Raw genomic sequence first — 43,695 nt, forward strand, 5'->3', positions numbered from 1 at the left:
GTCTCCGACCGAAAAAGTGCTAATACATTCCGATCAAGGTGTGCAATATACCTGTTCAGATTGGCGTAGTTTTCTTAAAGAACACAACCTTGAAGCAAGTATGAGCCGCAGAGGGAACTGCCATGATAACGCTGTTGCAGAGAGTTTTTTCTCACTCCTAAAGAAGGATAGAGTTAAGCGAAAAGTCTACAAAACCAGAGATGAAGCACGCTCAGAAATATTTAACTATATCGAATATTTCTATAATCCAGTGCGCCATCATGGTAGTAATAACGGACTGTCACCAATGAAGTTCGAAAAGCAGTATTTTGAGAAACTAGAAAGTGTCTAGATAACTAGGGGCTTACCAACCCCTAACATGTTCGATCAATGCACAACCAATTGATTCGAATGCATGATATGAGTGAAAACCAGACTTCTCTTGCCTTTTTCGTGTGTCATTCGCTGCGGTGAGTGAACGTTTAGCTATCTGCTGATATCTATCTTTTAGAGCCATAAAGCAAAGTTCCTCTTTCACGCAGCCTACGATAAACATTTGGAGCAAAGTTTTTAGGGTGTACCAAAAACTCCTTGGGTAAAACTTGAATATTAGGAAAAACTCCAGACTCGAGATAAAACGTACCAAAAACCGATTGAACTTCTTTAAGGGCTGCGTACTTTGTCTTATTACTGCTTACACTTATAAAGTTCATTTTAGTAACCGCCCTAGGGTTCTTAACAGGCAAAATCCCGCTAATACCTAAAACTCTGCTGCTAAGTTTTTTAACTCGAGCAATATCCTCAAACAAATGATAGTAATCACCATAAACTGGGTAATCTTGCTGGATTTGCTCTGACAATTCTTCATATCTCACTATCTCTACCCATGTCATAACCGCATTTCCAGTATTCACTCTACTCCTTCGTAATTTAGCAGCTTATTATCCTGCGCCTCGGATAAATCCCTGCTTTAATGTTAATTTACGCTCAACATATCAATGTAACCTATTGATGTAAAGTGACTAATTCCCTAACTCCTTTAGTTTTAACTTTTATACCTGCCGCAAAACTGAACAAGCACCTTTGATTTTTATACCAGCACTAAACCACAGCCGTTTCCTACTAACAGCTACGAGCCCTTAGCCCCAAGCCCTTAGCACTGGAGATAAAATCTGCAGTTAACCCTTATCTCGTCATAATCTCACCATTATGCGGTTGCATAATCTTATCGGTAAGGCATAGTTAACACGCTAGCCTATTGACCCTAAAGATGGAGTAATAATGATCCAAACCAATCTGCTATTGATATGTGGTGGTGGCGCCGATGAACATGATATTTCGCTGATGTCAGCCAAATATTTCGAGTCGACATTACAGACTTTACCGCATGTTAACGTACTCAAAGTTGAGTTAAATGCACAGGGTCAGTATCACACCGAAAACGGTGAACGCTGCGAGATCACTAGTAGCCGCGAAGTTCGCTATACCCATGCTAAACGGGAAAACTGGCCGGTAGATTATGCCATTCCTTGTATTCATGGTTACCCGGGTGAAACCGGCGATATTCAATCATTTTTTGAATTGATTAACCTGCCCTACTTTGGCTGTGACTCTGAAAGCTCACGTAACTGTTTTAATAAAATTACCGCCAAGATGTGGTTTAGCGCCTTAGGCATTCCTAACACCCCTTATCGCTTTTTAAGTGAACTTAATCAGAGCGCCATAGATACCACCCAACAGGCATTAGCTGAGTGGGGGTCGGTATTTGTAAAAGCGGCCTCACAAGGCTCATCGGTAGGTTGTTACCGAGTTGACAGTGCGGAGCAAGTCGCAGATACCTTGCGCCAAGCGTTTCAGTATTCACCCTATGTGGTGGTGGAGAAAACCATCCGCGCTCGTGAGTTAGAGGTGGCCGTTTACCAGCTTGATGGTAAAACCGTAGCGACCGTGCCTGGCGAGGTCATTTGCTCATCAAATAACTTTTACACCTTTGATGAAAAGTATGCCGCTAACAGTCAGGCCACCACAGAGGTGGTAGCCGATGTGCCACAGCACGTTAGCGAGAGTATTCGTGAATATGCGATCAAAGTTTTTGAAGGCATGAAACTGCGGCATTTGTCCCGCATTGATTTTTTCTTAACTGACGAAGGCGAAATTTTGCTAAATGAAATTAATACCTTCCCAGGGCTAACGCCTATTTCCATGTTTCCAAAGATGTTGGCCAACCACGGTGACAGTTTTGCCAACTACCTCGACCAAGCGATTCAAGCGGGTATAAAATCGAAATAAGCGCACACTAAATTATCAGGGCATGCCAATGCCCTGATGGCCTATTATTGTGCTAATATCACGCTCATTTCTGACATAACAACACGATAAGTGATCCGTTTGCAGCTGTTTATACGTTTAGTACGCTCTGCCAATTCTCTCCGTTATCACCATTACATAAGCTGTTACAGTATTAGCCATTGAACTTAACTTTCAGCTCGGCATAATGCTAAGCCATTAATATGTTACCAATGGGTTAATCTTGTGTTGAGATGGCTATCATCAGTAAATTATCGTCCGCAGCGTAGCTTCGGTATGTTCATGGCGTTATTGCCTATTACGGCGCTGGCTGATACCTCTGCCACACAAGCGCAAATCGATGAGCGCATTAGCGTTTTTGGTGAGGCCTTGCCTTATAGCGCAAATCAGCAACCAAAGGCCTATAGCTATCTCGATGAAGCCCAGCTCAACTTGATAGCTGCGCCACTCACCTTAAGCGAATACCTCAATAAGCTTCCCAGTGTGTATGTACAAGCCAGTCAAAACTTTTCCCAAGATGAGCGGATTTCTATTCGAGGCTTCGGCGCTCAATCCAGCTTTGGTATTCGTGGTATTCAGATATTGGTTGATGATGTGCCCCACACCCTACCCGATGGTCAAAGCCAATTAGATGGACTTGAACTACAAAACCTCAGCAGCATCGAAGTACTCCGAGGCCCACAATCGGCACTTTATGGCAACAGTGCTGGCGGTGTGATAAAAATCCACACTAAGGTGCCTGATGCCGATAAAGTCGCGCTTAAGCTAACCAAGGGCTCCTTTGATACCGAACAAGCCTACTTATACGCCAATAAGCATTTTGACACGGTTAATGTTGGCGTGAGTGCAAGTCAAACTCACAAGCAAGGCTATCGAGAACATAGCGAGTATGAAAAAAGCGCGATAAATGGCCACCTTGATTGGCAAGTGATGCCGCAATGGTTACTGCGTTTTAACAGTCAGTACATCGACAGCCCAACTGCACAAGATGCTGGCGGCTTAACCCGCGAACAAGCGGAGGCCACCCCAGAAGCGGCGCGAGATCGTAATGTCATCTATCAAGCAGGTGAATCTGTTAAACAGCAAAAGCATACCCTCGCTAGTCGGTATCAGTTTGCCGACAGTAGCCAGTTAAATGGCCAGTTTTACTATTTTGATAAAGACTTTGATAACCGCCTGCCGTTTGAGTCTGGTGGCCAAGTTGAACTAGCACGGCAGTTTTACGGCGCTAATGTGCAATATGCCACCACCAACTGGCTGAGCCACTACAACAGCCAAGTGTTGTTGGGGGCAAATATACAGTACCAAGACGATGAGCGTCGACGATTTGATAACCTTGAAGGTGGCGTGCGCGGCAACTTAGCACTCGCGCAACAAGAACTTATCGACTCTAGTGCCTTGTATGCACAAATATCCGCTCAGCCCAGTCAAAACTGGCTTATCGATTTAGGCTTACGGTATGAGCATAATCGAGTTGAAGTTAACGATCAGTATTTGCAAGATGGCGACCAATCTGGGCACCGCAATTGGGATAACAGCAGCGCCAATATTGGTAGCAGTTACCAAATAGACGCATCAACAGTAGCGTACGCAACGGTGAGTCAGTCGTTTCAAATTCCGACCACAACAGAGCTAGCCAACCCCAACGTTGGTATCAGCTCCCTCGCCGGTGGCTTTAACCCTGATTTAGAGGCAGAGACTGCGGTTAACTACGAGCTTGGGTTAAGAGGCAGCTTGTTTGAGGAACATAACTATGACATCGCCTTGTTTTATATTGATATCACCGATGCCATCACCCCTTACTTTAATACCGACAGCAATGACGAGATCACCTACTACCGCAATGCCGGCGCTGCGACTCGCCAAGGCGTAGAGGTTAGCACTGAGCATGGGCTAGGCGGTGATTTTTCCTGGCTTAATCAGTACAGTTTTTCTGACTTTAGTTACGATCAATTTGATACGCCACAAGGAGATTACAGTGGTAAAACTCAACCCGGCGTCGCTCGCCATAAAGGTGCAAGTCAGTTGGTGTATCAAAATGATAACGACCTTTCATTCAACCTTGAACTGCTTTATGTTGGACAACGGTACACCAACAACAGTAATACCGAGTCAGCGCCGAGCTATTGGCTGACCAATGCGGGAATTAGCCAAGCGTTTGAACTAGCGCCGCTGTCAGTATCTTTATCATTAACGGTCAACAACCTGTTTAATCAATACTATGATGACAATATAAGAATCAACGCCTTTGGCGGTCGTTATTACGAGCCTGGGCCAGAAAGACTGTTTATGTTTACCCTTGCTGCCACACTATAATTAAAGGAATTACCATCATGTTTAGAGTGCTTATTAGTGCTGTCACTTATTTAGCATTAAGTCTGCCGCTTCATGCAGCCAACTATGAACTTGAACCGATTAACGAGCAGATCACCATTCCTTGGGGGATCACACAGTTACCGGATAACGCCCTACTGATCACCGATCGCCAAGGCGCGCTATATCACGTCGATGCTAAAGGAAAATCAACTTCAGTAAGCGGCTTGCCTAATATTGTGGTTCAGCGTCAAGGTGGATTACTTGATGTAGTATTGCATCCTCAATATGCGCAAAATGGCTGGGTATATATCAGCTACAGTGCAGGTACTGAAGATGCATCTAACACCGCGATAATGCGCGCGAAGCTTAAGCAGCAAGGTGATGCGTTAAGCTTAAGCCAAACTCAAATTCTCTATATGGCAGACGCTTATGCCAGCGGTGCGGTGCACTATGGCAGCCGTATTGCGTTTGATAAACAAGGCTACCTGTATTTTTCAATTGGTGATCGTGGCCAGCGTGATGTGAACCCGCAAGATATTAGTCGCGACTCGGGCAAAATTTATCGCCTAAACGATGACGGCACGGTACCGGCAGACAATCCGTTTGTTGATACCAAAGGCGCCAAAACTGCCATCTACAGTTACGGCCATCGTAACCCACAGGGCATGGCGCTTAACCCCCATACCCAAGCCATTTGGGCCCATGAACACGGCCCTAAAGGCGGCGATGAGCTTAACATCATCAAAAAAGGCACTAACTACGGCTGGCCAGTGATCAGCTATGGAGTTAACTACAGCGGTACGAGCTTCACTGATTTAACCGAAAAAGATGGCATGGCGCAGCCAATTACCTACTGGGTGCCATCCATTGCGCCATCGGCAATGGTATTTGTCACCAGTGAGCGCTATCCCGAGCTCGCCAATCAGCTGCTTATAGGTTCATTAAAATTTGCCAAGCTAATTAGTGTTAGCCTTGATGGTGATAACATCGCCTCGCAACAAGATTTAATGCAAAACCTTGGCCGCGTACGTAGCTTACATCAAGGCCAAGACGGCTATCTTTATATTGGTATTGATGGTCGTGGGGTATTTAAAATACAACCTCAGGCCGCTAGCGCCCAATAGCAGATAACCAGCAATAACACGGCACAAAAAAAGGCAGCTCTATGGCTGCCTTTTATATTTCTGCATTATATAAACCGATTAAAACGAGTCTAAATATCAACACCGTAACTGTGATAAAGCCTACCCATAAAGCCGTCCTGATACATCATATTAAGCTGGGTTTGTAATAACTGGATCTGCGCTTGTGGCATATTTTGATTGCAGGCCATTGCCCCTAACGCGGTGTAAAACACCAATTGTGGCTCCAGCGACACGCCGTTGGCCTGGGCGATATGTTTGGCACTAATTAATTCTGCGGCCCATAAATCGATACGGTCGCGATTTAACTTGGCAAAATTTTGCTGGGTGGTACTACTTAACTCAACGGTAAAGCCTAGGTTAGCTAAATACTCACCAATACCACTGCCCAAAAAGCTGCCAATTCGATAGGGCTTAGCATCAATTAACGTTGTCAGCGGAAACGATTGCTCGGGTTTGCTATATAAGCCAAATCGGGTGATTAATACCGGACTTATCCATTGAAATTGCACCTCTCGCTCCTGACTACGAGCAACGGGTAATACACATTTATGCGCTTGGCGCTGCACAGTGATCATCGCCCGTTTTAACGGCACAAACTGTATTTGATAACTTAAGTCACTGCGTTTAAATAGCTCATCTAATACCTCAATCAGCAAACCACTGGGCTTACCATTTTCATACACTGCAAAAGGTGCTACTTCGTAGGTGTAAAGCTCTATATCTGCCCCATGCACTGCAAAACAGCTCAGCAAGCCACAGGCCGCGATAAGCCGCGTCGCCCAATGGCGGTTAACGCCAAACATTGATGGCCTCTTGATAAGGTAAAGTGCGACCTTTCTCTGCACTGGTTATTTTATTTTTGGGTGCTCCAGGTTGTGCTAACCAATAATCCGCAGATTTTTCTGGGTTTAATTTGGGACTACAGGGATGAGGGTGCTGGCTTAACGCAAGCAGGTGCTTGTCGACATCAGCGGCAAATGCATCGAGCCCATGTTGAGTGGTAATTTTGCCTTCAACAATTTGCGAAATATGCCGCCACCAATAATTGGCTAAATGAGGATAGTCTGGCACATTGGTGCCCGTGGGTGTCCAAACGTCACGGCCACGGCTGCGGTAGAATTCAACCAAGCCTCCCAAATAAGGCGCTTGCTGAGTCATAGCCTCAGAGTCGATATCTGAGCGGCGGATTGGCGTTAGGCCTACCAAGGTTTTCTTTAAAGAGACCGTTTTAGACACCACAAATTGGGCATACAACCAAGCGGCTTTTTGCCGATCTATCGGGGTGTTGTTAAGTAATGTCCATGCGCCCGTGTCTTGATAACCCGATTTCATGCCGCTCTGCCAATATTTTCCCACAGGTGAAGGAGCCACTCGCCACTTCGGCGTGCCGTCACTATTCACTACCGGTAAGCCTGGCTGGCTTAAGTCCGCCACAAACGCGGTATACCAAAAGATTTGCTGGGCAATCACGCCTTTACCCGGCCACTCTCCTGCTTGGGTAAAATTCAGCTGCTTCGATTCAGTCGGTGCAAACCGATTAAGCCAATCAACGTATTTATCTATTGCATATACGGCAGCAGGCCCATTAAGCGCCCCACCACGACTGACACTGGCACCTACAGGTTTACACTGCTCTACTCTAATGCCCCACTCATCTACTGGCAGCCCGTTGGGCAAGCCTTTGTCACCCACACCCGCCATCGACAACCACGCATCAGACATGCGCCAGCCCAGAGACGGATCCGTTTTAGCATAGTCCATATGACCATAGACTTTACGACCGTCTATGCGGCGAACATGGACCGAAAAAAACTCGGCAATATCTTCGTAGGCTTGCCAGTTTTGCGGTACGCCCAGTTCATAGCCATAAAGGCGCTTGAACTCAGTGCGAAACTGTACATTGCTAAACCAGTCATGGCGATACCAGTATAGATTGGCAAATTGTTGATCGGGTAATTGGTATAATTTGCCATCCGGCGCGGTGGTAAACTGTAAGCCAATAAAGTCGGCTAAATCTAAGCTAGGTAAGGTAACTGATTTGCCTTGGTTCTGAATAAAATCAGATAACGCCACCACATTACCTGAGCGAAAATGAGTACCAATTAAATCACTGTCATTTACGTAAGCATCATAAAGGTTTTGTCCTGTCATAATTTGCGCAGACAGTTTCTTAATCACATCATCTTCACCGGTTAGCTCGTGCACCACATGAATGCCTGTTATCTCATAAAACGCTTTAGCTAATACGGTAGCTTCATATTGATGGGTCGCAATGCGTTCAGATACCACACGAATTTGCAGCCCCTGATAGGGTTTAGCAGCATCGATAAACCATTGCATTTCTTCAAGTTGTTGCGGATAAGATAGGGTTGACGGTGTCAGTTCATTTTTCAGCCACCACTGCGCACTTGCAATATCGCTATAGCAAGTCGAATACATACTGAAATAGCCTAAGATAGCAAGCAGGTACTTACTGAGTTTTCTTGTCTGCAATTCGCTCCCTCGAACATGGCAACACAAATATAGAGCATTAGCTAACTATGGTATAAAACAACGGCTTACGCCAGCACTAATGTTTACCTACAAGGTGTTTTTTTGACCAGCAGCAAAAACACGCTACTAATACCAATCAGTATAAACATTTAGTCACTCAGCGAGAGTTTAGCGGTTCTGAGGCAAGGCAACGAGTGAAGAGCATAGTTGCTCTACGGTTAAGCTTGTTAACACAGCATCAGAATCGCTAAAACTCGCCATTCTGGCGCGTTTTAGGCTGCCTACTTCTGCGTTGAATAACCTCACAAGGGAGCAACCATTGTTTCAGTTATTCGCCTTGAATTAGTTTGCCAAAAGCGCGCTGAGTAGATCAAATTCTTATACTGATTGGTATAAAACACAAGCGGCTGGTTTATCTCGCTGTGACTCAAGCAAATATTCAGTTAAACAGCCCATTAGACTAAGGTACAAGTTGAGAGGAATCGCACTGGGATCAGGTAATAAAAAGCGCCGATGTGGAGAGCATCGGCGCGGGTTTGGAGATAGTGGTTGAGCGTTTGGGCTTAGAAGCCTTCGACTCCTGCCATGTCAGGTAATTGGTGAGCAATACCTTTGTGGCAATCAATACAGGTCTTTTCACCGCTCGCCAATGAAGTTGAATGCATCTTCGCTGCGCGAGTCGATTGACGAGTAAAGTCCATGTAGTCGAAGTTGTGGCAGTTGCGGCACTCTAGTGAGTCGTTGGCTTTGAGCCTATCCCACTCATGCTCAGCCAGTTCACGGCGCTTAGCTTCAAACTTCTCTCTGGTGTTAATGGTACCAAAGACTTTACCCCACACCTCTTTTGATGCCTGCATCTTACGTGCAATCTTATCAGTCCAATTGTGTGGAACGTGACAGTCTGGGCAAGTTGCACGGACACCACTGCGGTTAGTAAAGTGAATCGTTGTTTTCAACTCTTCATACACATTATTTTCCATTTCATGGCAACCAATACAGAAGGCTTCTTGGTTAGTCACTTCTAAGGCGGTGTTAAATCCACCCCAGAAAATAACCCCTGCCACAAACCCACCTAACGTCAGAAAGCCTAAACTGTAATGCACACTGGGCTTTCTTAGGACCTGCCAGATCTTTTTTAACTTATCTAACATAGGTTAACTCCTAGTGCTGCTTGGCTTTCACTTTAATTAAGTGGTCAATGTCGACAAAATCGTTACCCACTAACTCTTTCGCATCCAATTGCGGTACATGGCATTGGGTACAGAAGTAACGACGTGGTGACAGATCCGCCAGGAAGTTATTTTCTCTGTCCATGTAGTGAGTCACACTCACCATAGGCGCTTGAGACTCTCCTGTACGCTTACGCGCATGGCACGACATACACTTGTTAACCTTTAAATCTACCTGATACCCATCAATCTTATGCGGGATAACCGGTGGCTGCATAGGATAGTTACGTACCTGCTTGATGTCAGTATTGAGCACTTTTTGCATCACAGGTGGCGTAGGTTCAACATCTAACGGAGCCAGCCTTAAAGTAGCGATCTTTTCATCAGAAACACTTTCCGCTTGGGCGATAAAGGCTGTAGTTAGGCTTAAACCAATCACAGCAGTCAGTGAAACTAGCTTAGCGATATTCATAGTCATTCCCCTTATGCCTTAACCACTTTGATGGCGCACTTCTTAAAGTCAGTCTGTTTAGACAGTGGATCCGTTGCATCCAAGGTCACTTTGTTAATTAACTGACTGGCGTCAAACCAAGGCACAAAGACCAAGCCAACTGGCGGCTTGTTACGACCGCGGGTTTCAATACGGGTTTTGATCTCACCCCGTCTTGAAATCACTTTCACTTCATCACCGCGGCGCAGGCCACGTTTCTTGGCATCTTCTGGATGCATGAAGCACACTGCATCAGGGAAAGCTTTATATAGTTCTGGTACGCGCTGGGTCATAGAACCTGAATGCCAGTGTTCCAATACGCGACCAGTCGATAGCCACATATCGTATTCTTCATCTGGCGACTCGGGCGGCGCTTCATATGGCAGTGCAAAAATAATCGCGCGGCCATCTGACTTACCATAAAACTCGAAACCTTTACCTGGTTTCACATACGGATCTGCACCTTCTCTGTAACGCCATTTGGTTTCTTTACCGTCAACCACAGGCCAGCGCAGACCATGTACTTCGTGGTAAGTGTCAAAGTCAGCTAAGTCATGACCGTGTCCGCGACCAAACTGGGCGTACTCTTCAAACAGACCTTTTTGAATGTAGAAACCAAAGTGCTTAGCTTCGTCATTGAGGTATTTAGGGTCGGCTTGTTCTAGTGGGAACTTATTGACGTTGCCATTTTCGTACAACACTTCAAACAAGGTTTTACCCTTGTATTGCGGATTAGCCGCCAATACATCTTTTGGCCATACTTCGTCAGTTGTGAAACGCTTAGAGAACTCCATTAACTGCCATAAGTCAGACTTAGACTCGCCCGGTGCTTTCACCATTTGATGCCAGAACTGAGTACGACGTTCAGCGTTACCGTAAGCCCCTTCTTTTTCTACCCACATCGCTGTCGGTAAGATCAAGTCAGCAGCTTGCGTCGTTACCGTTGGATAGGCATCAGATACCACAATGAAGTTGTCTGGGTTACGGTAACCCGGTAAGCCCTCTTCATTCATGTTAGGTGCAGCTTGCATGTTGTTGTTTACTTGCACCCAATAGGCATTGATATCACCATCTTTCAATCGGCGGTTTTGCTCTACCGCGTGGTAGCCGGGTTTTGGTGGGATGATGCCTTCAGGAATACGCCAGATATCTTGGGCGATCTTTCTGTGCTTAGGATTCGCTACCACCATGTCCGCAGGTAAACGGTGCGAGAAGGTACCAACTTCACGTGCAGTACCACACGCTGAGGGTTGGCCCGTCAGTGAAAACGGACTGTTGCCCGGAGTTGAGATCTTACCGGTAAGCAAGTGAATGTTATAAATCAGGTTGTTACACCAAACACCACGGGTATGCTGGTTAACACCCATAGTCCAGAATGAAGTCACTTTGGTGTCAGGGTTGGCGTAAGTTTCCGCTAGTGCAATCAGTTTATCTTCTGGTACACCGGATAATTTACTCACCGATTCAACATCGTAATCGGCAACAAATTTCTTAAACTCTTCAAACTCCATTGGGTATGATTTGCCCGCAGTATCAACGTGCTTAGCTTTCTTCTGCAATGGATGCGTTGGACGTAAACCATAACCAATATCGGTCTCGCCGCGGCGGAAATTAACGTGTTTATTTACAAAGTCCCAATTCACTTTATCGTTAGCAATAATGTAGTTAGCGATGTAATTGAGAATGGCCAAGTCAGTGTTTGGCGTAAACACCATACCGGAGTCGGCAAGGTCAAATGAGCGATGTTCAAAGGTCGATAGCACGTTAACTTTAACATGCGGTGCACTTAAACGACGGTCGGTGACACGGGTCCAAAGAATCGGATGCATCTCAGCCATGTTCGAGCCCCACAATACGAACGCATCTGCCGCTTCCATATCGTCGTAACAGCCCATGGGCTCATCAATACCAAAGGTACGCATGAAGCCACCCACTGCAGACGCCATACAGTGACGCGCGTTAGGGTCAATGTTGTTTGAGCCAAAACCTGCTTTCATTAATTTTGAAGCAGCATAGCCTTCCCACACAGTCCATTGGCCTGAACCAAACATACCAATGGCCGTTGGACCTTTAGCTTTAATGGTTTTCTTAAACTTATCAGCCATGGTATCAAATGCTTGATCCCATGTGATTGGAGTAAATTCGCCGTGCTTGTCGTATTTACCATCGGTCATACGTAGCATGGGGGTTTGTAGACGGTCTTTACCGTACATAATTTTTGATAGGAAGTAGCCTTTAATACAGTTAAGGCCTTTATTGACCTCACTTTCGGCATCACCGTGAGTCGCGACAACTTTACCATCGCGAGTGGCCACAATCACTGAACAACCGGTACCGCAAAAACGACAAGGCGCTTTGTTCCACTCAAGTTTTGTTTCTTCAGAGCTTGTGATTAGGTTGCTTGCTGTCGCAGGAAGCGCTAAGCCCGCCACCGATGCAGCGGTCATTGCTGCATTGGCCTTCATAAACTCACGTCTGTTCATCTTCATATTTCACCCTCTTCAAGCACTTCACTTTGGTGATAAACCATTGCTGCTGAAAGCACGCCAGGTAAGCGATTAATGGTTTCAATCCCATCCATTAACTCTTTTTGACTGCTGCCTTCGAGCACCACTACCAATTTGACTTCGTTGTTCACGGATAAATCGGCTTTTTCCATTTTCATGATGGTTTGTCTTACCTCAGCCATCTGCTCAGGTTGGACTTGCACCACAAGACTGGTTACGTGAAGTTCATTGCTCATTATGTATTTACTCTAATTATTAATTTTTTAATTAATTATCTTTGTTATCCGACACCAGGTGGTCCAGTTAGGATTTGGCTAAACCAAATTGCAAATCCCAAGGCCGAAACCAGTAGTGCCGACAGCAGTGGCGCAAGAAAAACCGTTAAAAATATAAATATTTTTAACTCCAGACTTTTCTCTTCGTTTGATGTTGAACTCATGCATCCTCCAGCGAGTCGAGCAATTGTTTCAATGTTTTCTTGGTAAATTCTGTGAGAGTCTTAGCGCTTATAAATCAAGCAATTCGCTAAGACTTATCCTGTGACAATATGATATCAATGGTTTGTTAACATTATGTATACCTCAAAATCGGTAATCCTAATACTCGGTTGATCCAGATCATGCTTTTCAGATGATTATTAGCTAGATCACCCATTTAAGGTGTGTATTCCGATTAAGAACTAAACAAGATTAATTATTTAGCTATTCATAATGTACTAATTTATTAACCAATATAGGTGGTTTTTCGGACAACAGACAAGTGAATAGAGGGAAAATATACCCTTAGAGGTAGAGAGAGATTTTTGCGTACCTCCCAAAAGGAGGTACGCGAGAGACTAGAGTTACGACTTAGACTTCGTTAATGCGGTTGATAATGCGTTTCTCAGAAATCGGATAAGCGGTGCCCAACACTTGCGCAAAACACGATACCCGATACTCTTCTATCATCCAACGGGCTTCTAACAACGCATCAGGCACTGTGGCAGTACGCGGAATTTTAGCGAGTTGGTTATCAAGTAAAGTTTGTACGTTACTGATACTGTGCATGTGTAACCGGTCACGATTTGGATCGATAGGCAGCTTGTCTAGGCGAGTATCAATCGCTTTAAGGTAACGACTTAGATCATCAAGCCGCTGCCAACCACAGGCCTCAACAAAGCCCTTAAATACCAAGTTATCAAGCTGAGTTTGAATATCACTCATCGCAAAGGCAATATCGAGACTAATTTTGCCTTTAAGGCGTTTTTTAACCTTTTGATATAGAGTCAAAATTGCTTCTACTTTTAACGCAATCTTGGCCGCGGTAGGATTAAGCTCCTGACGTACCCAATCTTTTGCAGCAACAAACTGTTGCTCGTTGCGCACATCTAGCTGTTTTTCATCGAGTAACTGCTGCACCGCCGCGGACAAGATATCATCAATCAGGATGTTAATTTGGCCGAATGGATTGAAATACATCGCCAGTTTGGCTTTATTGGGCAACGATTGCTGCAAGTGCTTAACCGGAGAGGGAATGTTTAGCAATAACAAGCGTTGTAAACCGGCACGATGGACTCGGTCGGCTTCATTATGGTCGTCAAACAGCTTGATCGACACGCTAGTATTATTATCCACCAACGCCGGATAGGCTTTGACTTCAAAATTCCCTTTGCGCTGCTCATATTGCTTAGGTAACTCACCAAAGCTCCACTCTATAATATCTTCTTGCTCGATACCGCTTTTGGCGACCTTACGTATTGCCTGAGTCACCTGCCCTTGTAGCGAATCTTTAAGGCTGTCTAAATCTCGCGATTGCGCCGCCAGTTTGCCTTTATCATTCTCCACTTTGAAGTTGATTTTAAGATGTTGCGTCAATTGCGCCACATCAAAATCTTCAGCTTGTACCCGCACGCCGCTCATACGCAGCAACTGCTTGCACATCGCCTCAAGCATTGGCACACTTTGATCGTTCATCGCCTGTAGACAGGCTTTCGCGTAGTCTGGCGCGGGGACAAAGTTACGCCTTAAGGTTTTTGGCAAAGATTTAATTAGCGCCACGCACTTTTCTTCGCGTAACCCAGGTACCAGCCAATCAAATCCCTGGTTATCAACCTGATTTAATAATGCCACCGGCAAATGTACCGACACGCCATCATCTTCGCTACCGGGTTCAAAGTGATAGCTTATGGGCAACACTAAATTGCCTTGATGCCAGTTGTCGGGAAAGTCCAGCGCAGAGATATGCTCATCGCCGCGCTGCATTAGGCTTTCGCGTTTGAAATCAAGCAAATCAGGTTGCTTACGTTTAGCCTGCTTCCACCACTTTAATAACTTAGGCGCGTTGTAGATCCCCTCGGGGATCCGCGGCTCATAAAAATCCACCAGCGCTTGTTCATCAACTAAGATATCGCGGCGACGCGACTTATGTTCTAGCGCCTCAATATCTTCTACCAGCTTGCGATTGTTAACAAAAAACGCTTCATTGGTACGCAGTTCGCCATCTGCGAGCGCACTGCGAATAAAAATCTCTCTGGCTTCAACCGCATTGACAGGCCCATATTGCACTCGACGACGATTAACGATGGTTAATCCATACAAAACCTGATTTTCCAGCGCGACCACACTGCCCTGTTTCGCCTCAAAATGAGGCTCAAAGTAGTTGTGCTTCACCAGATGCTGCGCCATGGGTTCTATCCATTCAGGCTGGATTTTGGCACAACAACGGGCAAACAGGCGTGAGGTTTCGGTCAACTCTGCCGCCATAATCCACTTAGGACCTTTTCGCGCCAGTGGCGATCCTGGAAATACAAAGAAGTGTCGATTACGGGCACCGAGGTATTCATTGTCTTTATCTTTAAAACCAATGTGGCTCAGCAAGCCCGTTAGCAGGGATTTATGCAGCAATTCATAGTCGGCCGGTTCGCTATTGAGCTTCCATTTAAGATCGTGCACCGCTTGTTTTAGCTGCATATAGAGATCTTGCCACTCTCTGACGCGCAAATACGCTAAAAACTCACGCTTACACATCTTGCGGAATTGACTGGCACTGTGCTGCTTCTGGCTAGCTTTAATATGATCCCACAGGTTAACCCACGACAAAAAGTCCGAGTTTTTATCAACAAATCGTTTATGGGACTCATCGCTGGCTTGTTTCTTGTCCATTGGACGTTCGCGGGGATCTTGAATCGACAAGCCCGCCACAATAACCAGTACTTCATGTAAGCAACCGTATTCATTGGCTTGCACCACCATACGGGCTAAACGTGGATCGACCGGAATACTCGCTAACTGGCGCCCCATAGGCGTGAGTTGTAAGCGACCTTTGCGCTGTTGTACTGATTGCAGCTCTTCAAGTAGCAAAAAGCCATCTTTGATATAGCGCTGATCCGGCGGCTGAATAAATGGAAACGCCGCAATGTCGCCTAAGCCGATAGACAGCATCTGCAAAATAACCGATGCCAAGTTGGTACGTAGTATCTCTGGATCGGTAAATGCAGGACGATTATTAAAATCATCTTCATCGTACAGCCTAATACAGATCCCCGGACCTACACGACCACAACGCCCTTGGCGCTGATTAGCGCTTGCTTGCGACACTGGTTCAATGGGAAGTCGTTGCACTTTAGTGCGGTAGCTATAACGGCTGATCCTGGCGGTACCGGGATCGATAACATAACGGATCCCCGGTACAGTCAATGACGTTTCTGCCACGTTGGTGGCTAACACAATGCGCCGGCCTCGGTGAGACTTAAACACTTTCGACTGCTCACCATAAGATAACCTTGCATACAACGGCAGAACTTCAGTATCACGATACTGCTGCTTATTGAGTTGATCGGCAACATCACGGATCTCGCGCTCCCCGTTCATAAAGATCAAAATGTCACCGGGGCCGGCTTGCATCAACTCTTCAACGGCAGCAAAAATACCTTCGGTAAGATCCAGATCTTCATCTTCTTCACGCAGCAGCGGACGATAGCGGGTTTCTACCGGATAGGTTCGCCCGGAAACCTCAATCACAGGTGCATTATTAAAATGTTTAGAGAATCGGTCTAAATCAATGGTTGCCGAAGTAATAATGACTTTTAAATCAGGACGCTTCTTAAGCACATTTTTTAGATAGCCCAAGATAAAGTCGATATTTAAGCTACGCTCATGGGCTTCATCAATAATGATGGTGTCGTATTGGTCGAGAAATTTATCTGAGGTTAACTCCGCCAGCAAAATACCGTCGGTCATCAGCTTGACGTAGGACTCAGGCTTAATGGCATCGGCAAAACGCACCTTAAAGCCCACCGCTTCACCAAGGGGCGAATTCAATTCTTCTGCTACGCGCGTAGCCACACTGCGGGCCGCCAAGCGTCGAGGCTGCGTATGACCAATAAGTCCACGACACCCAAGCCCAAGTTCTAAACAAATCTTAGGCAATTGGGTGGTTTTACCTGATCCCGTCTCACCGGCAATAATCACCACTTGATTGGCGGCAATGGCCGCTGCAATCTCATCACGCTTTTGCGAGATAGGCAGCGCCTCAGGGTAACTGATAGTCGGACGATTCTGGCGGCGTAACTCGGCCTTTTGTGCCGCGCGCTCAGCTTGCTCAGCTAACTTGGCTAAGGTCGCTGTTTTTTCAGCTGACTCCGGCTCTTTATTGAGGCGAAATAAACGACGTCGAATACGGGAGGCATCAGCTTGGTAACAGGTTGCTAAGAATGCTTTAGAGAGGGGATGCTGTTGCGAACTCAAATCCATTTCCCAGATATTAAAAACGAAAACGCCGATCCTACCAAGGAACGGCGATTTTTGATACGAGAAATTAGCTCAGCTAGCAAGTGCTACGGCAATTAGCTAATTTTATAACCAAGCAGATTACACTGGCGCCAAATAGCACTCTTGCATCGACACATTGATGGCCTGCAGTACCGCGGTGCGATCAATGGTACCGACCACTTTGTTATTGTCTAAAACCGGATAGATCTTCGGTTTGTTTTGCAACATTTGTTCAGCCAGTTGCAACACGTTGTCATCGGTCGTGACCGTTAATACCTCTGATTTCATGCAGTCGCTTACGTTAGCCACTAAGTCACAGTGATAACTACTTTTGAGCATAACGGCTAAACAATCTTGTTGGGATAAAAAGCCGACCAATTGGCCGCTATTGTCGATAACTGGCGCGCCGAGTTTCTTATTTTTTAGCAGATTATCTACCGCAGTAGCGAGACTCATGTTTGCCTCTAGCAACACCGGATGACGATCCATATGTTCAGCAACTTTAATAGAATCCATAGCAACACCTCCCAATGACCTCAAATAAAAGGCCTTTATTTATTTAACCGCTTCACTTTGAGTGTAAACCAAAATTTAACACTTGCTACAGAGTTTATCCGATTACCCTAATCGATGTTCGTTGTTTAGACCAATTAAAGCCTGCCTTAAAACTGTGATCTCAAGCAACTTTTACTCTACATTTGCGACATTTTGTCTCAACCGTTCAAAAAACTATGATCTAGCTCATGTTGATAGTGGTTAGATTCCGCGCAACATCACAAGCATTGTAAAGCTTGATATACGTCAATAATTCGCCATAACTTGGAGCTTAAACTTTAAACCGTGGAGCAGTAAAACAAAATCCGATCATTACTATAACAAAGGTTTAACCATGGACACACATGCAGCCCTATACCAACAGGGACAAGCACGCCTGGCGAAACTGCGTAGCTTGAAACCACGCCATGTCGATTCGCTGAAAGATAAAATGAAACAGCATGGCATTTCACGTCGTGACTTTATGAAATGGAGTGCTGCGGTCACAAGCATGCTCGCACTCCCCCTCCCTTTTAGTACCTTAGTTGCCGAAGCTGCTGAACTAGCAGACCGCGTTCCGCTGATTTGGTTACACATGGCTGAATGTACCGGTTGTTCTGAGTCATTAGTGCGCGCTGATACGCCTAACCTCGATACTTTGATTTTTGATCACGTATCACTGGAATACCACGAAACGTTAATGGCCGCTTCAGGCTGGCAAGCTGAAGAAAATCTTGAGCATGCAATGGAAGCTTACAAAGGCAACTATCTACTAACAGTAGAAGGCGCCATTCCTACCGCCAACAATGGCGCTTTCCTGACCGTTGGCTGTAAAGGCCATACCGGCCTAGATATTGTGAAACATGCTGCCGATGGGGCTGCGGCCATCATCTCCGTGGGTACTTGCGCAGCATTTGGGGGGGTACAAGCCGCGGCGCCCAACCCAACCGGTGCTAAAGGAGTTGCTGAGGTAGTCAACAAAACTGTCATCAACCTCGGTGGCTGCCCACCCAGCGAAAAGAATATCGTTGGTACACTGATGTACTTCATCATGTTTGGCAAACTCCCCGCTTTAGATATGTTTAATCGCCCTAAATGGGCCTACGGTGCCAGAGTGCATGACAATTGTGAACGTCGTGGCCGCTTTGATGCCGGTGAGTTTGTTGAAACCTTTGGCGACCACGGTGCTAAAGAGGGTTACTGCCTTTACAAGGTCGGTTGCAAAGGCCCTTACACCTATAACAACTGCCCTACCGAGCGCTTTAATCATCACACCAGTTGGCCAGTACTAGCCGGCCATGGATGTATGGGCTGCTCGGAGCCAAATTTCTGGGATGATATGGCTGACTTTGAAAAACCATTAGGACGACAACTGCTTCATGGACTTGATGCCACCGCAGACACTATAGGTGCTGTCATTTTAGGTGCCACCGCTATCGGTATTGGTGCCCATGCTGTTGCCAGCGTTTTTGCAAAATCAGAGGAGAGCTAAGTCAATGAGCAAACGAGTCGTAATCGATCCTATTACCCGAATTGAAGGCCATTTGCGCATTGAAGTGGAAGTGGATGACAACAATGTCATTCAAAAAGCTTGGTCTTCCTCTACATTATGGCGCGGTATTGAGGTCATTCTTAAAGGCCGTACCCCCATGGATGTGGGATTAATCGTGCAGCGTATTTGTGGGGTATGTACCTACTCCCATTACCGCTGCGGTACAGAAGCGGTGGAGAATGCACTCGGTATTGATATTCCACTGAATGCCAAATACCTCAGATCGTTAATGCAAACATCCCTGTATATGCACGACCACATTGTGCACTTCTACCATCTACATGGCTTAGATTGGGTCGATGTAGTGTCCGCATTAAGTGCCGATCCAGCCAAGGCGGCGCAAGTTGCTATGCAGTACAGTGACAAACCCATCGCCGCTGGTGAAGGTGAGCTGCGTGCAGTGCAAGAGCGAGTTAAAGGCTTTGTGGAAACCGGTAAACTCGGCCCATTTGCCAATGCTTATTGGGGCAATGGCACTTATAAGTTCACCCCAGAGCAAAACCTGATTGCCCTGTCCCATTACCTAAAAGCCTTAGAAGTACAGCGCATAGCCGCAGAGATGCTGGCGATATTTGGTGGTAAGTCACCGCACCCACAATCACTGGTTGTCGGCGGTGTCACCTCTGTACGCGATATGCTCAGCCCTGCAAGATTGCAAGAGTGGAAGCAAAAGCATGCCATTGTTACTGACTTTATACATCGCGCTTATAAAGCCGATATTGTCATGGCAGCAGAAGCCTTTGGCACTGAACCGAGCGTGTTAGGTGGTGTCAATGTAAGTAACTTCTTGGCCACTAACGACTTCATTCTTGCTGACGGTCAATACATGTTCGATCAAGGCGTCATCATGAACGGCGACTTAGCCGGTGTGAGCGACCTAAATCCTGAGTTCATTAAAGAAGATGTCAGCCATGCTTGGTACGACGCCGAAGGGCCACAGCATCCTTATGATGGTACCACTGTGCCCAATTACACCGGCTTTGTGGAACGCGATACCGTATATGGCAAACTGCCCACCCTTGACGGTGATGGCAAGTACTCTTGGGTTAAATCACCGCGCTACAATGGTGAGCCTGTGGAAGTGGGTCCATTAGCGAGTTTGCTAGTGAGCTATGCCAGAGGCAACAAAGTGGTGGTCGACTCCGTTAATGAGCTGCTATCTGTGACGGGTTTGCCGGTAGCCGCCCTGTTTACCACATTAGGCCGCACCGCGGCGCGGATGCTACAAACCGTCATTGTGGCCGAGGAAGGCTTAAAAACCTTTGATGCGCTGCTCACCAATATTCAAGTTGATGACAGTACCTATGTCACCCCAGATTTGGACCCTAGCCGCGAATATGTCGGTCACGCCATGATTGAAGCACCGCGGGGTATGCTAAGCCACTGGATCCGTATCAAAAATGGCGTGGTAGAGAACTATCAAGCTGTGGTACCTACCACGTGGAATGCTGGCCCGGTTGATGCCGCCGGCAAAGTGGGTCCCTATGAAGCGTCATTGGTCGGACTCAAACTTGAAGACCCAACCAAACCGCTCGAAGTCATTCGTATTATTCACTCATTTGACCCTTGTATGGCCTGTTCTGTACACGTGATGGATTATCAAGGTCAGTCACTGAGTGAGTTTCGAATTGACCCTAACGGCAATAGTTAAGGAGTAACTCATGGATACACAACATGTACCCTATGAGAGAGCCTTTATTTTTAGCGCGGCGATACGGATTTTCCACTGGCTGCGCGCTCTGGCCATATTGGTTCTCGTTGTAACAGGCTTCTACATTGCTTGGCCATTTTTGGTCGCGCCAAGCAGTTCAGATGTGCTGGTACAAGGATGGATCCGCTTTGCCCATTTAGTGTTTGGCTTTTTGCTTTGCGCTATTACCTTGGCTCGTGCCTATCTGTTCTTTTTCAGTAAAAGTGATATTGAACGTCGCTCATTTAAGGACGTCACCAACGTTAACAGTTGGATCACACAACTGAAGTCCTATTTATGGATGGGACATTTAGACAAAAAAGGCGTCTATGGTCCACTGCAGTTCGTGACCTACTTTGCGATTTCAGTCATTGCCGCGCTGATCTGCATTACAGGATTGGTGCTTTATGCCAATGTATATCACCTCGGTCTTGGTGGCATGTTATGGGATAGCGCCGCCTGGCTTACTGCACAGATGGGTGGCTTAGCGCAAGTTAGGCTTTGGCACCATTACTTCACGTGGGTGTTCATCATCTTTGTTGTAGTGCATGTGTATATGGCAGTTTGGACCGGTATTCGATTCAAACACAACTCGGTTGATTCGATTGTGTCTGGTTATGACTACCACCCGAAAAAGCACTGATTTAAGGTCAACATGAAAATACTGTTACTTGGTATTGGTAATGTCTTGTACGCCGATGAAGGTATCGGCGTACATTTTGTTAATTACCTCAATGAAAATTATCGTTTTCGTCATCCAGAGCACCAACTCACCATGATGGATGGCGGTACCCTTGCCCAAGGGTTAATTCCCATGATCTGCCAGTATGATTATCTGATTGTCGTCGACACGGTCAATGCTCACGGTGTTGAACCTGGTGAAGTCTATTTTTTTGACTTCGACAAAGCCCCTAGCGAGATAGACTGGCAAGGCAGCGCCCATGAAGTCGAAATGCTGCAAACACTCATGATGATGGAACTGGTGGGCGATCGCCCCAAAACCTATGTACTAGGCTGTACACCCACAGTATTAGAGCCAATGACTTTGGGCTTAACAGAGCGGGTAGCAAATGCCGTCCCGCTCATGGAGCAAACACTACTCAATCACCTAACCGCATTGGGCTTTGACAATGAGCGCGTGAATCAAGTCAGTATCGATTCACTGATCCCCAGTTCCTATAAACGCGGAGTTACCGCTGATGAACATCGTTAAATTCGAATTTGTCTGCTCGCGGCCAGTGCCGCTATACGCCTATTTGTGTAACCAGTATTTAGATTATCCGCAGCTCGATATCACCATCAATGTGGATTGCAATCGTTATGTTATTGAAGCCAGTGGCGAGCAGCAGTGCCTTGAACAGCTTGCTGATGACATTGCGACACATTTCCTTATGTCGGTCTGGTTACAGGACTCTAGCATTGCGCTAATTGAGCAACGTGAAGGAAGCCAGACTGCAATACCTTCCCCAGCAGCTGAAATGCCATTTTGTGAGCATTGTATGCCGAGGTTTGGCGACAACCAACATGCCGAGTTTGGCCAAATAGGTCTTGTTTGCACACACTGCCATGGTGAGCAGCAGCTAGCAGATCACCTACTGGCAATGACGACGGATGATTTAGCCGCGATAAGTAAACAACTGATCACCAACGGGCAAATCGCATTAACTGAGCAGCTTAGTCTGTCGATGCGCCCTATTCACAGCGATAACCGCCCTGCACTGCTGGTTTGCAACCCCAACACCATTAACGCGCAGTTTCATTTAAGTGAACGCCAAGTGTTGGCTTTGTCGAGCATAGAAAAACCCTATATTACGGCGCGCCCAATCGATGCACACCCCCAGCTTAAACAGCCGCTTTATGATCTGTGTTTTGCCAGCGATCGTCTGTTAGTGATCATTACCGAAATGCTAAGACAGCAAGGTCTAGATTGGGTATTTATTGATGACAAGCAGCGGCCCGAGGCCATGGCTTTTATCGATAACCATTGGGTAGAAGTTAATCAAAACGCCAGCCACAGTACTGAAGTTTGCAGTAAACTCAAACCTTTACATGACCAAGCCTGTATTGCACTGCCTGCTGGCAAAAATTACCTCGCCAAACATCAACACGATTGTTATCAAGTGGCCCGAGCAACGACCATAGCTTCATTAAAGCTCAATGATGAGGAGATGGCACGCTGTGCGTTTAATAGTGTGCTACTGGAACATCAGATTGATAAAAATGCCGCCCAAGTATTTTTTAGTCGCGATTACGGCGGACAGATCCACACCTTAGACAGTAAAAAGCAGTCACAATTGTTTTTTGCGCTGCCGGAGCTGCCCCTGTCAGGCTATGAGATTTACCATCAGTTAGAGCAAAGCCCTCAACAAACGGTATTGCACAAGTTTAAGCAACAATTCCCCCATGACTACTTGCGTTTACTCGACCTAAAACTAACCGCTAAGCGCAATAGTTTTAGCAGCTTACTGGCCGTATCAGCGGTTATTTTGGGCCTAGAGACCGACACACTCGACAGTACAACCTTAAGTGACGCATTGATTGCAGCCGCCTTAAGTCATCGCGGTCCCAATGCTCCTCGGGTAGATTTTTCGCTCACCCGAGGCGAAGCGCACCGCAGTCTAAACTGGTGTCGTATGCTAGGCAGTTTGATCAGTTTTCGGTTGGCCGATGACACCCCAAATAGCCAACAAAAATTGGCCTTTGGTATCCATGACTCTTTTGCCGACTATTTAGCGAACTGGATTGAGCACTTAGATCAAAATGTGGGTGTCAAACACGTAGCCATTACTGGTAACGATTGGCAAAACAGCATGCTAGCCCAGCGAGTGCAATTGAGAGTAGGTAAAAATTTCAAGCTAATCACGAACCAGATGTTAGAGCTTGAAGGCAATAACTATGCTGTTGGCGCACTAAGGCTTAATAAAAGACGCCTATAACCATATTGATTTATCCAATATCAATTGACCTAAAAATGACCCGCATCAAAGCGGCACCTGTGCCGCTAGGTCATAGTAAGTTAACTGATAGGGAAACGGAGTTTGACTATGTGTAAAGATTGCGGCTGCTCAATTACCCGGCCTCACAGCCATGGGCACCATCATAACGCCGGCCACAGCCATGAGCATCATCATCACGACGGCCACAGCCATGAGCACCATCATCACGACGGGCATAGCCATGAACACAATGATGCCAACCTACACGCTAACCCCCAACTGAATGATAAAAAAACCTTGTCCGTCATTCATAAGATTCTTGATAAAAACGATCATGAAGCGGCGCACAACCGCCAGCATTTCGAAAGCCAACAGGTAACAGCCTTCAATCTTATGAGTAGCCCTGGTAGCGGTAAAACCACGCTGCTAGAGCACTTACAAGAATATACCCCGTTAAAATATGCCGTAATTGAGGGTGACTTAGAAACCTCAAGAGACGCCGACAGACTGGTTGCGAAAGGCATCGATGCCTATCAAATTCAAACCGGTTCGGCCTGCCATCTTGATGCTTTTATGGTTCATAGTGCACTGCATCATGTGGATTTAGCCCCGCTTGACATCTGTTTTGTGGAAAATGTCGGCAATTTAGTCTGCCCAGCTTCATACGATGTGGGTACCCACTTTAACGTGGTGCTGGTTTCGGTTCCCGAAGGTGACGACAAAATTGAAAAGTACCCGGTGATGTTTCGTAAAGCCGATGTGGTACTAATCACTAAAGCCGATCTACTGCCTCACTTCGATTTTAGTATTGAAGCGGCCACAGAGCAGGTCAAGAAACTTAACCCGAAAGCGCAAGTTATCACCTTATCTGTCAAAGACAGTCACAGCATGCGCCGGTTTGCCGAGTGGTTATCTGAGCATTGTAGGAGCTAGCTATGTGCCTTTCAATTCCATCTCAAGTAGTTGAATTGCATACTAATGAACAAGCAGTCACAGTAGAGACTATGGGCGTAAAACGCAAAGTCAGTAGTCATTTGATGGCTGAGCCACTGGCCATTGGCGACTATGTTCTGATCCATATTGGTTTTGTGATGAATAAAATTGATCCAAAAGATGCCGAGCAAAGTTTAGCCTTGTACCGGGAAATCGTCACTAAGTTAAATCAAGCGGAGCAACCACTGCATGATTGAACTTAAAGACTTATATCAGGGATTTCGAGACCCAAAAACCATCGCTCGATTGGCCAAACAGATTGAGGCTGCCGCCAAAAAGCTTAGTCAGCCACTTTATGTGATGGAAGTGTGTGGCGGCCATACCCACACCATCATGAAATATGGTTTGAACCAACTGTTACCCGCTAACATTGAGTTTGTTCATGGGCCAGGCTGTCCGGTGTGCATCATGCCGAAAGAGCGTATCGATCATGCCGCCCTATTAGCCCAGCAAAGCGATGTAATTTTGGTAACCTTAGGCGATATGATCCGCGTGCCTGGTTCTAAAGGCAGCTTGGCGCAGTACCGCGCCCAAGGATGCGATATTCGCCCTATATATGACCCACTCGATACACTTGAAATTGCCGCAGAAAATCCAGATAAGCAGGTGATCTTCTTCGCCATTGGTTTTGAAACGTCCACTCCAATGACCGCGGTTTTGATTGAGCAATGCCTTACGAGGAAAATCGACAACCTGCTATTTCACATCAACCACGTGTTGGTGCCGCCGGCAATTGATGCGGTCATGGCGGACCCACAAACTAAGGTTAATGCTTTTATTGGTCCTGCCCATGTGAGCGTCATTAGTGGCGCAAAGATTTATCGACCTGCGGTTGAGCAATACCAAACGCCTGTGGTGGTGTCTGGGTTTGAACCGGTCGATGTCATGGAATCAATACTGCGTATTGTGCAGCAAAAAGTCGATAGCATTGCCCAGCTGGATGTACAGTACAGCCGCGCCGTCACCGAGCAAGGTAACCTTAGCGCCCAAGCGTTAATTGATAAATACCTCCACGTACGCGACAGCTTTCGATGGCGCGGGCTTGGCCCGTTAGCCGACTCAGCCTTGCAGCTTAGATCTGAGTACGCCCATTTGGATGCAGAAGTTGTCTATCAGGCGCTGTTATCTGTAGCCGATATTGATGATCATAAAGCCTGTCAATGTGGCGATATTCTACGTGGGTTAGCTAAGCCTAAAGATTGTAAGGTATTTGGTCGCGGCTGCTCCCCAGAAACCCCTTTAGGCAGCTGCATGGTGAGCTCTGAGGGCGCTTGCAACGCATACTACCGTTATAACGGAGTCTAACGATGGCAAATCTAAACAAAGCAGTACAACTGGCTCATGGTGGCGGTGGCAAAGAGATGAACCGCTTGATTAAGGATGTGTTCTTTAAGGCGTTCGATAACCCTATTTTGCGCCAAGAAGAAGATGCTGCGACCATTAGCCTTACTGGCAATTGTGCTTTTACTACCGATTCATTTACGGTTGCGCCGCATTTTTTTGCCGGTGGCAATATCGGTAAGTTGGCCATTGCTGGTACCGTCAACGATTTAGCCATGATGGCGGCTGAGCCACAGTTTTTAAGTTGCAGCTTCATTATTGAAGAAGGCTTTCCCTTAGATGATTTAAAAACCATTGCACAAACCATGGCTGAAGAACTGCATAAGAGTGGCACGCGTATCGTTTGTGGTGACACTAAAGTGGTTCCCAAAGGCTGTGCGGACGGCGTGTTTATCAACACCACTGGGGTTGGCCGTATCTTGTACCCTGATATTTCCGTAAAAAACATCCAGCAAGGTGATGCCATTATCGTCTCCGGTGATATTGGCCGTCACGGCGCAGCCATTTTAATGGCCAGAGAAGGACTCACCCTAGAGTCAGAGCTTGTCAGTGACTGCGCCAACTTGTGGCCGGTGGTTGAGCAATTGATCGCATCAAATGTCACCTTGCATGCTATGCGAGATGCAACCCGCGGCGGCTTGGCGGCGGTGCTCAATGAGTGGGCGATAGCGTCGAATGTGGCCATTCATGTAGATGAGCAAGCCCTACCCATTACTGACGAAGTTAAAGGTTTATGTGAACTATATGGCTTTGAAGCCCATGACTTGGCCAACGAAGGCACGTTTGTATTGGCTGTCCCGCAACACGAAGCCGACGGTATATTGGAGATTATTCAACGATATGGCCATTGTGAACAAGCAGCCATTATCGGTCACGTAAACGAAAGTCATCCGGGCAAAGTTATCTTAAATACCCCTTGGGGCAGTTCAAGGTTTGTTGACCTCCCCCAAGGAGAACTACTACCTAGGATCTGCTAATGCATGAGTACTCAATAGTGTCAGCATTACTTGAGCAATGTCATGAGTATGCTGTTGAAAATAAGGTAAATAAGATCACTCAAGTGACGGTGAAAATAGGCGTACTTAGTGGCGTAGAGCCAAGCTTATTTGCCACGGCTTTTGAGACCTTCAAACTTGAAGGGGTTGCCTATGACGCCAAGTTAGTCATTCAGCAACAGGCGATTATATTGCAATGTCATCATTGCCAGGCCGAAGTTGAAATAGCAGAGCGTTCAGTCAAATGTCCTCAATGTGACAGCTTTGACACCCAAATTATTGCCGGCGAAGAGATGTTACTGATGCAATTAGAAATGGAACAAGCTTAGCCAACGACGGCATATAACCAGTTTGATGTAAAAATAATAGACATAAAATGGAGTTAACAATGAAAAAACTATCCCTATTACTTGCCACTATGTTGCCAGGGGTTGCGCTGGCCCATCCAGGTCATGATGGCGTAGGCTTGTTCCATCATATGCAAGATATCCTGCCCATTGTATTGGCGGTGATCATTGTGGGTGGCTACATGCTATGGAAGAAATATCACTAAGCTAATTGGCTAGAGCCTAGCGAAATTGTCACCGCTAGGCTCTGCTCCAAAAAGCACCATTTTGACCGTTTGTATACTCGTGCAAAGCGGGTTATTGTATTGCCTTTAAAATTCAATTTTCTACAAATTATTATCAACAGAAATAACTAGATAATTGTATCTACCCTACTACTTTAGCTAGTCTAGCTTGCATACACCTCATCATTACTTCAAAACTCAACAAAGCAGGTTATATCTCGGTCATTAGTCGCATAGCTATGCTTTTTTGGGCATGTTAAAACAGATTGTATTAATAGGATTTTAGCCCGATAAACATGGATTATTAGCAGTATGGATACTCGGTTTTACGAAATAGACATTTTACGATTTTTATCTGCTTTAGCAGTGGTGATTTTTCACTATACTTATACAGGCTATATGGAAGGGTTTGCTACCATAGCTAACTTTCCCCAGCTAAGAGAGTTCACCAAGTATGGCTACGTAGGGATCAATTTTTTCTTTATCATTAGTGGTTTTGTTATTTTTATGAGCATTGCCGATAACAATGCTAATCGGTTTCTTGCATCACGCTTTAGCAGACTGTTTCCTGCCTACTGGTTTGCGCTGTGGCTTACTACCTTTGTGACAATCCTCATTGGCGGTGACACCTTTTCAGTGACCATTATGCAATTCTTCGCCAACGTCACCATGATCAACCCACTTTTCGGTCACAGTGCCATTGATAGTGCTTATTGGACGCTATTTATTGAGTTGCAGTTCTATCTTGTTGTTTTACTCATTCTGCAATTAAAGCTGAGCCGTTACTTTCTGCACTTAATCGCATTAACGCTTATCGGCTCAACGGTGGCGCTATTTACCGACTGGGCCGCAGCGGTGGATATGTGGCACGGTATCTTTCCCCATTGGAGCGGCTATTTTGCACTGGGCTGCTTATTTTACTTAACCAAACGCGATGGCCTTACCCCTATCACAGCCGCCTTGCTAGTACTGGGGTACCTGTTTGTCGTCAAACAGTCGATACTATTTGGGGAACTGATGAGCCAATGGTTTGCGATTGATTTCGACAGCGGCGTATTGGCAGTGCTCAACAGCTTGTTCTTCTTTAGTTTTTGTATTACATCGCTTTGTAAAAGTCACCCGCTTAGAACCAAGATGGCGTATTTTCTTGGTATTTTGACCTACCCGCTGTACCTCATTCACCAGCACATTGGCTACATGGTATTTAACACATTCGGCAATGAAAATAATATTGGTTATTTAGTGCTGTTGACCACAGCGGTCATGCTAGTTTTAGCGTACTTAATTCACCGCGGCATTGAAAAAACCTTAGCGCCAGTATTTAAGCAATCAGCATTAAAACTGCTAGATCAGCTCACCGCGGTTAGGCAACGTGTGCAAGCCATCAGAGCCAAGTAATCACGCGCCCAGATTAACTTTGGGGCTCAAGATGACTAATCGGCCACAAAAAAAGGCAGCGTTTTAGCTGCCTTTTTTGGGGTGAAATTCAGGCTTATTTATCACGCCAAATCATCACTTGTGCAGGCTCTCCGCTCTTACGGGTCGCACGATACATGCCGCCAGTATTGAACGGTGTGGCAATATTGCCTAAATGATCAATAGCAATCACGCCACCTGTACCACCGGCAGTGATCAGGCGTTGATTGATCACCTCATCAGCCGCTTGTAATAAGGATTTTTGTCCATATTTGGCCCGCGCACAGATATCGCCAGCAACGTGGTAACGAATAAAGTACTCACCATGACCCGTTGCAGATACCGCGCAAACCCCATTTTCGGCATAGTTACCCGCGCCAATAACCGGCGAATCACCAATACGCCCGAAACGTTTGGCCGTCATGCCGCCAGTTGAGGTGCCCGCAGCGAGATTACCAGATTTATCTAACGCGACCGCACCCACAGTACCAAATTTGTAATTATCATCTAACTGTTGATGTGCAGCTTGGTAGTCCATGCCCTTTTGCTGCTGATTGTAAATTTTGGCTTTCGCATCCAACAATTGTTGATAACGCGCATTGGTGTCGAAATACTGGTTAGGTACTAGAGTAAAGCCTTGATTAAGGGCGAACTCCTCTGCTCCTTGACCCGACAACATCACGTGTACCGACTTATCCATTACCGCTTTTGCGAGGTCAATCGGGTTTTTGATGTGTTTAACCCCACTTACCGCGCCTGCATTCATCGTATTACCGTCCATCAAGGATGCATCGAGTTCATGACCGCCATCAAAGGTATACACCGCGCCTTTACCAGCATTAAACAACGGGCTATCTTCTAAAATATTAATTGCGGTCGTGACCGCAGTGACGCTGTCACCGCCATCATTTAGCACTTTATAACCCGCATCGATCGCTTCTTTTAATTTGTCACGGTAGGCTTGTTGCTGCTCATCGCTGAGTTTTACCTTTGAAATCGTGCCAGCACCACCATGAATAGCGATACTAAAAGGTTTGTCATTGGCTTGTGCACTCAGCGGCAATAATAGGCTCGCGGCCAATAAACACGCAGTTTTATGAAAATTAAAATTCACATTGAATCCTTAATGCATGAAGTTGCTCTCTTTGTAACCATTTTCACCTATAATTACAATCATCTTCTTGCACGCAATTGATTATCTGCGACAATAAACTGTCCCCGAAATATAATAAGATAGAGCATTATTTTTGAACTCGTTTTTGCGCATCATCATGTTGGTCTTCTTGTTTGTTAGCATCATGCTAATAACCTTGCCCGCCATTGCTGATAACTATCTTAAGGTTTCTGTTACCGGCGCGAGTCCATCACTGACGCGTAATATCAATGCCCATTTAGGCGAACTACCCAAATCGGCTAACCAACGCCGTGCCTATATCTTTAATGCCGAAGATAATATCCGCTCAGCGCTGCACTCCGTTGGTTACTACCATGCGAAGGTCAATCAAAGCATTGAACGTGCCGATAAGGGCCCATGGACATTGATTGTGGATATTACCCCTGGGGAGCCAACCACCATTGAATGGGTCGATCTGCAGCTTAAAGGTGAGATCTTAAATGATGTCATGGTGACCAACTGGCTTAATCAACTGACCATAAAGCCCGGCGACGTATTAAACCATGGCACCTATGAAAATGTAAAATCACAATTGGTTACCCTCGCCTTAGCACGGGGCTACTTTGATGGTGAATACACCCAATCAAATATTGTGATCAATCGCGACCGTAAGCGAGCACAGATCTCTTTGCACTACAATTCAGGGATTCGCTACCATATTGGCGACGTCTCATTTGAAGGCCACACGCTCAACGATAATATATTATCTGAGCTTATTCCTTTTGAAAGCCAAATCCCATACAGCACCGCTAAACTGGGTGAGCTGAATCGCGAGTTATTAGACACCAACTACTTCCCTAGCATTAAAGTCTTACCGCAATTAGACAAAATTAATGGCGTTGATGTACCGGTGAAAGTTGAATTACTCAATCGCCCTAGCCATTCACTTGAGCTCGGTGTCGGTGCTGAGATTGGCAATTCAACCAACGATGGCATTGAGCCTCGAATCAAAGTTAATCTGCGAACACCACAGATTAATCGATACGGCCACTCTCAAGAATCAAGTATTGAATGGTCACCAGACAGACCAAAGTTTTTAACTACCTATACCATCCCGCTATCACATCCGTTAGACGATCAATTAAAGCTCCGGGTGGGGTTGCTACGTGATAAATACGGTGTAACCCAAGTTTATGATCCAGATAAGCGCGATTACACTAAAACCGGCGAACTAGAATCAACCAAAATGGCCTTAGGAGTGATTCGCCAGCAGCGGCTAAAGAGTAATTGGGTTTGGACCTACTCCTTAGAGGCCATGAATGAAAGTTACACCCAATCGGACACTAATTATGATCCGCGGTTCTTATTGCTGGGCACCAGTATTTCTAAAACTAAGCGTGGCGATAATACCCTCGACCCTAAATCAGGCTTTTTTCAGCAATACAGTATCGAATATGCTGACCCGCAACTATCATCGTCGGTACGCTTAACTAGGCTCGCAGCAAACTTTAAAGTCGTTGAGACATTTTTTCAAAAGCACCGAATTGTGAGCCGATTAGATATGGCTGCCAACGTCGTCGCTGAAGAAGACTTACCTTTTGTGCCGCCCTCACTGCGCTATTTCGCCGGTGGCGACCAGAGTATTAGGGGTTATAGCTACCAAGAACTGGGTCCTTATATTGAGTACATCAATGATGATGGTCAGCTCGCCAGAGAAGTCGTTGGTGGGCGCTATCTTTTAGTGGGTAGCATAGAATATCAGTACTATGTAACGCCGACATGGCGAGTAGGAACCTTTGTCGATGCAGGTAACGCTTTTGATGTTGACCAAATTGAGCCGATAGTCTCTGTTGGTGGCGGCATACACTGGATCTCCCCCATTGGCCCAATTAAGCTCGATGTAGGTGTGGGCCTAAAAGAAACTGACACCGTTGACCGGTCTTGGCGCATCCATATCACCATGGGGGCTGAGATATGAATCAAGCATCCCCCTCTACACACGCAGACAACCAGCAAGCAGATAACGTGGCAGCGCCACGTCGTCCTATTATCACCACCTGCAAAAACCTAATTAGGGTTGCACTGTATTTACCCATTGTCGTGTTAGTCGCCCTAGCACTGGTCATTGGTACGCCGTTTGGAAGCCGTGTTGGTGTGATGCTGGCCAACCAGTTTGTACCTGATCTTGAACTAGACTACCGCTCAGGCATGCTCAATAAAAGACTGAGTCTCAATTATGCGGCATGGCAAATGGATGGTGTGAAGGTCGAAGTTGATGATTTAATGATTGAATGGCGCCCGGTATGTTTACTACAAAAACAGCTGTGCGTGAATGCTTTGCATACCAGCAAAGTCAACGTCGAGGTGGATACCGCAGCATTTAGTGACGATGACAATAACCTTGACACCAATACCGAAACCGCTGATATCCCCCCCAATCTAACGACAGTGGCCACATCACCTCAACCAGACAATGAAGTCGAACCCGACGAGCGACTTAGCGTTGAAGATGAAACAGAAATTACTTTACCTTTTGGTATTGTATTACTTGATGGCGACTTAAGCGGCGTTACCGTGCGGGTCAATGACATGCATTTCAATGCAGATAACCTCACGTTAGCCGCACAATGGCAACAAACGGGCATCAGAGTCAATAATATTACCAGCAATGGACTCTATGTTGATATCCCCTTAGGTGACCCTGTAATCGATGATGCAGCTCCTAAAACCACTGCAGTGACAAGTGATAAAATAAGCACTGATTCAGTTAACACGACTGGTAACAAGACAGCTAGCCAACCCAGTACAATACAGAAAAATAACGACTCCGAAGTAGATTGGGCCATGGCCAATTTACCGACAGTGTTCATGCCGATTCAGGTATTTGTAGAGCAATCTACCCTGACACAAAGTTTGCTTAAACTTGGCCAGCGACAAGACCAATTTATGCACATTGAGTTAGTTGGTAGTTATCATCGCTACTTAATCAATGTCAACAAGCTTGATGTCATCCATGACTATGGTAAAGCTCAGCTAAATGGTCAGTTAGCGCTGCAACAGGATTACCCTATGCAGGTAAACTTAAGCAGTCAACTGCGACAGGTCACTGAAGTTCCCGGCCTGCAAAATCAAGACATTGATATCAAACTAAACGGTGGATTTAACAAACTCACTGTAGACATCGATGCCAAACAACAACTTGAATTTACACTTAGCGGTGACATTAGCCTCGCTAAACCAAGTTTAGATTATCAGTTAAACCTCAATGCTCAGTCACTATTTTGGCCGTTGCAGCAACCTATTTATATCGCTAACAATAGCAAACTAATCAGTCAAGGCAGTCTAAAGCAGCAGCAAGTTGATTTAACCGGCCATTTTGACACGCCATACCACACGCCGATTGATATCATTACCCAATTTGTTCATCAAAGTGAGCAACACAACATTGATGTTTCTCAGCTGGTGATTAACGGAGAAATTGGCAACCTTGATGCACAAGGCAAGGTTAGTTATGGTGATAACTGGCAATGGCAAACTCAATTTAGCAGTCAATCTTTTGATCTGTCACAATTAACTTTTGATGCCGATAACCTGTTACCACAATCTGCAATAACCGGTGACATTAGCAGCCGTGGCAGCGTCGCTGGCGACAACTGGCAAGTGGCTATTGAACAGTCTAATTTAAGTGGTCATATTGATGACTACCCTTTCACCTTAAGCGGCGATATTAGCGTGAACCAAAGTTGGCACCTCAACGCCAACAACCTCAACATTGATGCATTACAATCTAAATTGCAGATCTCAGGGAATGTTGAAGAAGATTGGACCTTGAATGCCCATCTCGACGTGCCAGATATTAGCCTTTGGCATCCCGATGCTGGCGGAGCAATTTCAGCAGATATATTTGTCTCTGGTGATAACGAAAAACCAGATATCGCCGTCACGGCCGATGTGATAGAGGTGAACTTTAACGATCTTTATACTGAGAAATCCAAGCTCAAAGGCTTCTATAGCCCATTTGATGAGCATCGTTATGCATTATCGTTAAAATCCTCACTGATTAAACAGGCAGGGTTAACACTGAGTTCAGTCACCTTTGGCTCCAAAGGTGACCAATTTAAGCAAAAAGCAACTTTACAGAGCTTTGGCGACTTTAAACTCGACTTATCAGTAAAATCGACTTCTGATTTAGACAAGCAAACCATAGATGCGCAGATCTTACGCTTAAATTTAGACTCGCGCCTAGGCCCTTGGCAGTTAGATAATCCTATCGCGCTGAGCTGGGATAACCTCCAACAGCAAGGTCAAGTGACACCCTTTTGCTGGATTCACCAACATGCCGAGCTGTGTGTCACCGACAACACTGAGCTGGCTAAACTAGGCGATACCCAATTAAGCCTAGATGCCGATATCGGGGCGTTGCTCGCGCCCATCATGCCTGAAACCTTAAATTGGCACGGCCCTGCATCAGCGCAAGCTAAATTTGCATGGAGCCCAGAGCAAAAACCTCAAGGCGAGTTAACACTGACTCTAAGCCCTGGTGAAATTATTTTGCGTAACCAAAATGGGCGTAATATTGATATCAACTACAAGGCATTAGACCTTGCCATGTTACTAGACGAGCAAACGCTAGCCAGTAAGTTCACCTTTGAATCTGCCGATATCGCTGCGATAGATAGCCAACTCAGTATCAGTGTTGATCCAGAGCGCAGGCTTGACGGTTACTTGAATATTACCGAAGTCAATTTAGATGCCCTATCTGAACTGGCTCCGCAATTAGAAACATTGCGCGGCCATATCTCCAGTGAACTGTCCATTGGCGGCAACCTTAACGACCCGGATGTTGAAGGCAGCATTAGCCTAAAACATGGCCAGTTTATGGCCACAGCAAATCCGACCCTAATTGAAGACATTAATGTTGAGCTGATGCTAGATCAGCAACAAGCGCTGGTGGCCGGCACATGGAAAATGGGAGGTGGTACCGCTAACCTTAGCGGCGATCTTGATTGGCGCAATAAAGGGGTTAAGGGCGATATCAAAATTAAAGGTGAGAAACTCGCCATCATTCAACCGCCCCTCGCCCTCATCGATCTCTCTCCTGATCTGCACCTGGTGTTTGACAATGACAGCTTAGATATAAAAGGTGAGGTCTCTATTCCGTCGGGTGACATTACCATAGTGCAGCTGCCTGAAGGCGGCGTCGCAGAATCAAGTGACGTTGTGTTTAACGACAGCATTGCCCAGCAGCAACTGGCACAGTCACCCTATGCCATTTCAACCGATGTAAAAGTTAACGTGGGTGACCAACTTAATATTCAAGGTATGGGCCTGCGTGGAAAATTAGTGGGTACCTTAGATTTTCGCCAAGAACCTGCGCGCCCACCACTCATCTATGGCGATATCAAAGTGGTGAATGGCAACTACAAATTTATGGGGCAAACACTAGAAATTAGCGCAGGCGAAGTGCAGTTTATCGGTCCGATGGAATTACCCAACCTCAATATTGAGGCATTAAGGGAAGTCAAAGATGAAGATGTGGTTGCAGGTGTACGTATCACAGGTACGCCAAGACAACCCATTGTGACGCTATTTTCAACTCCAGCCAAAGAGCAAGCCGAGATCTTATCCTATATCCTCAAAGGCACTGGCATGGGCAACAACAGTGAAGGTCAAAATAACGCCCTAATGATGAGTGTTGCGCTTACCTTAGGTAATCAGTTTGGTAATGGCGCCGTGAATAATGTCGGCAGTAACGCCACAGGAGTCATTGAAAAAATAGGCTTTTCTAACGTGCAGTTAGATGCAAACGATGATGGTAAAGTTGCCATTAGTGGCTATATCGGCGAAAACTTAATGGTCAAATATGGCATTGGCGTATTTAACACAGGTTATGAGATGACCGTACGTTATTACCTGCTATCACAGCTCTATTTAGAAACGGTCTCGGGTAACGTAGAACAAACATTGGATGTCTACTATAACTTCGATATCGATTAAATTTGGCTACAGTACAGATAGTAGCTTAGTTACTAAAAACTGGTACAAAAAAAGCGCTGTGTAGACAGCGCTTTTTACTTTGCAGCAATGACTTAATTAGCCGCTTTTAGACTGTTCCTGTAGCGCTGCCAAACCTTACCGCTATTAATGCCATAACTGCGCATCAAAGACGGAATATCATGGTGATTGCCTTTTTGCGCTAACGCTGCCAACGCCTGATAGAAGTCTAATGCCAGCTCTCTGGCTTTATCAATGGCGAAGTATTCTTCACCGACTCGGCTATATAGCCCCTTAAAGCCGTTCAGGATAAGCACATACAGTGGGTTACCTGAGTTATAAGCTAATGTGTGGTGCAAGTGATAATCAAATTCGACATAAGCTTTAGGGTCGTCATTTAAACCATCAATTTGTGCTAATGCCTCTAATACCTTATCAGGATTATGGCGCACCGCACCTTTAAAATAGATGGCGCTAATGTTGGTACGAGCAGATAAAAGCTGCTCAAGTAACACAGGTTCGCCATCAGGATTTAAATCGGCGATGGTTTCCAACACATTAAGTCCTGAAGTTTCCCAAATGTCATTCACACGAGTGGGTTTACCGTGCTGAATCGTCAACCAACCATCACGCGCAAGACGCTGCAGCACTTCGCGCAGTGTTGTACGTGTTACGCCGATTAATTCTGATAATTCGCGTTCTGCAGGAAGAATTGATCCAGGAGGGAATTTTTCTTCCCAAATAGAACGCACAATGTACTTCTCAGCAAAGCTCGCAGGGCCTTTTGCTTCAATGATATCTTTATCTTTTGGCATTGCTGGTGATTTGGGGGCAGTTGTCATCAGGCCACTTTTCCAGATTTAATTCGAGTTATTTTAAGAACTGATCATACCAGAGCGTGGCGAAATGGAAACCTTATCTACAAGATTACTGCCTGAGATCAATGTTTAGACGTTGCAAACTGGTAAGAATACACCGCTAAACATTAATTTTATCTTAAAAATTGCTAAATATGCTGCAATTTTGAGCGTTAGAGTGAATATAGCTATTAAACTCTCCCAATCATTAAGATAAACTTAAGCCGATCAAGCCAGTGATATGTAAATCACTTGTTAAAATAATATTATATTTTGAGAGGGTGCCATGCCTGTGACCATGAGTCAGGCGTTTATTGATAACTTCTTAGGAAATTCTCCTAAGTGGTTCAAAATCGCAATTTTGAGCTTTCTAGTACTAAACCCAATTATTTTCTACATTAACCCATTTATTGCGGGTTGGTTGTTAGTAGTTGAGTTCATTTTTACTTTAGCAATGGCGCTGAAATGCTATCCGCTGCAACCCGGTGGTTTACTTGCTATAGAAGCTGTCATCATTGGCATGACCTCCCCCAGTCAAGTTCTGCATGAGATAGAAGCTAACCTCGAAGTATTACTGCTATTGATCTTTATGGTAGCCGGCATCTACTTTATGAAGCAGTTGCTGCTGTTTGTGTTCACTAAGATGATCACAAAAGTACGCTCTAAAGTTGTCGTATCATTAATGTTCTGTGTGGCATCGGCCTTCTTATCGGCATTCTTAGATGCATTAACGGTTATTGCTGTCATAATCGCCGTTGCGGTGGGCTTCTATTCTATCTATCACAAAGTCGCATCGGGTAAAAACTTTGCCGATGACCACGACCACACTTCAGATGGCCAAAGTGGCCAACAACTGTGTGAAGAAGAGCTAGAAGCTTTCCGCGGTTTCCTACGTAACCTATTGATGCATGCCGGCGTGGGTACCGCCCTTGGTGGTGTTTGTACTATGGTTGGTGAGCCACAAAACCTGATCATTGCTGCCCAAGCCAACTGGCAATTTGCAGAATTTGCGCTTCGCATGTCACCCGTTACTATCCCGGTATTTATCGCCGGTATTAGCACCTGTTTCCTCGTTGAGAAAATGGGCTGGTTTGGCTACGGTCAACAACTCCCTGACGCGGTACACAAGATCTTATCGGACTACTCAGCCCATGAAGATGCCCGCCGCACTAAACATGACAAAATGAAGTTAGTGGTTCAGGCATTGGTAGGTATTTGGTTGATTATTGGTCTTGCATTCCACCTAGCCTCTGTAGGCCTAATTGGTTTGTCAGTGATCATTCTCACCACCGCATTTAATGGTGTCACCAATGAGCATGCGCTTGGTAAAGCGTTTGAAGAAGCATTGCCATTTACCGCACTACTAGCCGTGTTTTTTGCCATTGTTGGCGTGATCATTGATCAACACCTGTTTGCGCCGGTTATCCAATGGGCACTGAGCTACGAAGGTAATACTCAATTAGTGATTTTCTACATTGCTAACGGGCTGTTATCTATGGTGAGTGACAACGTGTTTGTGGGCACGGTATATATCAATGAGGTGAAAGCAGCCCTACTTGATGGCCAGATTAGCCGTGACCAGTTTGACCTGCTTGCTGTTGCGATTAATACCGGTACTAACTTACCGTCTGTGGCGACACCAAACGGTCAAGCGGCGTTCCTATTCCTATTAACCTCGGCGATTGCACCATTAATTAGACTGTCATACGGTCGAATGGTTTGGATGGCACTGCCCTATACAATAGTGCTTTCTATTGTCGGCGTGGTGGCGATTGAAAGTGGTTTCTTAGTGGATATGACTCAATCGTTCTACGACTCGCACATGCTATTACACCATAGTGCTGCCGAAGCAGTACAAACGATGAGTGGCGGCCATTAATTAATGGTTACATATCAGCATTGACTGAACTTTCAAGGTTTTATACAGTCATAAAAAGCGCCCCTAGGTAGGGGCGCTTTTTTTCATCAAGGAGTTTTGACTTTTGAATGCTTTAACCCGATTTGCCCAATCTCGCACAGCTTGGCTCATTTTATTTCTTAGTGCGTTAGGTCTAGAAGCTTGTGCTTTATTCTTTCAATACGTGATGCTACTTGACCCCTGTGTAATGTGCATTTATCAACGTGTAGCATTAATGGGCATATTGGCAGCGGGACTCATCGGCGTTATTGGTCATAGTAATCGATTCGCACGCTTTATTGCGGTGCTGGCGTGGGGTGCGAGTGCTGGCTGGGGATTAAAAGTTGCGGTTGATTTAATTGATATGCAAACCAATCCGTCCCCTTTTTCAACTTGTTCTTTCTTACCAGAATTTCCAAGCTGGATGCCATTACATGAATGGTTGCCGTCGGTCTTTATGCCAACGGGTATGTGTTCAGATATCCCGTGGGAAATGTTTGGCGTCACCATGGGACAATGGATGATTCTTGCCTTCAGTGTTTACCTACTGGCACTGCTGGTATTTATCATTCCGGCATTAGCTAAAACTGCTAAGTAAATGCTCATATCTAGCACCAGTGATATTAAACCATTGGTGCTATTCGCAGTCTCGTAAAGGCCATAACACAATATGGTCTTCTATTTCTCTGACTTTGGTTTCGCTAACAACTTTGTTTTGCACTGACATCCCTTTGGCATGCATCTGATCAGAATTACCCGCAATCAAAGGGTGCCATGAAGGCAGTTTACGCCCCATATAAAGGCGTCGATAGGCACAGCTATCTGGCAGCCAAGTTAGCTCCGCAATATTATCGATAGTGACTTTGGTGCAGGTAGGAACAAAATCGAAGCGTTGCAGATAGTGCACGCAACTGCATGACTGACTATCTAATAGCTTACAAGCGGCGTTAGTGTAGTACAGCTCTTCGGTTTCATCATCAATAAGCTTGTTTAAGCAACATTTACCGCAACCGTCACAAAGTTGCTCCCACTCAACGGTGGTAAGTTGATCTAATGATTTTTGTTCCCAAAACGCCATACTAACAATGTTTCTACTGCAAAGAATTGAAGGGCGCTATTTTACACCAGTTTGCTAAGTAAGGGGTCATTTTATTGCTGGATATTTGATACGCTCCGACAAGTAAGCTACCGCTAAAGCAAAGTAATCATCGTTATGCCACTTTAACAACGCCCGATAGTTGTCATAAACCAAATAGTGCCGGCCTGTAGTACCATCGGGCATAATTAAACTGATCTGCATGTCATTGCGCTTAGGTAAGTCACTGCCATCAAAACGTCTGACACCAAGCTGTTGCCATTCATCAAAGCTGGCCAAATTAGCCAAACCTGTCTTATCAGTATCAATATCCGTAGGTGCTTTGACCTGTCGGCCCCAAGTTTCTGCTTCTTTCCACCCTTGCTGCTGCAGGAAATACGCTAAGGATGCGAAAACATCGGCATCTGATTGCCATATATCTACGCGCCCATCTTGATTGCCATCTTGCCCGTACTGAAGCAATTGGGTGGTAGTAAAGCCCGTCGCACCAAGTAAACCTTCACTGTTACTTTGCAATTGATTGTAGGGCAAATCAAACTTAGCAATGGCATTAAAGCCATCAAACACTTGCTGCTCAATCGATGATGAGGCTGACGCGTTATAGGCGCGCGTTGCCAATACACTTAAGGCCGGTAAGCTACTACTTTGTTGACCGAACTGACTGTTGATGCCCCAAAGTGCCACAATAAAGCGCGGCTGCACCTGATAACGCTGACCAATTTCAGTGAGCTCATCTAAATGAATCTTATAGAGTGCCCGCGCCTGTTGCACCATCGATTCTGGCACGGCAAGGGGAAGGTAAGTTTCTAAATCTTTTGGGTTGGTTGTTGTCGGCTCGTTGCTAGGCCCAGCACGATGAAATCGTTTAATTTTGCTGAAGTGATTCTCTAACAGTGGTTTGCTCACGCCATTGTCTAGCGCTTGTTGCTGTAATTGCGTTAAGTAATCGGTAAATTGCTCACCATTAGCGTAACTGGACAACGTACACAAACTCAAAGTGGCGACCATGCAAATAGTATGAAACTTGTTAGGCATAGTCGCTCCTTTTAACGCTATTAATCAGTGCTAATTCCGTTGGCAATTTTAAACTCTTCCAGCAGATTCACTTTAGGTGGTGGTAATTGAAGATAATACCCCTTCTCTTCAAGTTCAACTTTTACTTTGTTGATATCTGCAAACGCTAAATGACTTCGCTTTTCAAGTGGTAACATCATCACCAATTCAGGTGCACCAAACATCTCCATTAGAGGTTCTGGTACTCGTTCGAATTGATTACGTTTCTCTACAAAAAGATAAGTGTCTAACTTACGGCGACTCTTGTATACAGCACAGATCATATCTAACTCAATTTCCAAACTATTCAACTTGCCAGCTAATTGCCCACACTATAACATGGCTACTCAGGATTATTATAATGCTAACAACGATAGCTTCGTTTTTACGCTGTTTATTATAACAAGAGCAAATACAGGAATGCAGACATCCAGCCTAGAGTTAAAAGGCTCATCATTTACACTTTCAGTGCTTCATATTAAGCACCAAGATTTAGATAAAGTCGCACAAGAACTTGATAGCAAACTGGCTATCGCACCACAGTTTTTTCTTGGGGCGCCTTTAGTTGTTAACCTAAGTGCAATAACCGATGGTGAATATAGTCTTGCTGGACTTAAAGATCTGTTGGTCTCCAGACAATTGGTGATTGTCGGCATTACCGCCGCGCCATCAGCCATTGCTGCCCAAGCTAAAACACTGGGTTTAGCCATTATCAAGTCCGGCAAGCAAGCCGATAACCAACCGCAATTACCTAAGACCACCAAAATTGTTAAGCAAAATGTCCGCTCAGGACAGCAGATCTATGCAAAAAATGGCGACCTTATCGTCGTTGGTGCTGTAGGCAATGGTGCTGAAGTCATTGCTGATGGCAGCATCCACATATATGGTAGTCTAAGAGGCAAAGCCATGGCAGGCGCTGCGGGTGATAGAAATGCCGTTATCATTGCCAAATCTTTAGATGCTGAGTTGGTGTCTATCGCCGGGCAATATTGGTTAACAGAGAACTTAAACGAACATAGTACAACACAAAGTGGTTGCATTAGGCTTGAAGGCGAATCGTTAAGCGTCGAGCCACTGGCACTTTAAAACTCGTATTAAAAAGGATAAACAACATCATGGCACAAATTATTGTTGTCACATCAGGAAAAGGTGGCGTAGGTAAAACCACGTCGAGTGCAGCGATTGCAACAGGTTTAGCACTTAAAGGTCATAAGACCGTCGTGGTAGATTTCGATATTGGCTTACGTAACCTGGACCTTATTATGGGCTGTGAGCGTCGCGTTGTGTATGACTTTGTCAATGTCATCAACGGCGAAGCCAACCTAAACCAAGCTTTGATCAAAGACAAACGTTGTGACAAACTTTTTGTTTTGCCCGCTTCGCAAACACGCGACAAAGACGCATTAACTAAAGAAGGTGTTGGTAAGGTTTTACAGGACCTAGCAAAAGATTTTGAATACATCATTTGTGATTCGCCAGCGGGTATTGAAACAGGCGCTATGATGTCTCTTTATTTTGCTGACATCGCCATTGTTACCACCAACCCAGAAGTCAGCTCAGTGCGAGATTCAGACCGAATCTTGGGCATGCTACAGAGTAAATCAAAGCGTGCAGAAGAAGGACTTGAGCCGGTTAAAGAGTATTTATTATTAACGCGATACTCCCCTGCCCGCGTAACCACAGGTGAAATGCTAAGCGTTGCCGATGTGGAAGAAATTTTGGCCATTCCGCTGATTGGTGTGATCCCTGAGTCACAAGCGGTTTTGAAAGCATCTAACTCAGGTGTCCCTGTGATTATCGATCAAGAAAGTGATGCAGGACAAGCTTACAGTGATGCGGTTGCACGACTAACGGGTGAGGAACTGCCATTGCGCTTCGTCACTGAGGAGAAAAAAGGATTCCTAAAACGGATATTTGGTAGCTAATTATGTCTTTACTCGATTATTTTAAAACTAAGAAGAAACCTAGTACTGCGGCCACAGCAAAAGAACGCCTACAGATCATTGTGGCGCATCAACGTGGTGAGCGTGACGCACCAGATTACTTTCCTGCGATGAAACAAGAAATCTTGGAAGTGATCCGTAAATATGTACAGGTAGAAAATGACCAAGTATCGGTGCAATTAGATCAAAAAGATGACCATCTATCGGTATTGGAATTAAACGTCACGCTGCCGGAAAAGCCGTAACGTTCTGTCTAGTCCTAAAATAGGTTGACGGTTTTTATTAAGCCAGTTGGTATTCCCAACTGGCTTTTTCATGCACCTCATTTGGGGTTTTCATTCCTAAACTAAGGTGCGGCCGTAATTGATTATAAATCTCTATCGATTCCTTGATTAAAACGCCAAGCTCTTTCATCGTTCTGCAGCGATTAAGCAAAAACTCTTGCTTCAAAATACCATTCACACGCTCTGCTTGTGCATTTTGGTAGCTGTCATATCCATCTGTCATTGATGGGGTCATTCCATAGGCGGCTAGTGCCGCTTGGTATTCAGATGAGCAG

The 43,695-nt window shown here is 45.5% G+C and carries 40 protein-coding genes; 23 read left to right on the forward strand and 17 right to left on the reverse strand.

Annotated elements, in window-relative coordinates; genetic code table 11:
- On the forward strand, positions 1-331 hold a 331-nt coding region (locus tag L865_RS0116240; RefSeq protein ID WP_028774206.1), incomplete at its 5' end, for an IS3 family transposase.
- Between the two features lie 148 nt (positions 332-479).
- On the opposite strand, the gene L865_RS0116245 is transcribed toward L865_RS0116240, so the two are convergent.
- On the reverse strand, positions 480-893 hold the full coding sequence (locus tag L865_RS0116245) for a hypothetical protein (RefSeq protein ID WP_028774207.1): 414 nt from the start codon (positions 891-893) through the stop codon (positions 480-482).
- A gap of 367 nt (positions 894-1,260) precedes the next feature.
- On the opposite strand from L865_RS0116245, the gene L865_RS0116250 reads away from it, so the two are divergent.
- From L865_RS0116250 to L865_RS0116260, 3 genes are all read left to right on the forward strand, one after another.
- Positions 1,261-2,268, forward strand: a complete 1,008-nt coding sequence (locus L865_RS0116250) for a D-alanine--D-alanine ligase (protein WP_028774208.1) — start codon at positions 1,261-1,263, stop codon at positions 2,266-2,268.
- A 243-nt stretch (positions 2,269-2,511) separates the two neighbouring features.
- Entirely contained in the window at positions 2,512-4,602 is a 2,091-nt protein-coding gene (locus L865_RS0116255) for a TonB-dependent receptor family protein (RefSeq protein WP_084632564.1), read from the forward strand.
- Positions 4,603-4,619: 17 nt separating this feature from the next.
- Positions 4,620-5,726 (forward strand): PQQ-dependent sugar dehydrogenase, encoded by a 1,107-nt coding sequence (locus L865_RS0116260; RefSeq protein WP_037471394.1) that lies wholly within the window; start codon positions 4,620-4,622, stop codon positions 5,724-5,726.
- 89 nt (positions 5,727-5,815) lie between these two features.
- Here L865_RS0116260 and L865_RS0116265 read toward each other — a convergent pair whose 3' ends face one another.
- From L865_RS0116265 to L865_RS0116305, 10 genes are all read right to left on the reverse strand, one after another.
- Positions 5,816-6,550 (reverse strand): substrate-binding periplasmic protein, encoded by a 735-nt coding sequence (locus L865_RS0116265; protein WP_028774211.1) that lies wholly within the window; start codon positions 6,548-6,550, stop codon positions 5,816-5,818.
- Positions 6,537-8,186: an ABC transporter substrate-binding protein gene (locus L865_RS0116270; RefSeq protein WP_245608453.1), complete on the reverse strand. Its 1,650-nt coding sequence runs from the start codon at positions 8,184-8,186 to the stop codon at positions 6,537-6,539. Before L865_RS0116270 ends, L865_RS0116265 begins: the two co-directional genes overlap by 14 nt.
- Before the next feature lie 222 nt (positions 8,187-8,408).
- Positions 8,409-8,546, reverse strand: coding sequence for a hypothetical protein (locus tag L865_RS25590; RefSeq protein WP_157577627.1), 138 nt, complete (start codon positions 8,544-8,546; stop codon positions 8,409-8,411).
- Between the two features lie 257 nt (positions 8,547-8,803).
- Positions 8,804-9,391 carry a cytochrome c3 family protein gene (locus tag L865_RS0116275; protein ID WP_028774213.1) on the reverse strand — a complete coding sequence of 196 codons (588 nt, stop codon included), beginning with the start codon at positions 9,389-9,391 and terminating at the stop codon, positions 8,804-8,806.
- A 10-nt stretch (positions 9,392-9,401) separates the two neighbouring features.
- On the reverse strand, positions 9,402-9,881 hold the full coding sequence (locus L865_RS0116280) for a nitrate reductase cytochrome c-type subunit (RefSeq protein WP_028774214.1): 480 nt from the start codon (positions 9,879-9,881) through the stop codon (positions 9,402-9,404).
- A gap of 11 nt (positions 9,882-9,892) precedes the next feature.
- Positions 9,893-12,382 (reverse strand): nitrate reductase catalytic subunit NapA, encoded by a 2,490-nt coding sequence (gene napA, locus L865_RS0116285; RefSeq protein WP_037471408.1) that lies wholly within the window; start codon positions 12,380-12,382, stop codon positions 9,893-9,895.
- 2 nt (positions 12,383-12,384) lie between these two features.
- Complete coding sequence (locus L865_RS0116290) at positions 12,385-12,642, reverse strand: chaperone NapD (RefSeq protein ID WP_028774216.1); 258 nt, start codon at positions 12,640-12,642, stop codon at positions 12,385-12,387.
- Between the two features lie 44 nt (positions 12,643-12,686).
- Entirely contained in the window at positions 12,687-12,845 is a 159-nt protein-coding gene (locus L865_RS0116295; protein ID WP_028774217.1) for a periplasmic nitrate reductase, NapE protein, read from the reverse strand.
- A 409-nt stretch (positions 12,846-13,254) separates the two neighbouring features.
- A complete protein-coding gene (gene hrpA / locus L865_RS0116300) occupies positions 13,255-17,136 on the reverse strand; it encodes an ATP-dependent RNA helicase HrpA (protein ID WP_037471397.1) in 3,882 nt (1,293 codons plus the stop codon).
- Between the two features lie 117 nt (positions 17,137-17,253).
- Entirely contained in the window at positions 17,254-17,670 is a 417-nt protein-coding gene (locus L865_RS0116305) for a CBS domain-containing protein (RefSeq protein WP_028774219.1), read from the reverse strand.
- 373 nt (positions 17,671-18,043) lie between these two features.
- Here L865_RS0116305 and hyaA point away from each other — a divergent pair, with 373 nt between their 5' ends.
- The 12 genes from hyaA (at position 18,044) to L865_RS0116365 (ending at position 29,164) form a co-directional block, all read left to right on the forward strand.
- On the forward strand, positions 18,044-19,180 hold the full coding sequence (hyaA, locus tag L865_RS0116310; protein WP_028774220.1) for a nickel-dependent hydrogenase small subunit: 1,137 nt from the start codon (positions 18,044-18,046) through the stop codon (positions 19,178-19,180).
- Positions 19,181-19,184: 4 nt separating this feature from the next.
- On the forward strand, positions 19,185-20,891 hold the full coding sequence (gene hyaB, locus L865_RS0116315) for a nickel-dependent hydrogenase large subunit (protein WP_028774221.1): 1,707 nt from the start codon (positions 19,185-19,187) through the stop codon (positions 20,889-20,891).
- Positions 20,892-20,901: 10 nt separating this feature from the next.
- The gene (gene cybH / locus L865_RS0116320) at positions 20,902-21,573 is read left to right on the forward strand and encodes a Ni/Fe-hydrogenase, b-type cytochrome subunit (protein ID WP_037471400.1); all 672 of its coding nucleotides are present in this window, start codon (positions 20,902-20,904) and stop codon (positions 21,571-21,573) included.
- A gap of 12 nt (positions 21,574-21,585) precedes the next feature.
- The gene (locus L865_RS0116325) at positions 21,586-22,143 is read left to right on the forward strand and encodes a HyaD/HybD family hydrogenase maturation endopeptidase (protein WP_028774223.1); all 558 of its coding nucleotides are present in this window, start codon (positions 21,586-21,588) and stop codon (positions 22,141-22,143) included.
- The gene (locus L865_RS0116330; protein ID WP_028774224.1) at positions 22,130-23,866 is read left to right on the forward strand and encodes a Kae1-like domain-containing protein; all 1,737 of its coding nucleotides are present in this window, start codon (positions 22,130-22,132) and stop codon (positions 23,864-23,866) included. The genes L865_RS0116325 and L865_RS0116330 overlap by 14 nt, the downstream gene beginning before the upstream one ends.
- A 108-nt stretch (positions 23,867-23,974) precedes the next feature.
- Positions 23,975-24,799, forward strand: coding sequence for a hydrogenase nickel incorporation protein HypB (hypB, locus tag L865_RS0116335; RefSeq protein ID WP_028774225.1), 825 nt, complete (start codon positions 23,975-23,977; stop codon positions 24,797-24,799).
- Positions 24,800-24,801: 2 nt separating this feature from the next.
- Positions 24,802-25,056, forward strand: coding sequence for a HypC/HybG/HupF family hydrogenase formation chaperone (locus L865_RS0116340; RefSeq protein WP_028774226.1), 255 nt, complete (start codon positions 24,802-24,804; stop codon positions 25,054-25,056).
- On the forward strand, positions 25,049-26,164 hold the full coding sequence (gene hypD, locus L865_RS0116345; RefSeq protein WP_028774227.1) for a hydrogenase formation protein HypD: 1,116 nt from the start codon (positions 25,049-25,051) through the stop codon (positions 26,162-26,164). The genes L865_RS0116340 and hypD overlap by 8 nt, the downstream gene beginning before the upstream one ends.
- 2 nt (positions 26,165-26,166) lie before the next feature.
- Positions 26,167-27,177, forward strand: a complete 1,011-nt coding sequence (hypE, locus tag L865_RS0116350; protein ID WP_028774228.1) for a hydrogenase expression/formation protein HypE — start codon at positions 26,167-26,169, stop codon at positions 27,175-27,177.
- Positions 27,177-27,524 carry a hydrogenase maturation nickel metallochaperone HypA gene (gene hypA / locus L865_RS0116355; RefSeq protein WP_028774229.1) on the forward strand — a complete coding sequence of 116 codons (348 nt, stop codon included), beginning with the start codon at positions 27,177-27,179 and terminating at the stop codon, positions 27,522-27,524. Before hypE ends, hypA begins: the two co-directional genes overlap by 1 nt.
- Positions 27,525-27,583: 59 nt before the next feature.
- A complete protein-coding gene (locus L865_RS25735; RefSeq protein WP_169732706.1) occupies positions 27,584-27,748 on the forward strand; it encodes a hypothetical protein in 165 nt (54 codons plus the stop codon).
- Between the two features lie 330 nt (positions 27,749-28,078).
- Positions 28,079-29,164, forward strand: a complete 1,086-nt coding sequence (locus L865_RS0116365) for an acyltransferase family protein (RefSeq protein ID WP_028774230.1) — start codon at positions 28,079-28,081, stop codon at positions 29,162-29,164.
- A gap of 94 nt (positions 29,165-29,258) precedes the next feature.
- Here the strand turns inward: L865_RS0116365 and L865_RS0116370 are convergent, their stop codons facing one another.
- Positions 29,259-30,263 carry an isoaspartyl peptidase/L-asparaginase family protein gene (locus L865_RS0116370; RefSeq protein WP_028774231.1) on the reverse strand — a complete coding sequence of 335 codons (1,005 nt, stop codon included), beginning with the start codon at positions 30,261-30,263 and terminating at the stop codon, positions 29,259-29,261.
- A 166-nt stretch (positions 30,264-30,429) separates the two neighbouring features.
- On the opposite strand from L865_RS0116370, the gene L865_RS0116375 reads away from it, so the two are divergent.
- Positions 30,430-32,274 (forward strand): autotransporter assembly complex protein TamA, encoded by a 1,845-nt coding sequence (locus L865_RS0116375; protein ID WP_425423643.1) that lies wholly within the window; start codon positions 30,430-30,432, stop codon positions 32,272-32,274.
- A complete protein-coding gene (locus L865_RS0116380) occupies positions 32,271-36,293 on the forward strand; it encodes a translocation/assembly module TamB domain-containing protein (RefSeq protein WP_028774233.1) in 4,023 nt (1,340 codons plus the stop codon). The genes L865_RS0116375 and L865_RS0116380 overlap by 4 nt, the downstream gene beginning before the upstream one ends.
- 92 nt (positions 36,294-36,385) lie before the next feature.
- Here the strand turns inward: L865_RS0116380 and fadR are convergent, their stop codons facing one another.
- Complete coding sequence (gene fadR, locus L865_RS0116385; protein ID WP_051484661.1) at positions 36,386-37,132, reverse strand: fatty acid metabolism transcriptional regulator FadR; 747 nt, start codon at positions 37,130-37,132, stop codon at positions 36,386-36,388.
- Between the two features lie 301 nt (positions 37,133-37,433).
- On the opposite strand from fadR, the gene nhaB reads away from it, so the two are divergent.
- Together nhaB and dsbB are read left to right on the forward strand one after the other, a co-directional pair.
- Positions 37,434-39,026, forward strand: a complete 1,593-nt coding sequence (nhaB, locus tag L865_RS0116390; protein ID WP_028774235.1) for a sodium/proton antiporter NhaB — start codon at positions 37,434-37,436, stop codon at positions 39,024-39,026.
- Positions 39,027-39,129: 103 nt separating this feature from the next.
- The gene (gene dsbB / locus L865_RS0116395; RefSeq protein WP_028774236.1) at positions 39,130-39,642 is read left to right on the forward strand and encodes a disulfide bond formation protein DsbB; all 513 of its coding nucleotides are present in this window, start codon (positions 39,130-39,132) and stop codon (positions 39,640-39,642) included.
- A 39-nt stretch (positions 39,643-39,681) separates the two neighbouring features.
- Here dsbB and L865_RS0116400 read toward each other — a convergent pair whose 3' ends face one another.
- From L865_RS0116400 to L865_RS0116410, 3 genes are all read right to left on the reverse strand, one after another.
- The gene (locus L865_RS0116400) at positions 39,682-40,122 is read right to left on the reverse strand and encodes a YcgN family cysteine cluster protein (RefSeq protein WP_028774237.1); all 441 of its coding nucleotides are present in this window, start codon (positions 40,120-40,122) and stop codon (positions 39,682-39,684) included.
- 66 nt (positions 40,123-40,188) lie between these two features.
- Positions 40,189-41,175, reverse strand: a complete 987-nt coding sequence (locus tag L865_RS0116405; RefSeq protein ID WP_028774238.1) for a lytic murein transglycosylase — start codon at positions 41,173-41,175, stop codon at positions 40,189-40,191.
- 20 nt (positions 41,176-41,195) lie between these two features.
- Complete coding sequence (locus L865_RS0116410; RefSeq protein ID WP_028774239.1) at positions 41,196-41,477, reverse strand: YcgL domain-containing protein; 282 nt, start codon at positions 41,475-41,477, stop codon at positions 41,196-41,198.
- A 136-nt stretch (positions 41,478-41,613) separates the two neighbouring features.
- On the opposite strand from L865_RS0116410, the gene minC reads away from it, so the two are divergent.
- Genes minC through minE form a run of 3 tightly spaced genes read left to right on the forward strand, consistent with a single transcriptional unit; the run spans position 41,614 to position 43,381 of the window.
- Complete coding sequence (minC, locus tag L865_RS0116415; RefSeq protein ID WP_028774240.1) at positions 41,614-42,279, forward strand: septum site-determining protein MinC; 666 nt, start codon at positions 41,614-41,616, stop codon at positions 42,277-42,279.
- A 29-nt stretch (positions 42,280-42,308) separates the two neighbouring features.
- Positions 42,309-43,118: a septum site-determining protein MinD gene (minD, locus tag L865_RS0116420; RefSeq protein WP_028774241.1), complete on the forward strand. Its 810-nt coding sequence runs from the start codon at positions 42,309-42,311 to the stop codon at positions 43,116-43,118.
- A gap of 2 nt (positions 43,119-43,120) precedes the next feature.
- Positions 43,121-43,381 (forward strand): cell division topological specificity factor MinE, encoded by a 261-nt coding sequence (gene minE / locus L865_RS0116425; protein ID WP_028774242.1) that lies wholly within the window; start codon positions 43,121-43,123, stop codon positions 43,379-43,381.
- A gap of 37 nt (positions 43,382-43,418) precedes the next feature.
- Here the strand turns inward: minE and L865_RS0116430 are convergent.
- Positions 43,419-43,695 (reverse strand): integrase core domain-containing protein (locus L865_RS0116430; RefSeq protein WP_028774243.1); only part of this gene is annotated, 277 nt, incomplete at its 5' end.

The sequence above is a fragment of the Shewanella waksmanii ATCC BAA-643 genome (genome assembly GCF_000518805.1).
In the GTDB taxonomy this organism is placed as follows: Bacteria; Pseudomonadota; Gammaproteobacteria; order Enterobacterales; family Shewanellaceae; genus Shewanella; species Shewanella waksmanii.

Bases quoted from the DNA above. Each gene is read 5' to 3' on its own strand.
- L865_RS0116400 (WP_028774237.1), bottom strand. From the start codon at position 40,122: ATGGCGTTTTGGGAACAAAAATCATTAGATCAACTTACCACCGTTGAG.
- minC (WP_028774240.1), top strand. From the start codon at position 41,614: ATGCAGACATCCAGCCTAGAGTTAAAAGGCTCATCATTTACACTTTCA.
- L865_RS0116280 (WP_028774214.1), bottom strand. From the start codon at position 9,881: ATGAATATCGCTAAGCTAGTTTCACTGACTGCTGTGATTGGTTTAAGC.
- L865_RS0116325 (WP_028774223.1), top strand. From the start codon at position 21,586: ATGAAAATACTGTTACTTGGTATTGGTAATGTCTTGTACGCCGATGAA.
- hypE (WP_028774228.1), top strand. From the start codon at position 26,167: ATGGCAAATCTAAACAAAGCAGTACAACTGGCTCATGGTGGCGGTGGC.
- hyaA (WP_028774220.1), top strand. From the start codon at position 18,044: ATGGACACACATGCAGCCCTATACCAACAGGGACAAGCACGCCTGGCG.
- L865_RS0116265 (WP_028774211.1), bottom strand. From the start codon at position 6,550: ATGTTTGGCGTTAACCGCCATTGGGCGACGCGGCTTATCGCGGCCTGT.
- L865_RS25735 (WP_169732706.1), top strand. From the start codon at position 27,584: ATGAAAAAACTATCCCTATTACTTGCCACTATGTTGCCAGGGGTTGCG.
- hyaB (WP_028774221.1), top strand. From the start codon at position 19,185: ATGAGCAAACGAGTCGTAATCGATCCTATTACCCGAATTGAAGGCCAT.
- L865_RS0116250 (WP_028774208.1), top strand. From the start codon at position 1,261: ATGATCCAAACCAATCTGCTATTGATATGTGGTGGTGGCGCCGATGAA.
- L865_RS0116290 (WP_028774216.1), bottom strand. From the start codon at position 12,642: ATGAGCAATGAACTTCACGTAACCAGTCTTGTGGTGCAAGTCCAACCT.
- L865_RS0116330 (WP_028774224.1), top strand. From the start codon at position 22,130: ATGAACATCGTTAAATTCGAATTTGTCTGCTCGCGGCCAGTGCCGCTA.
- L865_RS0116340 (WP_028774226.1), top strand. From the start codon at position 24,802: ATGTGCCTTTCAATTCCATCTCAAGTAGTTGAATTGCATACTAATGAA.
- L865_RS0116410 (WP_028774239.1), bottom strand. From the start codon at position 41,477: ATGATCTGTGCTGTATACAAGAGTCGCCGTAAGTTAGACACTTATCTT.
- hypA (WP_028774229.1), top strand. From the start codon at position 27,177: ATGCATGAGTACTCAATAGTGTCAGCATTACTTGAGCAATGTCATGAG.
- L865_RS0116295 (WP_028774217.1), bottom strand. From the start codon at position 12,845: ATGAGTTCAACATCAAACGAAGAGAAAAGTCTGGAGTTAAAAATATTT.
- cybH (WP_037471400.1), top strand. From the start codon at position 20,902: ATGGATACACAACATGTACCCTATGAGAGAGCCTTTATTTTTAGCGCG.
- hypB (WP_028774225.1), top strand. From the start codon at position 23,975: ATGTGTAAAGATTGCGGCTGCTCAATTACCCGGCCTCACAGCCATGGG.
- L865_RS0116260 (WP_037471394.1), top strand. From the start codon at position 4,620: ATGTTTAGAGTGCTTATTAGTGCTGTCACTTATTTAGCATTAAGTCTG.
- napA (WP_037471408.1), bottom strand. From the start codon at position 12,382: ATGAACAGACGTGAGTTTATGAAGGCCAATGCAGCAATGACCGCTGCA.
- hrpA (WP_037471397.1), bottom strand. From the start codon at position 17,136: ATGGATTTGAGTTCGCAACAGCATCCCCTCTCTAAAGCATTCTTAGCA.
- minD (WP_028774241.1), top strand. From the start codon at position 42,309: ATGGCACAAATTATTGTTGTCACATCAGGAAAAGGTGGCGTAGGTAAA.
- hypD (WP_028774227.1), top strand. From the start codon at position 25,049: ATGATTGAACTTAAAGACTTATATCAGGGATTTCGAGACCCAAAAACC.
- L865_RS0116380 (WP_028774233.1), top strand. From the start codon at position 32,271: ATGAATCAAGCATCCCCCTCTACACACGCAGACAACCAGCAAGCAGAT.
- L865_RS0116365 (WP_028774230.1), top strand. From the start codon at position 28,079: ATGGATACTCGGTTTTACGAAATAGACATTTTACGATTTTTATCTGCT.
- L865_RS0116305 (WP_028774219.1), bottom strand. From the start codon at position 17,670: ATGGATTCTATTAAAGTTGCTGAACATATGGATCGTCATCCGGTGTTG.
- L865_RS0116275 (WP_028774213.1), bottom strand. From the start codon at position 9,391: ATGTTAGATAAGTTAAAAAAGATCTGGCAGGTCCTAAGAAAGCCCAGT.
- fadR (WP_051484661.1), bottom strand. From the start codon at position 37,132: ATGACAACTGCCCCCAAATCACCAGCAATGCCAAAAGATAAAGATATC.
- L865_RS0116405 (WP_028774238.1), bottom strand. From the start codon at position 41,175: ATGCCTAACAAGTTTCATACTATTTGCATGGTCGCCACTTTGAGTTTG.
- nhaB (WP_028774235.1), top strand. From the start codon at position 37,434: ATGCCTGTGACCATGAGTCAGGCGTTTATTGATAACTTCTTAGGAAAT.
- L865_RS0116270 (WP_245608453.1), bottom strand. From the start codon at position 8,186: ATGTATTCGACTTGCTATAGCGATATTGCAAGTGCGCAGTGGTGGCTG.
- minE (WP_028774242.1), top strand. From the start codon at position 43,121: ATGTCTTTACTCGATTATTTTAAAACTAAGAAGAAACCTAGTACTGCG.